57 protein-coding genes and 1 pseudogene (2 of these 58 running past the window's edge) are annotated in these 55,807 nt (G+C 66.5%); 15 read left to right on the top strand and 43 right to left on the bottom strand.

What is annotated here, in order from left to right; translation table 11 throughout:
- From RIA72_RS13230 to rimP, 12 genes are all read right to left on the bottom strand, one after another.
- Window positions 1-517, bottom strand: the 5' end (the start) of a protein-coding gene (locus tag RIA72_RS13230; protein ID WP_350032524.1) for a hypothetical protein. 689 nt of this gene lie to the left of the window's left edge; the window shows 517 of its 1,206 coding nt (coding positions 1-517); the start codon lies at window positions 515-517; the stop codon falls past the left edge of the window.
- A gap of 38 nt (window positions 518-555) precedes the next feature.
- Entirely contained in the window at window positions 556-960 is a 405-nt protein-coding gene (locus RIA72_RS13235; protein WP_350032525.1) for a hypothetical protein, read from the bottom strand.
- A 10-nt stretch (window positions 961-970) separates the two neighbouring features.
- Window positions 971-1,396, bottom strand: coding sequence for a hypothetical protein (locus RIA72_RS13240; protein WP_350032526.1), 426 nt, complete (start codon window positions 1,394-1,396; stop codon window positions 971-973).
- Window positions 1,389-1,643, bottom strand: a complete 255-nt coding sequence (locus RIA72_RS13245; RefSeq protein ID WP_350032527.1) for a hypothetical protein — start codon at window positions 1,641-1,643, stop codon at window positions 1,389-1,391. Before RIA72_RS13245 ends, RIA72_RS13240 begins: the two co-directional genes overlap by 8 nt.
- 15 nt (window positions 1,644-1,658) lie before the next feature.
- A complete protein-coding gene (locus RIA72_RS13250; protein WP_350032528.1) occupies window positions 1,659-1,937 on the bottom strand; it encodes a hypothetical protein in 279 nt (92 codons plus the stop codon).
- 2 nt (window positions 1,938-1,939) lie between these two features.
- Window positions 1,940-2,254: a hypothetical protein gene (locus tag RIA72_RS13255; protein WP_350032529.1), complete on the bottom strand. Its 315-nt coding sequence runs from the start codon at window positions 2,252-2,254 to the stop codon at window positions 1,940-1,942.
- Between the two features lie 153 nt (window positions 2,255-2,407).
- Entirely contained in the window at window positions 2,408-4,246 is a 1,839-nt protein-coding gene (locus tag RIA72_RS13260; protein ID WP_350032530.1) for a tetratricopeptide repeat protein, read from the bottom strand.
- Between the two features lie 160 nt (window positions 4,247-4,406).
- Window positions 4,407-4,814 carry a 30S ribosome-binding factor RbfA gene (gene rbfA, locus RIA72_RS13265; RefSeq protein ID WP_350032531.1) on the bottom strand — a complete coding sequence of 136 codons (408 nt, stop codon included), beginning with the start codon at window positions 4,812-4,814 and terminating at the stop codon, window positions 4,407-4,409.
- Between the two features lie 51 nt (window positions 4,815-4,865).
- Window positions 4,866-7,409: a translation initiation factor IF-2 gene (infB, locus tag RIA72_RS13270; protein ID WP_350032532.1), complete on the bottom strand. Its 2,544-nt coding sequence runs from the start codon at window positions 7,407-7,409 to the stop codon at window positions 4,866-4,868.
- A 17-nt stretch (window positions 7,410-7,426) separates the two neighbouring features.
- On the bottom strand, window positions 7,427-8,185 hold the full coding sequence (locus RIA72_RS13275) for a DUF448 domain-containing protein (RefSeq protein ID WP_350032533.1): 759 nt from the start codon (window positions 8,183-8,185) through the stop codon (window positions 7,427-7,429).
- On the bottom strand, window positions 8,166-9,800 hold the full coding sequence (nusA, locus tag RIA72_RS13280) for a transcription termination factor NusA (RefSeq protein ID WP_350032534.1): 1,635 nt from the start codon (window positions 9,798-9,800) through the stop codon (window positions 8,166-8,168). The genes RIA72_RS13275 and nusA overlap by 20 nt, the downstream gene beginning before the upstream one ends.
- Entirely contained in the window at window positions 9,800-10,345 is a 546-nt protein-coding gene (gene rimP / locus RIA72_RS13285) for a ribosome maturation protein RimP (protein ID WP_350032535.1), read from the bottom strand. Before rimP ends, nusA begins: the two co-directional genes overlap by 1 nt.
- A 434-nt stretch (window positions 10,346-10,779) precedes the next feature.
- On the opposite strand from rimP, the gene RIA72_RS13290 reads away from it, so the two are divergent.
- Window positions 10,780-11,895, top strand: a complete 1,116-nt coding sequence (locus tag RIA72_RS13290; RefSeq protein WP_502957956.1) for a cell wall hydrolase — start codon at window positions 10,780-10,782, stop codon at window positions 11,893-11,895.
- A gap of 44 nt (window positions 11,896-11,939) precedes the next feature.
- Window positions 11,940-12,326 carry a VOC family protein gene (locus tag RIA72_RS13295; protein WP_350032537.1) on the top strand — a complete coding sequence of 129 codons (387 nt, stop codon included), beginning with the start codon at window positions 11,940-11,942 and terminating at the stop codon, window positions 12,324-12,326.
- A 216-nt stretch (window positions 12,327-12,542) separates the two neighbouring features.
- On the opposite strand, the gene RIA72_RS13300 is transcribed toward RIA72_RS13295, so the two are convergent.
- The 5 genes from RIA72_RS13300 to RIA72_RS13320 form a co-directional block, all read right to left on the bottom strand.
- Complete coding sequence (locus tag RIA72_RS13300; RefSeq protein WP_350032538.1) at window positions 12,543-14,252, bottom strand: ATP-binding protein; 1,710 nt, start codon at window positions 14,250-14,252, stop codon at window positions 12,543-12,545.
- A gap of 73 nt (window positions 14,253-14,325) precedes the next feature.
- Entirely contained in the window at window positions 14,326-15,099 is a 774-nt protein-coding gene (locus tag RIA72_RS13305) for a TIGR02186 family protein (RefSeq protein ID WP_350032539.1), read from the bottom strand.
- The gene (locus RIA72_RS13310; RefSeq protein WP_350032540.1) at window positions 15,096-16,004 is read right to left on the bottom strand and encodes a sulfite exporter TauE/SafE family protein; all 909 of its coding nucleotides are present in this window, start codon (window positions 16,002-16,004) and stop codon (window positions 15,096-15,098) included. The genes RIA72_RS13305 and RIA72_RS13310 overlap by 4 nt, the downstream gene beginning before the upstream one ends.
- A gap of 109 nt (window positions 16,005-16,113) precedes the next feature.
- A complete protein-coding gene (locus RIA72_RS13315) occupies window positions 16,114-17,241 on the bottom strand; it encodes a hypothetical protein (protein WP_350032541.1) in 1,128 nt (375 codons plus the stop codon).
- Window positions 17,238-18,689, bottom strand: a complete 1,452-nt coding sequence (locus RIA72_RS13320) for a glycosyl transferase family protein (RefSeq protein WP_350032542.1) — start codon at window positions 18,687-18,689, stop codon at window positions 17,238-17,240. Before RIA72_RS13320 ends, RIA72_RS13315 begins: the two co-directional genes overlap by 4 nt.
- 109 nt (window positions 18,690-18,798) lie before the next feature.
- Here RIA72_RS13320 and nhaA point away from each other — a divergent pair, with 109 nt between their 5' ends.
- Both nhaA and RIA72_RS13330 read left to right on the top strand, forming a co-directional pair.
- Complete coding sequence (gene nhaA / locus RIA72_RS13325; RefSeq protein WP_350032543.1) at window positions 18,799-20,073, top strand: Na+/H+ antiporter NhaA; 1,275 nt, start codon at window positions 18,799-18,801, stop codon at window positions 20,071-20,073.
- An 11-nt stretch (window positions 20,074-20,084) separates the two neighbouring features.
- Complete coding sequence (locus RIA72_RS13330) at window positions 20,085-21,437, top strand: DUF885 domain-containing protein (protein WP_350032544.1); 1,353 nt, start codon at window positions 20,085-20,087, stop codon at window positions 21,435-21,437.
- A 108-nt stretch (window positions 21,438-21,545) separates the two neighbouring features.
- On the opposite strand, the gene RIA72_RS13335 is transcribed toward RIA72_RS13330, so the two are convergent.
- Complete coding sequence (locus RIA72_RS13335) at window positions 21,546-23,285, bottom strand: N-acyl-D-amino-acid deacylase family protein (RefSeq protein WP_350032545.1); 1,740 nt, start codon at window positions 23,283-23,285, stop codon at window positions 21,546-21,548.
- 159 nt (window positions 23,286-23,444) lie between these two features.
- On the opposite strand from RIA72_RS13335, the gene RIA72_RS13340 reads away from it, so the two are divergent.
- Window positions 23,445-24,188 carry a class I SAM-dependent methyltransferase gene (locus RIA72_RS13340; RefSeq protein WP_350032547.1) on the top strand — a complete coding sequence of 248 codons (744 nt, stop codon included), beginning with the start codon at window positions 23,445-23,447 and terminating at the stop codon, window positions 24,186-24,188.
- Between the two features lie 13 nt (window positions 24,189-24,201).
- Here the strand turns inward: RIA72_RS13340 and RIA72_RS13345 are convergent, their stop codons facing one another.
- The gene (locus RIA72_RS13345) at window positions 24,202-25,089 is read right to left on the bottom strand and encodes an energy transducer TonB (protein WP_350032548.1); all 888 of its coding nucleotides are present in this window, start codon (window positions 25,087-25,089) and stop codon (window positions 24,202-24,204) included.
- A 208-nt stretch (window positions 25,090-25,297) separates the two neighbouring features.
- Here RIA72_RS13345 and RIA72_RS13350 point away from each other — a divergent pair, with 208 nt between their 5' ends.
- From RIA72_RS13350 to RIA72_RS13370, 5 genes are all read left to right on the top strand, one after another.
- Window positions 25,298-26,332: a LacI family DNA-binding transcriptional regulator gene (locus RIA72_RS13350; protein WP_350032549.1), complete on the top strand. Its 1,035-nt coding sequence runs from the start codon at window positions 25,298-25,300 to the stop codon at window positions 26,330-26,332.
- 215 nt (window positions 26,333-26,547) lie between these two features.
- Window positions 26,548-27,363, top strand: a complete 816-nt coding sequence (locus tag RIA72_RS13355) for a glycine zipper 2TM domain-containing protein (protein ID WP_350032550.1) — start codon at window positions 26,548-26,550, stop codon at window positions 27,361-27,363.
- 232 nt (window positions 27,364-27,595) lie between these two features.
- On the top strand, window positions 27,596-28,138 hold the full coding sequence (locus RIA72_RS13360) for a hypothetical protein (RefSeq protein WP_350032551.1): 543 nt from the start codon (window positions 27,596-27,598) through the stop codon (window positions 28,136-28,138).
- Window positions 28,139-28,209: 71 nt separating this feature from the next.
- Window positions 28,210-29,535 carry a M28 family peptidase gene (locus tag RIA72_RS13365; protein WP_350032552.1) on the top strand — a complete coding sequence of 442 codons (1,326 nt, stop codon included), beginning with the start codon at window positions 28,210-28,212 and terminating at the stop codon, window positions 29,533-29,535.
- A 106-nt stretch (window positions 29,536-29,641) separates the two neighbouring features.
- The gene (locus tag RIA72_RS13370) at window positions 29,642-30,079 is read left to right on the top strand and encodes a PilZ domain-containing protein (RefSeq protein WP_350032553.1); all 438 of its coding nucleotides are present in this window, start codon (window positions 29,642-29,644) and stop codon (window positions 30,077-30,079) included.
- A 62-nt stretch (window positions 30,080-30,141) separates the two neighbouring features.
- Here RIA72_RS13370 and RIA72_RS13375 read toward each other — a convergent pair whose 3' ends face one another.
- Window positions 30,142-31,362 (bottom strand): polyhydroxyalkanoate depolymerase, encoded by a 1,221-nt coding sequence (locus RIA72_RS13375; RefSeq protein ID WP_350032554.1) that lies wholly within the window; start codon window positions 31,360-31,362, stop codon window positions 30,142-30,144.
- Window positions 31,363-31,537: 175 nt separating this feature from the next.
- On the opposite strand from RIA72_RS13375, the gene RIA72_RS13380 reads away from it, so the two are divergent.
- Window positions 31,538-33,334 (top strand): ABC transporter transmembrane domain-containing protein, encoded by a 1,797-nt coding sequence (locus tag RIA72_RS13380; protein ID WP_350032555.1) that lies wholly within the window; start codon window positions 31,538-31,540, stop codon window positions 33,332-33,334.
- A gap of 43 nt (window positions 33,335-33,377) precedes the next feature.
- Window positions 33,378-33,914, top strand: coding sequence for a DUF1993 domain-containing protein (locus tag RIA72_RS13385; RefSeq protein WP_350032556.1), 537 nt, complete (start codon window positions 33,378-33,380; stop codon window positions 33,912-33,914).
- A 12-nt stretch (window positions 33,915-33,926) separates the two neighbouring features.
- Here the strand turns inward: RIA72_RS13385 and RIA72_RS13390 are convergent, their stop codons facing one another.
- The 11 genes and pseudogenes from RIA72_RS13390 to RIA72_RS13440 form a co-directional block, all read right to left on the bottom strand.
- Window positions 33,927-34,352 carry an ExbD/TolR family protein gene (locus RIA72_RS13390; protein ID WP_350032557.1) on the bottom strand — a complete coding sequence of 142 codons (426 nt, stop codon included), beginning with the start codon at window positions 34,350-34,352 and terminating at the stop codon, window positions 33,927-33,929.
- Window positions 34,353-34,576: 224 nt separating this feature from the next.
- Window positions 34,577-35,695 (bottom strand): OmpA family protein, encoded by a 1,119-nt coding sequence (locus tag RIA72_RS13395; RefSeq protein WP_350032558.1) that lies wholly within the window; start codon window positions 35,693-35,695, stop codon window positions 34,577-34,579.
- Window positions 35,696-35,825: 130 nt separating this feature from the next.
- The gene (locus RIA72_RS13400; RefSeq protein ID WP_350032559.1) at window positions 35,826-36,278 is read right to left on the bottom strand and encodes a DUF2793 domain-containing protein; all 453 of its coding nucleotides are present in this window, start codon (window positions 36,276-36,278) and stop codon (window positions 35,826-35,828) included.
- A gap of 9 nt (window positions 36,279-36,287) precedes the next feature.
- Complete coding sequence (locus tag RIA72_RS13405) at window positions 36,288-38,465, bottom strand: GTA baseplate fiber-binding domain-containing protein (protein WP_350032560.1); 2,178 nt, start codon at window positions 38,463-38,465, stop codon at window positions 36,288-36,290.
- Window positions 38,466-38,625: 160 nt separating this feature from the next.
- A pseudogene (locus tag RIA72_RS13410) lies at window positions 38,626-38,916 on the bottom strand (NlpC/P60 family protein); the annotation flags it as partial.
- Window positions 38,917-38,950: 34 nt separating this feature from the next.
- Window positions 38,951-39,784 (bottom strand): phage/gene transfer agent baseplate hub protein, encoded by an 834-nt coding sequence (locus tag RIA72_RS13415; protein WP_350032561.1) that lies wholly within the window; start codon window positions 39,782-39,784, stop codon window positions 38,951-38,953.
- A complete protein-coding gene (locus RIA72_RS13420) occupies window positions 39,778-42,102 on the bottom strand; it encodes a DUF2460 domain-containing protein (RefSeq protein WP_350032562.1) in 2,325 nt (774 codons plus the stop codon). The genes RIA72_RS13415 and RIA72_RS13420 overlap by 7 nt, the downstream gene beginning before the upstream one ends.
- Window positions 42,102-42,680: a tail tape measure protein gene (locus tag RIA72_RS13425; protein WP_350032563.1), complete on the bottom strand. Its 579-nt coding sequence runs from the start codon at window positions 42,678-42,680 to the stop codon at window positions 42,102-42,104. Before RIA72_RS13425 ends, RIA72_RS13420 begins: the two co-directional genes overlap by 1 nt.
- Complete coding sequence (locus RIA72_RS13430; protein WP_350032564.1) at window positions 42,673-42,876, bottom strand: phage tail assembly chaperone; 204 nt, start codon at window positions 42,874-42,876, stop codon at window positions 42,673-42,675. The genes RIA72_RS13425 and RIA72_RS13430 overlap by 8 nt, the downstream gene beginning before the upstream one ends.
- A 1-nt stretch (window position 42,877) precedes the next feature.
- Window positions 42,878-43,186 (bottom strand): gene transfer agent family protein, encoded by a 309-nt coding sequence (locus RIA72_RS13435; RefSeq protein WP_350032824.1) that lies wholly within the window; start codon window positions 43,184-43,186, stop codon window positions 42,878-42,880.
- Window positions 43,187-43,200: 14 nt separating this feature from the next.
- A complete protein-coding gene (locus tag RIA72_RS13440) occupies window positions 43,201-43,608 on the bottom strand; it encodes a phage major tail protein, TP901-1 family (protein WP_350032565.1) in 408 nt (135 codons plus the stop codon).
- 48 nt (window positions 43,609-43,656) lie between these two features.
- On the opposite strand from RIA72_RS13440, the gene RIA72_RS13445 reads away from it, so the two are divergent.
- Entirely contained in the window at window positions 43,657-43,992 is a 336-nt protein-coding gene (locus RIA72_RS13445) for a hypothetical protein (protein WP_350032566.1), read from the top strand.
- A gap of 5 nt (window positions 43,993-43,997) precedes the next feature.
- Here RIA72_RS13445 and RIA72_RS13450 read toward each other — a convergent pair whose 3' ends face one another.
- The 9 genes from RIA72_RS13450 to RIA72_RS13490 form a co-directional block, all read right to left on the bottom strand.
- Window positions 43,998-44,390 carry a DUF3168 domain-containing protein gene (locus tag RIA72_RS13450; RefSeq protein ID WP_350032567.1) on the bottom strand — a complete coding sequence of 131 codons (393 nt, stop codon included), beginning with the start codon at window positions 44,388-44,390 and terminating at the stop codon, window positions 43,998-44,000.
- On the bottom strand, window positions 44,387-44,932 hold the full coding sequence (locus RIA72_RS13455; RefSeq protein WP_350032568.1) for a head-tail connector protein: 546 nt from the start codon (window positions 44,930-44,932) through the stop codon (window positions 44,387-44,389). Before RIA72_RS13455 ends, RIA72_RS13450 begins: the two co-directional genes overlap by 4 nt.
- Window positions 44,932-45,213 (bottom strand): phage fiber-tail adaptor protein, encoded by a 282-nt coding sequence (locus RIA72_RS13460; RefSeq protein ID WP_350032569.1) that lies wholly within the window; start codon window positions 45,211-45,213, stop codon window positions 44,932-44,934. The genes RIA72_RS13455 and RIA72_RS13460 overlap by 1 nt, the downstream gene beginning before the upstream one ends.
- Window positions 45,214-45,228: 15 nt before the next feature.
- Window positions 45,229-45,384 (bottom strand): hypothetical protein, encoded by a 156-nt coding sequence (locus RIA72_RS13465; protein WP_350032570.1) that lies wholly within the window; start codon window positions 45,382-45,384, stop codon window positions 45,229-45,231.
- Complete coding sequence (locus tag RIA72_RS13470) at window positions 45,381-46,778, bottom strand: tail fiber domain-containing protein (RefSeq protein WP_350032571.1); 1,398 nt, start codon at window positions 46,776-46,778, stop codon at window positions 45,381-45,383. The genes RIA72_RS13465 and RIA72_RS13470 overlap by 4 nt, the downstream gene beginning before the upstream one ends.
- 121 nt (window positions 46,779-46,899) lie before the next feature.
- Complete coding sequence (locus RIA72_RS13475) at window positions 46,900-48,042, bottom strand: phage major capsid protein (RefSeq protein ID WP_350032572.1); 1,143 nt, start codon at window positions 48,040-48,042, stop codon at window positions 46,900-46,902.
- A 71-nt stretch (window positions 48,043-48,113) separates the two neighbouring features.
- Window positions 48,114-48,584 carry an HK97 family phage prohead protease gene (locus tag RIA72_RS13480; RefSeq protein ID WP_350032573.1) on the bottom strand — a complete coding sequence of 157 codons (471 nt, stop codon included), beginning with the start codon at window positions 48,582-48,584 and terminating at the stop codon, window positions 48,114-48,116.
- On the bottom strand, window positions 48,581-48,898 hold the full coding sequence (locus RIA72_RS13485) for a DUF6127 family protein (protein ID WP_350032825.1): 318 nt from the start codon (window positions 48,896-48,898) through the stop codon (window positions 48,581-48,583). The genes RIA72_RS13480 and RIA72_RS13485 overlap by 4 nt, the downstream gene beginning before the upstream one ends.
- Before the next feature lie 96 nt (window positions 48,899-48,994).
- Complete coding sequence (locus tag RIA72_RS13490; RefSeq protein ID WP_350032574.1) at window positions 48,995-50,101, bottom strand: phage portal protein; 1,107 nt, start codon at window positions 50,099-50,101, stop codon at window positions 48,995-48,997.
- 318 nt (window positions 50,102-50,419) lie between these two features.
- Here RIA72_RS13490 and RIA72_RS13495 point away from each other — a divergent pair, with 318 nt between their 5' ends.
- Window positions 50,420-50,722, top strand: coding sequence for a hypothetical protein (locus tag RIA72_RS13495; protein ID WP_350032575.1), 303 nt, complete (start codon window positions 50,420-50,422; stop codon window positions 50,720-50,722).
- A gap of 143 nt (window positions 50,723-50,865) precedes the next feature.
- Here the strand turns inward: RIA72_RS13495 and RIA72_RS13500 are convergent, their stop codons facing one another.
- From RIA72_RS13500 to pip, 3 genes are all read right to left on the bottom strand, one after another.
- Window positions 50,866-52,176: a DNA-packaging protein gene (locus RIA72_RS13500; RefSeq protein ID WP_350032576.1), complete on the bottom strand. Its 1,311-nt coding sequence runs from the start codon at window positions 52,174-52,176 to the stop codon at window positions 50,866-50,868.
- On the bottom strand, window positions 52,173-52,670 hold the full coding sequence (locus RIA72_RS13505) for a hypothetical protein (protein ID WP_350032577.1): 498 nt from the start codon (window positions 52,668-52,670) through the stop codon (window positions 52,173-52,175). Before RIA72_RS13505 ends, RIA72_RS13500 begins: the two co-directional genes overlap by 4 nt.
- 128 nt (window positions 52,671-52,798) lie before the next feature.
- The gene (gene pip / locus RIA72_RS13510; RefSeq protein WP_350032578.1) at window positions 52,799-53,887 is read right to left on the bottom strand and encodes a prolyl aminopeptidase; all 1,089 of its coding nucleotides are present in this window, start codon (window positions 53,885-53,887) and stop codon (window positions 52,799-52,801) included.
- 161 nt (window positions 53,888-54,048) lie between these two features.
- On the opposite strand from pip, the gene RIA72_RS13515 reads away from it, so the two are divergent.
- Window positions 54,049-55,807, top strand: the 5' portion of a protein-coding gene (locus tag RIA72_RS13515) for a S9 family peptidase (protein WP_350032579.1). It continues 404 nt past the right edge of the window; the window shows 1,759 of its 2,163 coding nt (coding positions 1-1,759); its start codon is at window positions 54,049-54,051; its stop codon lies off the right edge, out of view.

Here is a 55,807-nt window from a genome sequence, read left to right on the forward strand (position 1 = left end):
TATCGCCCACCTTGTTCCACGCGAGACCGCGCACGAACCCGGCCTTGTCCGTCACCAGCTCGACGCCGGGTAACAGGGGCCCGGAAAGCTGCGCGCAAAAGCGATTGTCGCCGCGCGTCCGGTCACAAAGACGTTCGAGGGCGGGGCGATAAAATTGTCCCTTGCACTTGGCGATATTGGGCAAATGCTGGGCCGCCTGGCGTTCCAGCGCGGCCAACCGGCGGCGCTCCTCAAATTCGGCCATGTTCAGCTTGTGCGTGGTCTGCAGGGCCGCTTTTCGCTCTGCAATATCGTCGGCGACCCCCTCGAACGAATAGGCGGTTACACAGACTTCGTGGTTCCAGTTGGCGTCGGCGAACGCGGGTCGCTTCGCCGCCGACGCCTCCTGTTCGGCGGCAGACATGCTGCCGCCCCAGGGCGAGGGAGTGAGAGGTAGGGCGGGCTGGGCGTGTACACCGGCGGGGCCCGATGCCAGCACGGCCGGTAGCGCGATCGCCGCAAGAAACTTGGATTTCATATGGTCCTCCACTCCGAAACGGCGCACGCGGCGCGGGATCAAGGAACGAGCGGCGCCCCGATGTTGCGGCAAAAGTCACGCATTTCGAACGCCTTCATGCGGGCGGGATTGCGCATGTGCCCGTCGATATGAAGGTCGTTCAGATAGTCGGCCTTCTCCGACAAAAGCCGCTTCAGGCCGGAGAGCTGGCGCGGGAAGCGGTCGGCCAGGCGGGATTCTTCGAGCGCGACATAGATGGCGTTGGCGGTGCAAACGAGCTTGTCCGCCGCACGGCCGCATGTCGCCGTCATGCGGTGGCCCGATTCGCAGGCATCGACCGGCGGAACGGCCTGTTTCCACATCACGTCGAAATAGCGGTAGATATCGTCGGAAGTTTCAGCCTGCGCGGGGGCTGCACCGGTACTCGCAAACATCAGCAGCGCGGCGCCGATCAATTTCTTCATTCTTTCCTCCTCAAGGATAACCGGAGCCGTAATAGGTCGGGTGGGGAATGCAGGGACGGCCGTTCAACGTCGCATCATAGGTATAAATGCCTGTCAGCGACGGCGGCCGCCCATCCGAATACCAGGTGGCGTTGTAGCCGCGCCCGCCATTCGCCCAGTGGGGACAGCGATATGCGCTCGAATAGCGGCGGTCGTGGCCCCGGCGCGGATACCGCGCGCGATAGCCGTCATCCTCGTCCAGCCGGCGGATCGCCGCGCGCTTCGCTTCCAGGCACACGCTGTCGTGCCCGACGAAGCGCCCGTCGCGATAGACCGAGCATTGCTCATAATCGCCGCGGGAGAGCGATTGGGCTGCCGCCGGGGCCACACCGGCGGCAAGGGCCAGGCTCCCCCCGATCGCCGCACCCCCGATCGGCAGACACCAAATCCTAGTCACGGTAAAAGACGGTGAGAGTGCAGAGATAATAGCGATAGCTCTCATTGCCCTTTGGCGCGCATTGGCATCCATTATATCCGCTGATCCGATCGCCATAAGCGCGTTTGGCAGAGGCCCGTGCCTTCGCGCAGCCTTCCGAACGCGAATCGCCCGTGGCTTGTATCTGGGTGGTTTTGGCGAGCGCCGGAGCGGGCATCCCCGCCAATCCCAAAGCAACGACTGCGGACAATATCCCGATTTTCTTCATCGTTTGTTCCTTCCCTCAATTCGAACTTGTGCGAACCAGAACTTCATATGTTACCCGGCACCAATAGCCGGCCGACGGGCCGTTCCCCTTCGATGCGATCGGTGCGCAGGTGCACCCCTTGACGTTCAGCCCCAGATATTTGCGCGCCTCGGCCGCGGCGCGCGCACGCGCATTGGTGCAGCCCCCGGCCTCGCTGCGCCCCGGGGCTTCGACCGTCCGCACCGCCCAGCGCGCGTCCTGTGCGGCGGCGGGCACGGTGAGCAGGGTCAACAGCGGGAAAAGGCGCCGCAACATCGTCAGCGCTGGACGCTGCGGCTTTCACGCACCAGATAGGTGTAGCGCACGGTGCAATAGTGACGCTTCAACCACGGCTTCGCCTGGAGCACGCGGTCGGACGAACTTTTGCAGCTGCATCCTTCGTCCTGTCGGCCACGCGCTTCGCGGTAGGCGATCGATTGACGGGCCTTCTCGCACGCCGCGCTTTGGCTGTCGTCGCTGGCCGACGCCGAACCCGAAGTTCGGACCAAAGGGGGCTGCCCCCACGCAGGGAGACCCGCTCCACTCGCGGCAAATGCGACGGCGATCGCCAGGCTGCTCCACCTTTTACCCATCAGAACTTCCCTCCATCGGCTTCGGCTGATTTCGGGAAGTTGGAGGACGCGGCCGATGAAAATCTTTGTCGCGCCGCTGAAAAAGAGTGAAAAATCTTTCCGGCAGATTCTGAAAATTATGAATTACAATCTTTTCAGATGGTTGCTGCCTCCTCAGCGTGGCGGCGGCGTACCGATCCCGGCCAATCGTCTAGCCTCGCCAAGCGAAGGATAGGTCGCCGGGAGCCCATCGGCGGCCCCCAGCGCCGAGAGGCAGGCGCGTCCCGACTGCCGCGCCGCAGCATCATCGCGGCGCGCCAGCGCGATCTGCCCCGACAGGCAATGGAGGCGGGCGCGCCACGGATGCTCGGGCATGAAACCGCCGCTGTCCATCGCCTGCGATGCGCGGCGGCGCTCGTCCTCCGCTTCGTCGACCTTTTCCAGAGCCGCCAGCGCCCGTGCCCAGCGCATGTGAAAATGCGCCGCCTTGCCCTCGCGACCATAAAGCACCCGCGCACCGGTCCGCCGTGCTTCACGCAGCAGCGTATCGGCGCGATCCGCCTCACCCAACTGCGCCTCGGCAAGCGCCAGCTCGCTCATCACATAGAGCGTCCAGAAATGGTCCGAACCCAATGTTTCGCGATAGCGCGCGAGCAGCGGGCGCAGGGTCGTGCGCGCCCCCTCCCAGTCCCGCTGCCACAGCGCGGCGATCGCGCGGCTGTAATCGGGCGAGAGCGATTCGGGATGGTCCGCACCCAGCGACGCGTCAAAGATCGCGCGGGCGCGTGTCAGATGGATCTCCGCCTTTGCAAACTCGCCCGCCGACACCAGAAAGTCGCCATAATCGGCGTGCGCCCAGCCGGTCAGCGGATGCGCGTCGCCAAGGGTGGTCTGGCGGATCGTCAGATGCCGCCGGAACGCCCCATCGGCCAGATCGAAGCGCGCCAGTTTTCGCAAGCTGAGCGCCTGGAACCATTCGGCATCGGCGCGGTCGGCCGACGGCAAGCCCTTGGCATCTTGCAGCACGCCGGCGAGCGCGGTCGCCGCCCGGTCATATTCGCCGATCTCGAACTGCAACTTCGCGCGGACGATCCGCGCCGCGCCAAGCTGGGGCGACCGCGTCGCCTCTGCAACCTGCTCGGCGCGCAGACATATGCGCTCGGCGCGGCGTGTTTCGCCCGCCAGCCGCAGATTTTGGCACAGACCGATATCCACCGGCACGTTCTGACGCGCGAGGACGCCATGGAGGCGCGTGTTCAGCACCTGCGCACGGTCGAAATGGCTGACCGCCTTTTCATATTCGCCCCAGCCCGAAAAAGCCTGCGCGATCGTACGGTGAAGGATCGCACGCGTCGCCGGGTCGTCGCGCAGCCGGTTGTCGATCGTCGCCGCGGCGCGTTCGACAACCTGCCGGACCGACTGGTCGCGATAGTTGGGCGCATAGGGATCGGCGGAGGCGAGCAGGTCCGACGAGAGGAACGCCAGCAGAACCTCGACCTCGCGTTCCTGTTCGGACAGCTGCGCGCGCGCGGTCATCGCGTTCCAGGATGCAAGCCCCGCCGCGACAAGGCCGATCGCCGCAACCGCGACGGCTGCGCTTGCAATCATACGCTGCCGGTCGCCGAACAGCCGCGCGCGCAGGCGTGACCAGGCTCCATGCGAGCCGGGCACCGCCGTGGGCGGGGCGGCTGTGCGCCGGACCGGGCCGACCAGCCGATAACCGCTGCCATAGACGGCCTCGATCCTCGCGCCATCCTCGCCCAGCGCCTGACGCAACCGGCCGATCGCCTTGGCGAGCGAATTTTCATGCACGACCCGTCCGGGCCACCCGGCCTCGAGCAGTTCGTCCTTGCCGATCGGCGCATCGACGTGGCCGAGCAGCGCCGCGAGCAACGCCGCACAGCTGCGGTCGATTTCGACCGCCCGGCCATCGACGGTCAGCCGCCCGCTCGCTTCGTCGAACAGGACATGGCCGAACTGCCAGCGGCCGGATTCGCTGTCTTCTACCCCCATGCGCCTGTCATAACCGCAAATCGGCACCGCACAATGCGCACGCGCGCTATCGATCGTCTCGCTGCGGGAGCAAAAGACTGTAGGGGCCGCCTTTGCCGAGCGCATCGCGCGGCTGACCGATCGCCGGGCTCAACGAAGTTTCGTGAACTTCGGCCCGGACCTAATCGCGGTTCTCGCCGCCCCCGGTCAGGTCGCGCGCCACCTTCGGGTCGCGAAGCAGGCGGTCGATATGACTCGCCTCGTCGAAGCTTTCGTCGGCAAGGAATTTGAGCTTTGCCGCATATTTCATACGAATGCGGTGCGCCACTTCGCGTTGGAGATAGGCGGTGTTGGTGCGCAGCGCCTTCAGCACCGCCTCCTCATCCTTGCCGAGCAGGGGCTTTACAAAGACGGTCGCGTGGCGAAGGTCGGGCGACATGCGCACTTCGGTGACGCTGACCGGATGCGTCGCAAGCACATCGTCGTGCACGTCGCCGCGCGCGAGGATTTCGCTCAATACATGGCGCACCTGTTCGCCCACGCGCAGGACGCGTACCGACGGGCCCTCCGATTGATCCTTGTGGCGCATTGCTCTTTTCCTCCTGCACCCCCGCGCCGGCGAGGGTGCAGGGATGGTTCATTACAGCGTACGGTCGCGCAGTTCGACCTCGAAGACTTCGAGATGGTCGCCCGGCTTGATGTCGTTCGTATCCGCGAGCACGACGCCGCATTCGAGGCCCGCGCGCACTTCGGCGACATCGTCCTTGAAGCGGCGCAGCGAGGCGATCGTCGTTGCCGAGACGATGACGTCCTCGCGCGTGAGGCGCGCGTGAAGCCCCTTGCGGATCGAGCCTTCGAGAACGAGCAGGCCGGCGGCCTTGTCGCGCTTGCCCGCGGGGAAGACTTCCTTGACCTCGGCGCGGCCGACGACGTTCTCGATACGCTCCGGACCCAGCTCGCCCGCCATCTCCTTCGCGACCTCGGCCGTCAGGTGATAGATGACGTCATAATACATGAAGCGGACTTTTTCGCGGTTCGCGATCTCGCGCGCCTTGGCATTCGGGCGGACGTTGAAGCCGATGATCGGCGCCTTGGTCGAGGCCGCCAGCGTCACGTCGCTTTCGGTGATCGCACCGGCCCCCGCATGGAGCACCCGGACACGGATCTCGTCGGTCGACAGCTTGTTGAGCGCGTTGACGATCGCCTCGACGCTCCCCTGCACGTCGCCCTTGATGACCACCGGATATTCGATGACATTCGCCTTGTCGGCGAGCGCCGAGAACATGCCTTCGAGGCTGACCGGCGCCTGCGCCGTGCGCTTCTTGAGCGCCTGTTCCTGACGATAGGCAGCGACTTCGCGCGCGCGCGCCTCATTCTCGACGACGGTGAGCGTATCGCCTGCCATCGGCACGCCGCCAAGGCCGAGGACCTCGACCGGCATCGAGGGCCCGGCCTGCTTCACCTGCTTGCCATGATCGTCGACGAGCGCGCGCACGCGGCCGCTTTCGGCGCCGCAGACGAAGACATCGCCGACCTTCAGCGTCCCGCGGCGGACGAGGATCGTCGCAACGGGGCCGCGGCCCTTGTCGAGCTTCGCCTCGATCACCGTGCCTTCGGCGGCGCGATCGGGGTTCGCCTTCAGCTCCATGATTTCGGCCTGCAGCGCGATTGCGTCGAGCAGCTTGTCGAGCCCGGTCTTCTTCAGCGCCGACACTTCGACATTCTGCACGTCGCCGCCCATTTCCTCGACCACCAGCTCATGTTCGAGCAGACGCTCGCGCACGCGCTGCGGATTGGCGCCGTCCTTGTCGACCTTGTTGATTGCGACGATGATCGGCACGCCCGCGGCCTTCGCATGGTTGATCGCCTCGATCGACTGCGGTTTCAGCCCATCGTCGGCGGCGACCACCAGAATGACGATGTCGGTGACGTTCGCGCCGCGCTGGCGCATCTCGGTAAAGGCTTCGTGGCCCGGCGTGTCGAGGAAGGTGATGACGCTGCCGTCCTTCGCCTTCACCTGATAGGCGCCGATATGCTGGGTGATGCCGCCGGCTTCGCCCGCCTGCACATTCGCGCCGCGCAGCGCATCGAGCAGGCTGGTCTTGCCGTGGTCGACGTGACCCATGATCGTCACGACCGGCGCGCGCGGCTTCAGCGCCGCCGCGTCGTCGACATCCTCGTCGTGGCGGATGTCGATGTCGGCTTCGCTGACGCGCTTGATCTCGTGCCCGAATTCGGTGACGAGCAGTTCGGCCGTGTCCTGATCGATCGTCTGGTTGACCGTGACGGGCATCCCCATCTTGAACAGTGCCTTCACCAGATCGGCGCCCTTTTCGGCCATGCGGTTTGCGAGTTCCTGCACGGTGATCGTGTCGGGCACGATGACTTCGCGCACCTGCTTTTCGCGCGGACCCGACGAGGTCATGTGCGAACGCTTTTCCTTTTCGCGGGCGCGTTTCAGCGCCGCGAGGCTGCGCGCGCGCGCGCCTTCATCCTCGTTGAGTGCGCGCGTGACGGTAAGCTTGCCCGACTGGCGGCGATTTTCGCCGCCGCGGTTGGCCTTGGGCTCGGGGCGCTTCGGCTCGGGACGTTTCGGCGGCTCGACCGGGGTGAAGCGCCGCGGCGCGGGGGCCGCAGTCGCCGCCGCAGGACGCGGGGCAGCTTCCGCAGGACGTTCGGCGGGAGCGGCAGCCGCCGGCGCGTCGACCGCGGGCTCCTGTTGAGCCGCGGGAGCGGGGGCAGGCTCGTCCGCTTTCGCCGCGGCCTGTTCCTCGCGCTTCTCGGCGCGCGCCTTTTCTTCCTCGGCGGCGCGCGCACGCTCGGCCTCTTCGCGGCGGCGATTTTCCTCGAGCGCGGCCATCCGCGCTTCTTCGGCTTCGCGCAGCAGTTGCGCCTGGCGTTCCTGGCGCGTCATCAGGCTGTCCGGCTGGGTCGCCTTCGGCGGCGCCGGCCTGGGCGCAGGCGCGGGCGTCGGCGCCGGGGCGGGCGCAGCCTTTGCTTCTTCGGCCTCAGGAGCCGGTGCGGCCTCGCCCGGACGACCCAGCACGCGGCGGCGCTTCACCTCGACCACCACCGTATTGCGGCGGCCGTGGCTGAATTGCTGCTGCACCTGTCCGGCCTCGACCGTCCGCTTCAGGCCCAGGGGCTTGCGGCTAAGGGTCGGCTTGTCCTGTTCGTCACTCATCGAAAACCATCATTCCTTCAAAACGCGCCCGAAGCGACGGAAGCCGCGGACGTATCCCCTGTTCCCGGCGTGCGGGAATCCGTACTCGAAACGCGATCGGCCGCGTCCCTACTCCATCCGGTGAAAAACTGCCAGCGGCTCAAATGCGCCAGCACCCGGTCGGCGGCGCGGGCGTCGACAATCGCCAGATGCACCGCATTCTCACGCCCCAATGCCATAGATAGGGTGCCGCGGTCCACCGGCAAGACCATGCCCTCGCGGCCCGAACCTTCGTCATCCTCGCCGACACGCCACGCTTGCGCCAGTTTTTTGCGCCCATCCTCGCCCGCATCGCTGGCGTGAAGGAGCAGGCGAACCTGCCCGCGCCGCGCCGCCTGTTCGATCTTGTCATTGCCGCTGATCAGCGTGCCGGCGCGCGATTCGAGGCCGAGCCGGTCGAGCGTCGCGCGCGCGAGCTGCGCCTCGATCCGCGCGCCGAGATCGTCGGGGATCGCAAAACTGCCCTCGTGAAGCGCGCGCGCAAGGCCGCCCTTGAGCTTGCCTTTGGCTTGCGCGGCCTCGAGATCGGCGCGCCTCACGCCGATCCACGCGCCGCGCCCCGGCGCCTTGCCGTGCACATCGGGCGCGATGCTGCCGTCGGGGCCGAGCGCAAGGCGCACAAGCCGCTCCGCCGGCGAAACCTCGCCGGTGACGACGCAGCGCCGCTCGGGCACATGGTTGCCGCGCCCCTTTGCGCGGTCGGTGTCGCCTAGCTGATCATTGCGCGGGGTCCGCATCGGCGGCCTCCCCGTTTTGCGGCTCCGTCGCGGGCCCGGCTTCGGGCTCGTCCGCAAACCAGTGCGCACGCGCCGCCATGATGATCTCGTTGCCCTGCTCTTCGCTGAGGCCATATTCGCCCAGCACGCCGCCCTTGTCCTCGGCGCGCTCGCTGCGCGCCGGACCGCGGCGGTTGTCGGTGCGCTTCTTGGCGATCAGCTCGTCGGTCGCGAGGTCGGCGAGATCGTCGAGCGTCTTGATCCCCGCCTTGCCGAGCGTGACGAGCATCGCTTCGGTCAGGTGCGGAATATCGGCCAGCGCATCCTCGACGCCCAGCTCGCGGCGTTCGGCGCGGGAGGCTTCCTCGCGGCGTTCGAGCCCTTCGGCGGCGCGGCTCTGCAGCTCCTGCGCGAGTTCCTCGTCGAACCCTTCGATGCTCGCCAGTTCGTCGAGCGGGACGTAAGCGACTTCCTCAAGTTCGCCAAAGCCTTCGGCGACGAGCAGCTGTGCGAGCGTTTCGTCGACGTCGAGTTCTTCCTGGAACATCGTCGAGCGTTCGACAAATTCGCGCTGGCGCTTCTCACTCGCGTCGGCCTCGGTCATAATGTCGATCTGGCTGCCGGTCAGCTGGCTGGCGAGGCGGACATTCTGGCCGCGGCGGCCGATGGCAAGGCTCAATTGATCGTCGGGAACGACGACTTCGATGCGGCTGTCATCCTCGTCGATCACAACGCGCTGCACCGTCGCGGGCTGAAGCGCGTTGACGACAAAGGTTGCCGTGTCTTCGGACCAGGGGATGATGTCGATCTTTTCGCCCTGCATTTCCTGGACGACCGCCTGCACGCGGCTGCCCTTCATCCCGACGCACGCGCCGACGGGGTCGATGCTGCCGTCATAGCTGATGACACCGATCTTGGCGCGGCTGCCCGGATCGCGCGCGGCCGCCTTGATCTCGATGATGCCGTCATAGATTTCGGGCACTTCCTGCGCGAACAGCTTTTTCATGAAGTCGGGGTGCGCGCGCGACAGGAAAATCTGCGGCCCGCGCGTTTCGCTGCGCACCGACAGGATCAGCGCGCGAACACGGTCGCCGACGCGCATCAGTTCGCGCGGAATCTGCTGGTCGCGGCGAATGACGCCCTCGGCGCGGCCGAGGTTGACGACGATGTGGCCGAACTCGACCGACTTGACGACGCCGGTGATGATTTCGCCCGCGCGGTCCTTGAACTCTTCATACTGGCGCTGACGGTCGGCTTCGCGAACCTTCTGGAAGATCACCTGCTTCGCCGACTGCGCGTCGATGCGGCCCAGGTCGACCGCGGGCAGCGGGTCGACGATGAAGTCGCCGATCTTGGCATCCTTCTGCAGCTTCTGGCCCTGCGCGAGGTCGACCTGCTTGAAATAATCCTCGACGCTCTCGACCACCTCGACGACGCGCCACAAGCGAAGGTCGCCGGTCTGCGGATCGAGCTTGGCGCGAATATCGTTCTCGGCGCCATAACGTGCGCGCGCCGCGCGCTGGATCGCTTCCTCGATCGCCTCGATGACGATCGCCTTGTCGATCATCTTCTCGCTGGCGACCGAATTGGCAATCGCAAGCAGCTCGGCCTTGTTGGCGGAAATGGCAGTGGCCATCAGTCCTGTCCTTCTTCTTCCATTTCGTCGGCGCCCTCGGTCGAGAGCGGAACGGTTGCGGCAATCAATTTGTCGGTGAGAACGAGCTTCGCCGTGTCGATCGCGTCGAACGGCAGCTTGTGCTCGACCCCTTCCTTATCCGATATCATCACGACATCGCCGTCGATGCCGAGCAGTTCGCCGTTGAACCGCTGGCGTCCGTCCAGCTTTTCCTTCAGCGCAATCTTCGCCTCATGCCCCGCCCAGTCGGCGAAATCGGCGCGGCGCGTCAGCGGCCGGTCGATGCCGGGCGACGACACTTCGAGCCGGTAGGCGGCGTCGATCGGATCCTTGCCCGCCTCTTCCAGCGCGTCGAGCCGGTCCGAGATACGGCGCGACAGGTCGGCGCAATCGTCGATCGTCAGCTGGCGCGTGTCGGGCCGTTCGGCCATCACCTGCAAGGTCGGATCATGGTCGCCGCCAAAAAAAGCGACGCGCACGAGCGCCAGGCCCATCGCCTCGGCTTCGGGCGCGATGATCGCGTTGAGGGCGTCGAAATCGACCAAGCTTGGTTTCCAAATCGGACGACCGGAAAGCCATGCAGGAAAAGCCGCCGCGGCCCGCGGCCCCGACGTCCCAACTGGCTAACCATGTCAAGAAGTGAGGCGGCATATAGGCCGATCCAGGGGAGTCGGCAAGGGGGAATGGTGGCGATGACGGATATCGCCGTTCCCGACGACGCCGGAGGTCGTCGGCCGGTTTCGACCGAAAGCGGCCATGGCCGCCTAGGCGGCTTTGAATAAGATTCGCGCAGAGGCGCAGAGAGCGCAAGATCGAAGTTTTCGCCCCCGTGATCTCATGGCAGCCCTCACCTTACAGGTCGCCCGACATGCCATGAAACATTTTATTTGGCGTTTCCGCGTATAAGGCGGGCTCGCTGGCTCGGCGCGAATCGCGCGCCGAGCACCGATGGAACGTGAAAACACGAATGAAGCCCGAATTGACCCTGACCGCCCGTTCGACGTGGCGCGACCCGGTGCCGGAAAAGCCGGCGGGGCCGGGGCGCGCCTTCTGGGCGGCGATTGGCGGCGTATCGGCCGTGGCGTGCCTCGCCTTTCTGCTCTCGAGCGGTCAGTTTCGCGCGCCCGCGATCTTCGGGCCGTACAGCGTGTCGGTGCCGCTCGATTTCAAGCCCTACGACCCCCGACGCTGGGCGATAATGACCGCCGAGGATTATGAAGCGGCGCTGAAGATCGATCCGACGCTGCCCGATCCGAACAGTGTCGGGTACAGCGACGCCGCCGCGTTGCCCCCCGTCGACCCCGCAATGCTGCGCGAAGAGGCCTTCGCCGGGCCGTCTGCCAAGCCTTATGTTTTTCGCGGGCTGACCGCGCTCGACCGCGAGCGCGCGCATTATTGCCTGACCGCCGCCATCTATTACGAAGCCGCTTCCGAAAGCGACGACGGTATGCGCGGCGTCGCGCAGACGGTGATCAATCGCGTGCGCCACCCAAGCTTTCCGGGCACCGTGTGCGGCGTCGTGTTTCAGGGATCGCAGCGCGCGGGCGTGTGCCAGTTCACCTTCAGCTGCGACGGCGCGATGGCGCGCGCGCCCAGCCGCGCGAACTGGCTGCGCGCGAGCCGCGTCGCCGCCGCGGCGCTGGGCGGTCAGGTCTTTGCAAAGGTCGGGCTCGCGACCCATTATCATACGCAGGCGATCTGGCCGCGCTGGGGCAAAAGCCTGGTGATGACCAACATCGTCGGCGCGCATATTTTCCATCGCTGGCGCGGACGCTGGGGAATGCCCGACGCCTTTCGCGCGCCCTATTCGGGACGCGAGCCGGTCCCCGGCCCCTATCTCCCCGTGGCGCAGCAGATCGCGATCCTGAAAGGCCAGGGAATCGCCCCCGGCGCAGGGCCGCTCCCGACGCTCGCCGGCGCCGCGGCACCGCTTCCCGATGCCGCGCCCGCACCATTGCCCGGCACACTGGCCCCCGCGCCCGCAAGCGCACCGGCCGCCGCGGCGACCGCCGCACCAAGCTACACCGACCCGCGGCTCAATCAGTCGGGCCAGATCCGCGAAGAATTTGCCAAAAGCGGAGAATGGAAACGCTGACCAGTTGCGCCTAGGCTGTCCCTCTTTGGACAAGAGAGGTGGTCATGGGACATGTCAAAGGCATCGGCGGGCTGTTTTTCCGCGCCCGCAACCCGGAGGCGCTCAACGCCTGGTATCGCGAGCGGCTCGGCGTCGGCGCCGGCTGCAACGCCGAAGACAGCGGGCCGGTCGACGAATGGGCGTGGATGACGGCATCGGGTCCGCTCGTCTTTGCGGCGTTCAAGGCCGATACCGACTATTTCGCCGCCGACCGCCAGTTCATGATCAACCTGCGCGTCGACGATCTCGACGCCGTGCTCGCGCCGTTCCGCGACGCGGGGGAGGAGATCGTCACCAAGGATGAGTGGGACGACCCGGCGGTCGGCCGTTTTGCCCGCGTTCACGACCCCGAGGGAAATCCGATCGAACTGTGGGAACCGCCCAAGAACTGACGGCGCGGAGAGATTGGAACAAGCGGAGCCGACCCGCAGCCGCCCTCTCTTTCATCGTCATCCCGGCGAAGGCCGGGACCTCACCCTATCGGTTTTCAGCACGGGCGAGACCCCGGCCTGCGCCGGGATGACGGATCTGAAGATGTCCGCTTCCCACCCCAAAGCCGAAATCCGCAGGGCGTGAAATTGCAGACGCACTCGCCAATGAGGGCTCGCCTACCGCCCCTGGCTGCGCCAGCGTTTCACCACACGCTCGAGAATTTCGGCCTCGCCGCCGGTGTCGCGCCACAGTTTCGAAAAGAGCGGGTCGCTCGATGCGGGCCGCTTCTCTTCCTCCAGCGTGTCGAGATAGACACGGATCGGGATCGACACGCCTTCACCGCAGACGATGCACTCGCGGTTGCGCAGCGCGGGGATCGAGTCGATGAACCCGCGCGCGCCTTCGGGCATCGCGGCTTTCACGAAATGCTGGTCGCGCTCGTTGTTGAGACGCATCGAGATGATCGTGCCGCACTGCGACAACACGCCTTCGGCAAGGTCCGACGGGCGCTGGGTGATCAGGCCCAGCGAGACGCCATATTTGCGGCCTTCCTTGGCGATCCGTTCCAGGATCTTGCGCACCGCCTGCCCGGTGCCCACGTCCTTCGACGGGATATAACGGTGTGCTTCTTCGCAGACGAGCAGGATCGGGCGCTGTGGTTCGCCGCGCGACCAGATCGCATAGTCGAAGGTCAGGCGCGACAGCACGGCGACGACAACGCCGGTAATATCGCTGGGAACGCCCGACACGTCGATGATCGAGATCGGCCGTCCGTCCGAGGGCAGGCGAAAGATCTTGCCCAGAAAGCTCGCCATCGTGTCGGCGACGAGCATGCCCGAGAACATGAAATTATAGCGCGGGTCGGCGCGCATTTCCTCGATCTTGCCCTTGATGCGCATGAAGGGCGCGCTCGACGTCGCCTTGTCGAGTTTGCCCATCTCATTCGTGAGGATGCTGAGCAGGTCGGACAATAGATAGGGGATCGGCGAATCGACCGTGATCTTGGTCATGCCTTCGGCCAGGCGGTTCTTGGTCCGCGCCTGCAGCAGACACCGCGCGAGCACGTCGCAGTCGGCCTGCCGGTCGCGCCCCTCGGCGGTAACGAAGACCTCGCAATGCTCCTCGAAATTCATCAGCCAATAGGGCATGGCCAGATTGTCGACGTCGAACAGCGCGCCGGTGCCCTTGAACGCCGCCGAATATTCACCGTGCGGGTCGATCATCACGATATGCCCCTGCGGCGCCAGTTCGCAGATCTTGTGGAGGATCAACGCAGCACTTGTCGACTTGCCCGTCCCGGTCGATCCCAGCAGCGCGAAATGCTTGCCCAGCATCGCGTCGACATAGAGCGAACCGCGCACATCCTTTGTCGGATGGACCGTGCCGATCTCGACATGCGCGCGTTCGTCGGCGGCGTAAATCTGTTTGAGGTCGGCGCTGGTCGCGGCAAAGACCGGGCTGCCGGGAACCGGATAGCGCGTGACGCCGCGGCGGAAGTTATGGATGCGTCCGGTGATCTTCTCTTCTTCGCCCTCGCCAAGAAAGTCGATCGTCGCGATGATCAATCCCTCGCCGCGTTCGTGCAATTGCTGGTCGCGTATGCTGGCGACGAGCCAGATGTTGCCGACGCGCACCTTGACCTGCGCGCCAACCTGCCCCGCCATGGCAACTGCGGCATCGCTCGACGTCGAAAGTTTGCCGATGATCGCCGAATCGAGCAAAATGCGCGATGCAGATCCCGAAATATCGACAACTTCGCCGATCAACAGATCGTCGCGGTGGTGGGTCGTAATGGGAGCGACGGGCGCGGCGACGCCCCCCCCGGCCAGGCGCACATGCTGTACTGCCGTCGAATCCCCGGCACCAAAGCCGCCCTGTATGTCCATGAAACCGCCCCCGCCTATTGTAGTCCCGCTTTGGGCTATCGCAGACGAGGGTAAATAAAGCGCTTATGATACGTCAGCGGCGCCGGAAAATCGCCGAGGCGGCATAGCCGAGGCCGAGCGAAAGCAGCACCGCCGAAAGGCCATAGAGAAACCCATGTTCCTCGGCCGCAAGCGCGACAAAGCGTTCGAACCCGGTCTTGCGAATCTGCACGTCGCGCGAAGCGACCGCGAGCACGCGGCCCCGGCTGATGAGATAGGTTTCGGCGCGATAGGTGCCCACCGGCACGCGCGCGGGAACGGGAATGCGGGCGCGATAGAGCACGCCTTCGGTAATCTCCACCGCCGCGGGATTTTCCACGAACAAGCCCGCGCGACGATAGAGGTCGATCAGACCGGCTTCGAAGCGTTCGAGCGCCTTTGCCTCCGAAAAGCCCGTCGGCGACATCGAAAGATTGGCAAGGCCAAGCTCGAAGATGGCTGCCGTCCGCTCGTCGACCAGCTTGTCGATGGGCCGCGACGAGCCGATCGCATAAAAACTGGGCGAGGTGCGCAGGCGGATACTGCTGGCATTCACCCAGATTCCGGCAACGCGCCGCTTTTCGCGCAATATGATCGGCCGCACCGGCCCCTTCAGCACGACGACAATGTCGGCGCGGTCGTCGGGCAGGCGCTGGCCGGGATAGAGGATCGCGCCGAACAGCAGCAATTCTTCGCCGGTAAAGCTGTACTGGATGTCGATGGCGCGGCTCGACACGTCGGGGACGAGCCGCGGGTCGGCGGCGCGCACTGGGGCGAACGGAAGGAACGCCAACGCCAGCGCCAGGATCAAGGCGCGCATCGCGGTCATTGCACCGTATAGATTTCGTCGGGGCGGATGAAGAGATCGACCGCCATGCGGGCGGCGACGAGCAGCACAATCACCGCGAGCGCCATCCGAAGATATTCGGGCTTCACGCTTTGGGCAAAACGCGCACCGATCTGCGCCCCGGTGACGCTGCCGAGCAGCAGCAGCCCGGCGAGCACGATGTCGACCGCACCCGTCGTCAAGGCGTGAACCATCGTCGTCGCGATCGTCACGAACAATATCTGGAACAGCGAGGTGCCGACGACCACCTGCGTTCCCATGCCGAGCAGAAAGAGCATCGCCGGCACCATGATAAAGCCGCCGCCGACGCCGAGCAGCATCGTCAATATGCCCACCACCATGCCCAGGATCAGCGGCGCAAGCGGCGAAATATAAAGGCCCGAACGGTAAAAGCGCCAACGCAGCGGCAGGTTGGCGACCATCGGGTGGTGGCGCCGTTTGCGCGCGGGCGCGGGAAGCCCCGCGCGCATATTCTGCAACGCACCCCACGCCTCGCGCGCCATGATGCTGCCGACCGAACCGAGCAGCGCGACATAGAGCATGTTGATCACCGTATCGATCTGCCCCCAGGCGGTCAGCAGTTCGAACAGCGCGGCGCCGATCAGCGACCCGAATAGCCCCCCGACGACAAGGACCGCCCCCATGCGCAGGTCGACGCCGCCGCGCTCCAGATGGGCGAGAGCGCCCGATACGCTGGCGCCCGTGACCTGAGTTGCCGCCGATGCCGCCGCAACCGTCGGCGGAATGCCGTAAAAGATGAGGAGCGGGGTCGTCAGGAAGCCGCCGCCGACCCCGAACATGCCCGACAGGAACCCCACGCCGCCGCCGAGCAGGATGATGACCAGCGCATTGACCGACAGATTGGCGACTGGGAGGTAAAGATCCACGGAGGCCCCGAAACATAGGTGCTCGGCGAAAAACTGCGCCGAGTCCGGCGACCCTAGAGCATTTTTTCGCGCCGGGGAATCGGCTGCACGGGCAAATTTTTATCGGCGGTCAGAAGTCGGCGGCGAGCGTCAACGCAAGGCCGCTTTCGGGATGCGCATCGCCTGCGACGCGCTGCCGCCAGTCGAGCGCGATCCGGCCGCCCTGGCCGATGTCGGGCAAGCGCAGCGTCAGCCGCGGCCCGACGTCGACGCGCTCAGCACCGGGTTGGACCGCACCGGCAGCCAGCGCGCCGACACGCAGCGATGCTGCGCCATGCCCAAGCGGGCGATCGACGACCACGGCCCCGTCGGCAAAGGCGTCGCGCCGCCGCGCGCCGACAATTCCCGCCTGCGCATAGGCATCGAGACGGAAGCCTGCGGGAAGCGCGACGTCCGACACGCCGCCGCTTATCATCGCCGCCAGCGCGGTGCGGCCTTCGCGTCCTGCTGCAACGCGCTGCTCGATCGCCAGATCGACCGGCAGGTGCGCCACGGGCGCAAAGACGGCACCGAAAGCCACCTCGCGCTGGTGCGGGCGATCGAAAGCCATTGTGGCCCGCACATAGCTACGCAGCCGTCCCGTCGCCCCAAAGCCATAGCCCAAGCGGAGCCCGCCCTGACTGCCGCCGAGTTGGCTGGCCGCGCCGATGCCGCCAGCCGTCTCCCCCGAACCATCGCGCAGATACAGCCAGGCGGTGGCGGACCAGCCCGCCATCTGCCGCCGCATCCAGAACGCTTCGCCGTGCGCCGGAGCGCCGCGCGGTGTGGCAACGAGCCATGCCGGCGTGGAAGAGGCCGCTCCCGTCCGCACGGCGGCGCCCGGCAAGGGGGGAAGAAGCCGCGCCATCATCGCTAGGCGAAGTTCATGGCGAAAGGGAGCGATCGCGCCACTGGATGCGGCGTGTACGACGGCGCCATCGCCAGTGCGCGCAACCTCTCTTCCGATAGCGGGCGCCGTCCGCTTAGCCGCAGACAGCGCATGGGCGCGGGGCGCCGCCGCCGGTACGATCGGCGCCGTATCGGCTATCGAAGCAAGCGACGACGAAGCCCGCCAAGTTTCAGGAGCGCCCGCGGGCGCCGACGGCAGCGCCGGATTCCAAAGCATCATGACGCGGAGCACGACCCAGCCGCCGACGCACGCGAGCAAAAAGCGCAGCGCTGGCGCATCGCGCCGCGCACCGGCCCGTCGCATCATCATCGCGCGCGTGCCCGCACCAGAAGCTCCTCGGCCGCCGCGTCGCTTTCGCTATGGTCGGTCTTGTCCCAGACCACCTCGCCCGAACGCAATATCCGCCAGTAAAGCAGCACCGCCCGCCGCGCGGCGAGCATCGCGATGATGTTGGCAACAAAGGCACGCGGCAACGCCAAACCCGCCTCGCGCCAGCCATAGCAGTGGGCGCTGAAACGGACGCGCATCGCTGTCCGCCAGACCAACAGCATCGCATTGAGCACGAGAAGCCATTGCATGACCACGCCCGGCTTCATCGCGTCCCAACCGAACAGCATCTCTCCTATCATCCCCGCCGCGACAAGAAACAGTCCCGCATAGGCCGCGAGCAGGACCAGCGCCGCCAGGGGAGCGCGGCGATCGCGCCACAGCATCCAGCGCGCCATAAGGTCGCGCCCGACCGATCGCTGCCCGTTCCCCAGGCGCGACCCCGGCCAGCCGAGATGGTCCCAGCCCGCGAGCGCAATTCCCGCGATCCAGCGCGCCTTTTGCCGCACGGCGGCGTCGCCCCGGCCGGGGAAGGTCCCCCGCGATACGATGCGATCTCCCGCCATGTCCACCGCATCGACAAAGCGCGTGCCAAGGCCATAGGCGCCGATGACCATCCCGATCTCATAATCTTCGGTCAGGCTGTCGCCGCAAAAAGGCTGCCCTCCCCTTTCGATCGCGAGCAGCGCGAGCGCCCTGCGCGTCAACGCGCAGCCGACACCGGCCGAAGGCAGCGGCAGACCAAGACGCGAACGCACCGGCAGATCCTTGCCATGCGCCTCGGCGAACTCATCACCATAATGGCCCCCGACCCAGCGTTCGCGCGGGTCGATGATGGGTACGACGGGGATTTGCACCATCGCATTGTCGCCAAGGTGCATCCGGTAAAGCGCCAGTTCGCACTGGTGGACATGGTCCTCGGCATCGTGCAGCACGACGGCGGCAAAGCGCATCGCCTCGGCGCGTTCGTCGGCGCACAGCGCCGCCCAGAGCCGGTTCAAATTGTCGCCCTTGGTCGTCGGCCCTTCGCAGTCGCCGATCACCAGCCGCAGTCCCGGATTGTGCGCGACGAGCCGCGAGACGGCAAAAATCGTCGCCGCGTCATTCGGGTAGCATCCGACATAAAGGCGAAAATCCTCGCCTTCCCAGGCGGCGAGCGTTCGGCGGAGCATCGCGGGCAATGCGGCGGCCTCATCCCACGCCGGCACGAAAACCGCGATGCGCCCTTCCAGCGGAGGGGCATCGAAACTTTCACGGAGCGGGCGCCCCCGCGTCGTCAGCCACAAGGCATCGAGTAGCAGATCGTCGAGCCCGATCAACAGGATGCCCACCGATGCGAACAGCATCAGTTCGCGGCCGGTCACGAGCACCAGCCATTCCAGCCATGCGGTCGATAGCCCCACTTGCCAGCCCCGCCCCACCGATGGCATGGCGCCATCCTCGACAATAGTGCTAATCGCGCGCGTTCATTTGTAAAGCGGCGGGCTCGTCGCTAGGAAATTGTGACAATAGCCGCCGAACCAAGGAAATAATTGACCCATGACCCGCAGTTTTCCGCCGCCTTCCGCGTTACGCGATTTCCTCGAAAGCGAAAGTGCGGGCGGAATGCTGCTCATTTTTGCAGCCATTTTGGCGATGATTGTCGCCAATTCCCCGTTGTCGGGCCTGTATCATGACCTGATTCATGCGGTGACGGGTCCGGTGCTGACCGACAAGCTTGGTCCCATGACGGTCCATTTGTGGATCAACGACGGGTTGATGGCGGTGTTTTTCCTGCTCGTCGGGCTGGAAATCAAGCGCGAGTTCGTCGACGGGCGGCTGGCCAGCTGGGACCGCCGACGCCTGCCCTTCATCGCCGCCGCCGCCGGCATGGCGGTGCCCGCCGCGCTTTACATGTTCTTCGTCGGCGGCGAGCCGGGGCTGGCGCAGGGCTGGGCCATCCCCGCGGCGACCGACATCGCCTTTGCCATGGGTGTCCTCGCGCTGCTCGGCAAGCGCGCGCCGACCTCGCTCAAGCTGTTCCTCGTCACCGTCGCGATCGTCGACGACATGGGCGCGGTCGCGATCATCGCGCTTTTCTACACGGCCAAGATCAACCTGCTCGCGCTTGGCGCCGCGGCGGCGATCTTTGCCGTCATGTTCGCATGCAACCGCAGCGGGGTAAAGAGCCTGCTCGTCTATATGATGCTGTTCCTGCTGCTCTGGTATGCGATGCTGCTGTCGGGCGTCCATGCGACGATCGCCGGGGTGCTCGCGGCGATGACCATCCCGTTCGAACGTACGATCGGTGCACCCGACAGCCAGACGTCGCCGCTCCACCGGCTCGAACATGCGCTGCACCCATCGGTCGCTTTTGCGATCGTCCCGCTGTTCGGCTTTGCCAATGCCGGGGTCGACATGCGCGCGCTGGGCCTCGACCAGATTTTCGCGCCGCTGCCGCTCGGCATTGCCGCGGGTCTGTTCTTCGGCAAGCAGCTCGGCATTTTCGGCAGCGTCTGGCTGGCGGTGAAGCTCGGTATCGCGGGACGGCTGCGCGGGGCGACCTGGCTCCAGGTCTATGGCGTTGCGATGCTGTGCGGCATCGGCTTTACGATGAGCCTGTTCATCGGCGGCCTCGCCTTCCCCGGCAACGCGCTGTTGATCGAGGAAGCGAAGATCGGCATCCTGATGGGGTCGCTTGCCGCCGCGCTGATCGGGTTCGCCGTGCTGCGTTTCGCCCCGTCCCATCCCGAACATGCGGCGGTCGAATCGGCATCGAACGGCGAAATAGCGGCCGACGGCGACGTGCACGACACATCCGAAGCGGCACGCTAGGCACGGGGGGCATGAAAAGCTCGTTTTCCGTCCTGGCGATTGCGGCCTCCGTGCTCGCCGGATGCGCGGCAGGTGCGCCGAAAGCACCGCCGGCAGATGCCAGCGTCGCCGCGCTCGACGTGCGCCGCGCCGCGGCAGACGCCGCCGCGCTCGACGCGATCGCCGCCTCCTACCTTCGCCTGTCGCTCGAAATCGGCACGCACGAGCCCGGCTATATCGACGCCTATTACGGGCCGGCCGCGATCAAGGCGTCAGCCGAAGCGGCGCCACGCGACAAGCGGGCGCTGCTTGCGGCGACCCGCGTGCTGATGGCCGAAACCGATCGCACCGCACGAGGCCTCACCGACCCGCTCACCAAACGCCGCGCAGCCTTTCTGCATGCCCAGCTTCGCGCCGCCGAAACGCGGTTGATGATGATGGAGGGGACGCGCTTCGCTTTTGCCGACGAGGCCGAACGGCTGTTCGGCGTGCGGCCGCAGCTGAAGCCGCTTGCCAGCTATGACGCCGAATTGGCGAAGATCGCGGCGCTCGTCCCCGGCGAAGGCGCCCTCGCCGACCGGGTCGAAGCCTATCTCGACACCTTCACCATTCCCAAGGACCGGCTGCAACCGACCTTCGAAGCAGCGATTGCGCGCTGCCGCGGGCGCAGCACGGCGCATATCCCTATGCCCGCCGATGAAAGCTTCCGGCTCGAATTTGTTACCGGGAAAAGCTGGAGCGGCTATAATTACTATCAGGGAGCCTATCACAGTCTGATCCAGGTCAACACCGACCTGCCGATCCGCCTGTCGCGCGCACTCGACCTTGGCTGTCACGAGGGCTATCCCGGCCACCACCTCCTCAACATGAAGCTTGAAGAAAAGCTGGTGAAGGAACGCGGCTGGGCCGAGTTCAGCGTCTATCCGCTGTACAGCCCGCAAAGCCTGATCGCGGAAGGCAGCGCCAATTACGGCATCGACCTGTCCTTTCCGGGTGAAGCCAAGGCGGCGACCGAACGCGACGTGCTGATGCCAATCGCCGGGATCGCCGTCCCCTCGGACAATCGTTACTGGCAACTTCTGAAAGCGATCAAGCGCGCGTCGGGCGCGCGGCTCACAATCGCGCAGCAATATCTGGACGGAGCGATCGACCGGCCGACGGCGGTGACGTTGACGCAGAAATATCTACTCGTGTCGGCAAAGCGCGCCGAACAATCGGTGAGCTTTACCGACCAGTATCGCAGCTATGTGATCAACTATGGCCTCGGCGAAGCGATGGTGCGCGCGCACGTTGAACGCGGCAAGCCAAGCCGCGAGGAAATGTGGCGACGCATGGAAAAGATCGTCAGCGAGCCCACCTTGCCGTCGGATTTGGTGGCGCGCTGACGACCACCATTATCCGCACAATTGCCGTCATCCCGGCGAAGGCCGGGATCTCCACAGTGCGTCAGAATGCAATGGCGAGATCCCGGCCTTCGCCGGGATGACGAACTGCTATTCCGCCGCCATTGCCATTTCGACGCGCTGCGGACCGCGGATCACGCCGCCCGGCGTCGGCCCCTGCATGGCGCCATCCCTGAACGTCACGACTCCCGACTTCACCGTCGCGACATAGCCGTCGGCCTTTTGCAGAAGGCGCCGGCCGCCCGCGGGCAGATCGAAGGCGAGCCAGGGCTTGCCGAGCTTCAGCCGTTCCATGTCGATGACGTTCAGATCGGCGAGATAGCCCGGCGCGATCAGCCCGCGGTCTTCGAGGCCATAGAGCATCGCGGTATCGCGGCACTGGCGCTTCACCGCATGTTCGAGCGCGATGCGATGGCCCTTGCGGTCGCGCACCCAATGTTGGAGCATGAAGGTCGGCGAAGCGGCGTCGCAGATCGTCCCGCAGTGCGCCCCGCCGTCGGAGAGGCTGTTCACCGTGTCCTCGGCGGCCTGCAGATCCTCCAGGAAATTGAGATTGCCGTCGCGGTAGTTGAGGATCGGGAAATAGATGAAGCCCTTGCCGTCGTCCTTCATGAGCAGGTCATAGGCATATTCGGCCGGCGAGACGCCCGCTGCCGCCGCGCGCGCGGCGATGCTTTCGTCCATGCTGGGCTCATAGTTGAAATCGGGGTCCATTTCGAACTGCACGGGCCAGCCGAGCGCCACGATTTTCAGGAAATCGATGATGTCGCTTTCTGGCCAGACATTCTCTTCCTCGATCATCCGTGCCTTGAACGCCGGCTCCTTCAGCTTCGCGAGCTGATCCTCCCACCCCAGGCCCTCGATCTCGTTCCACGCGGGCTTGAAACGGAACGGATGCACCGTCCCCTGCCACGCCATGATCACGCCGTTGCCGCGGAGCGCGATCTGCGCGACGATATTCGCCCCGGCCCTATTCTGTCGCCGCATTTCCGCGATCTGCTCTTCCAGCGGCAGCTCCTTCGCGATCGACTGGAGCGCCGCAAAGGTGACGGGCAGGCCGGTTTCGCGGCTGAGATCGCCCATCCATTGAAATTCGTTCCACTCGCGCTTCAGGTCGCTCGCCATCTCGAACACGCCGTAACCGACGCGCCCCATCGCGCGGCCGATCGCGATCAGCTCCTCCGCCGTCGCGGTGGTACCGGGGACAAGTTCGCCATCGACCGACTTGTGCAGCACGGTGCGGCTGGTCGAAAAACCGAGCGCGCCCGCGCGCACGCCTTCCTCGACGATGCGCGACATTTCGGCGATGTCTTCTCCGGTCGGGATCGCGCCGGGCTTTTCGCGGTCGCCGAGCACATAGGCGCGCACCGCGCCGTGCGGGACGTGGCACGCGACATCGACCGTGCGCGGCAATTTTTCCAGCGCGTCCATATATTCGGGGAAGGTTTCCCAATCCCAGCTCATGCCTTCGGCCAGCGCGGTGCCGGGGATGTCCTCGACCCCTTCCATCAGGCTGATCAGCCAGTCGTGGCGATCGGGCTTCGCGGGCGCAAAGCCGACGCCGCAATTGCCCATCACGACGGTGGTGACGCCGTGCCAGCTCGACGGCGCCATCTCGGCGTCCCATGTCGCCTGCCCGTCATAATGGGTGTGAACGTCGACGAAGCCAGGCGTGACGATCTGCCCCGTCGCATCGATCTCCTCGCGCCCGGCGCCAAGATTCGCGCCCACCGCAACGATCCGGTCGCCATCAATCGCGACGTCGGCGACAAAAGGCTGGCCGCCCGATCCATCGACGACGGTGCCGCCACGAATTACCAGATCATGCATGTCCACTCTCCCGATTTTTTCGTTTCATGACGAAACCTATCATGGATTCGCGCGATGCCAAGCCCCGTCAGAACCGTCGGGTGGGATGCTGCGCGATTCACCGCGCGCGCTTTGCGCCGGTCTGTTATATCGGTGCGACACACCAAGGGAGTCGATGCCATGGTCCGTTCGCTAACCCTCGCCCTGCTGCTCGCCGCCAGTCCGCTGGCTTCCGCGCAGGCGGCCGCACCCGATTATGCCGCTGCCCTCGCCGACTCCGCAAGGCCGACTGCCGACCGCGACAAGGATGCCGCGCGCAAGCCCGCCGAACTGCTGGCATTCGCCGGGATCGAGCCGGGCGAAAAGGTCGGCGACTTTGTGATGGGCGGCGGCTATGTCACGCGCCTGCTCGCCGCCGCGGTCGGCCCCGCTGGCAAGGTTTACGGTTTCCAGCCCGCCGAGTTCATCGCGTTTCGCAAACAATATGGCGACGATCAGGCTGCGGTCGATGCCGCCTATGACAATGTCGATGCAGTTGGCGGACCGTTCGCCGCGCCCGCCTTTCCCGAACCGCTCGATACGATCATCACGGTCCAGAATTTCCACGACCTTTACCTGAAACCCTTCGCCGAAGACACGGGAGCAAGAGCGAGCGCCGCGCTGTTCGCAGCGCTCAAACCCGGGGGCACGCTGATCGTCGTCGACCATAGCGCCGCCGACGGCAGCGGAACGACGGCGGCCGACAGCCTGCACCGGATCGACAAAGCGGCGGTGATCGCCGCACTGACCGCGGCGGGCTTTACCCTCGAAGCCGAAAGCGACCTTTATGCCCGCGCCAACGACCCACGAACGGCCAATGTCTTTGATGAGGGCATCCGCGGCAAGACCGACCAGTTCGCGCTGCGGTTCCGCAAGCCGGACTGAGGCAGCGGCGCGCCTACATTTTGAAGCGGACGCTGTTCAGATAATAGGAGGCGATGGGCCTGCCCGCCGCGTCGAGCGCGGGGGTGAAGCTGGCGCGTTTCATAATCCCGTTGCACACAGCGTCGTCGAACGCCTGCGGCCGCGTCGATTGCTGGATATGACAGCTTGCAGGCTTGCCTTCGGCATCGACGACGAGCCGGAAGAACACCAGTGCCTGATTGCCCCGGATCCACATGTCGGCGGGATAGTCGCTGCTGTTCATCCATTTTCCGGGGCTGCCGACGGGCGCGACGCGGCGCGACAGCGTCCGGTGCGCCGCCACATCGATGTTCCAGCCGCGCAAAAGGTCGTCGGTGCAGGCGGCGAGCGCGCGCTCGGCGTCGAGCATCGATCCGGTTTCGAGCACCACCGCCTGCTTGCCTGGAATGCGAACCTCAAGATCCCGGATCGCGCCATAGAGTGCGGGATCGACCACCGGCAAAGGCCGCGTCCCGTCGTCCTCGCCCTCCACCTCTGCCCAGGAAGGGTCATAGCCCGAAATATACAGCCCGCCGCTGAGCACGAGCGCCGCCCGGCCGCCGTCGACCGTCGCGGGGGTGAACTGCTTGCCGAAGGGCGGATCGTTCGGCCCGAAACGTAGCGTGATACGCCGATTGTCGCTGCGCACCTTGAGCGGTTCGCCCACAAGCGTCATATGCACCCGCGGCCCCGGCTGAAACCGGTCGAGGAGCAGCAACACCTCGTCGTCGCCAGTGCCGAACGCTCGCGCGAGGCGGCAGCTGTCCGGCGCGTAGTTGACGTGCCATTTTGAAGACGGCGATAACCGCAGCGGCTCCTTTGCCTCGCTGGCCGGGGCAACCAGCGCGACGGTCAGGGCCAAAGCGTTCATGAGCTGCTTCATCATATCCTCCCTGTTCGGCGAACTTAAGCTTATCGTCCTGGATCGAAAGAACAATTGGGATCGAACCCAAATTTGCTGTCGCCAAAATGTCACAGTGCCGCCGCCCTGGCGCCGCTGGCCACACCGGCCATTGCGCCGCCCCTGCCAGCCGTTAAATTCGAAAGGCATGATGGACCGCCCTACGGGGCGGCTGCCGCAGGAGAGGAGCATGGGGCGCCCGCCCTCGGCCAAGCCGACCAGCTTCGACATCGCCTATCTGGCGGGGGTATCGCAGCCCACGGTGTCGCGCGCACTGCGCGGCAGCAAGTCGGTGAGCGCCGCGACGCGCGCGAATATCGAGCGAATTGCGCGCGAGCTCAACTATACCGTCGACAAAAACGCGTCGAGCCTGCGCTCGCAGCGCACGCACACGCTGGCGCTGCTTTTCTTCGAGGATCCGACCCCCGACGAATCGATGATCAACCCCTTTTTCCTGTCGATGCTGGGATCGATCACGCGCCAATGCGCGCTCCGCGGCTATGATCTGCTCATCAGCTTCCAGCAGATGCACAACGACTGGCACGTCGCCTATCAGGACAGCCACAGATCCGATGGGATCATCCTGCTGGGCTATGGCGACTATCAGCTTTACCGCGAGAAGCTGGAGCATCTGGTCGAAATGGACACCAAATTCGTGCGCTGGGGGTCGGTGTCGGAAGACGACATCGGCCTGACGGTCGGCTCCGACAATATCGGCGCGGGCGAACAGGCGGGGGCGCATCTGATCGAGATCGGGCGGCGGCGCATTGCTTTCCTCGGCGATGCGTCGGATCATGCGCCCGAGTTTAACGACCGCTATCGCGGACTCTGCCGCGCGATGCGCGCCGCGGGAATCGAACCCGACCCCGCGCTCCAGCGCGACGCGGTATCATCTGAAGCGTCGGGTTATGCCGCCGCCGTCTCGCTGCTCGGTGCACGAACGCGCTTCGACGCGATCTTTGCCGCGAGCGACCTGATCGCGATCGGCGCGATGCGCGCGCTTGCCGAAGCGGGGATCAGGATGCCGCACGATGTGGCCATCGTCGGCTTTGACGACATTCCCGCGGCCAGCCTGACGTCGCCGACGCTGACGACGGTGATGCAGGATATGAAAGGCGCCGGCGAACTGCTCGTCGATGCGCTGCTTCGCCGTATCGACGGCGGCGAAGCCGAACGCCGCGTTCTGCCGACCCGGCTGATAACAAGGCAAAGCACCGCGGTCTGAGCGTACCGAAGATAAGCCATTTCCTTACCGCGGCCAGCCAATACGGATCGCCGCGCCGCTGCGCCAGTTCGCCATCGCCCTGCATTTCCTGACGTCTGCTGCAAATGCCCCAAATCGGGACGCCCCTTTCAGGGTTAACGGATTCGCGACTCCGCGCCTTTTTTGCTAACAAGTTGTTAACCAATCGGTTCGCGCCGGGGAACGGGGAGTTTGACATGCGCACGCTTTTGTTGCTGGGTCTGGCCGTGGGGTCGTTACTGAACGCCGGGCGCGTCGGCGCTGAACAGCCCGCGCTCGATTACGGCCTGCCCACCGATCCCGACGTGCGCGTCTACACCGGCTATCCCGACCGCGTACCGAGCGAAGCAGAATATCGCCGTGTCAGCGGCTATGACGCCGAGGGCCGGTGGACCGGCACCTGGGACGGCACCTATGAAACGCGCGACGGCCGCCGGTATGAGGGGCGTTACGAAGGGACGGTCGAGGGCCATGGCGCCCCCTATCCGCCGCCGTCCTATGGCCATTCCTGGCATCAGGGCGGCTATGATCCGCATTACGACACCGAAATGGAACGCCGCTGTGGCCGGGGGGGCACAGTCGGCGGCGCGGTTGTCGGCGCTGTCGTGGGGGGCATCGCCGGCAACCGCATCGCCGGACGCGGCAGCCGCACCGAAGGCACGCTGATCGGCGGCGGGCTTGGCGCACTCGCAGGCAGCGCGATCGGCAACGCCGAAGACAGGAAGAAATGCGAACAATGGTGGGCGAGCCGCGGCGCTTATCGCGGGGGCCATTATCCGGACGGTTACGGCACCACCTATCGCCACGGATATGGTTATGGCCATGGTTACGGATATGGCTGGTACACGCCGGGGGTCGTCGTGACGACGATCATCAATGCCCCCCCTGTCGTCACCGAAACGGTCGAAACGACGACGCGCACCTATTATGAAAATGTGCCGGTGCGCAAACGCCATGTGGCGAAGAAAAAGTGGAAGCCGAAACCCAAGGCGAAACCGCGCTGCGTCTGCTGATACCCCGCGAGGTCTGGTCATCGGTGCTGGACCGAAGGCCCGTCATCCGCGGGACGGCGCGCTTTTCCTGTTGTCGGCCCGTCACTGCCAGCTGATCATCAGCCAGCCCGGCGCCCGGACCCTAGCTGAACCCCAGATAAGCGCCGGGTTCAGCACCGCGTCACGGCCGAATCGCTAAACCCTCTTCAACAGGCCGCACACGCCGCCTGCGCTTGTTTGAGGAGACCGAACCATGGCTAGCAAATTCCATCTGACCAAGGCCGCAATTGGTGCGGCCACCGCCGGCGCAATGGCAATGAGCGCGACCCCGGCAACGGCGCGCGATCATCGCGACCATGACGGGATCAGTGCGGGAGAGATCATCGCCGGCGCGGTCGTACTTGGCGGACTCGCTGCGATCCTGTCGTCGGGCAATGACCGCTACGACCGTTATGATCGTTACGGCCGCTATGACGACCGGTATCGCGGCCGCTACGACGATCCGCGTTACGGCTATGGCTATGATTATCGCCGCTATGGCAACAGCCGCAGCGCCGTCAGCCAGTGCGTCAACGCCGTCGAGCGCGGCAGCCGCCGCTATGGTCGCACCGACGTGACCGAAGTGACGAGCATCGACCGCAAGCGTAACGGGTACAAGGTCAAGGGCCGCGTCGTCGTTCGCGACGGCTATAGCGGCCGCTGGGGCCGCGGTGGCTATTACGACCGCGGCAAATTCAGTTGCGACGTCCGCTACGGCCGGGTGCAGGACATTCGCTTCTCCGGCCTCAACGGATAGGCCCTTTCCACGCCCCTCTCCTTTCGAGGAGGGGGGCTTTTCTTTGCGCGCCGCCCGCGGCATGACACGGCATGATCAAATCCTGCTTGTTCGCCGCGCTGCTGTTCGCCGCACCCGCCGCTGCTCACGCCAGCGATGACGTCCCCGCCGCCGATCCCGTGCGGCTGAAAGCATCGGTGGAAAAACTGGTCTCCTTTGGCACGCGCCACACCCTGTCCTCGGCCACCGATCCCAAGCGCGGCATCGGGGCCGCGCGCAATTGGGGAGCGGCGGAGTTCGATCGCATTTCAAAAGCGTGCGGCGGCTGCCTGACGGTAAAGCGCATCGCCGACCGCTTCGACGGCCCGCGGGCGCCAAGCGGCGTGATCGTCGAAAATGTCCTCGCCATCCAGCAGGGCAGCGGCGATCCCGCGCATGTGATCATTATCGCGGGTCATATCGACAGCCGCGTATCCGACCCGATGAATTTCACCGACGACGCACCGGGTGCCAATGACGACGCATCGGGCAGCGCGCTGGTGATCGAGGCCGCGCGCCTGCTTTCGAAGCAAAAGCATCGCGCGACGATCGTTTATGCGCTGTTGTCGGGCGAGGAACAGGGATTGTGGGGAGGACGCCTGCTTGCGCGCCACGCCAGGGAACAGGACTGGCAGGTCGCGGCGCTGCTCAACAACGACATCGTCGGCGGCATCCGCGGCACCGACGGGGCGATCGTAGACAATCGCGTGCGCGTGTTCAGCGAAGGCATCCGCGCATCCGAAGACCTCGCGGCACAGCTCGCGCGGCGCGGCATCGGGGGAGAAGACGATGGCCCGTCGCGCGCACTGGCCAAGGCGGCGATTCGCGCGGGCCGGAACAACCCGGCCATCGGGCTCGAGGTGTTCGCCGTCCGCCGCCCCGACCGGTTCCGCCGCGGCGGCGACCATCTGCCGGCGCTCGAGCTTGGCTATCCCGCGATCCGCTTCACCGTCGGGATCGAGGATTACGACCACCAGCATCAGGATCTGCGGACCGAAAACGGCCGCAAATATGGCGATACGGTCGACGAGATGGATTTCGGCTATCTGGCGCGCGTCACCGCGCTCAACGTCGCGCTCGCACGCGAACTCGCCGATGCGCCGCCCGCCCCCCAGGACGTCAATCTCGACGGCGCAGTCAGCTCGGATGCGACAATTCGCTGGACGCCGGTAAAGGACGCCGCCGCCTACCGCCTCTACTGGCGCCGGTCCGACCGCAGCGACTGGACCGACAGCCGCCTGATCGCATCGAACAGCGCGAACGAAGCCGTGCTGCCGGGTGTGATCGTCGACGATCATTTCTTCGGCGTTGCGGCGGTGTCGTCTAACGGAAACGAGAGCATCGTCACCTTCGGCGGCCTGCCGCCAGCGCGACCCTGAGCCCTCGCCGTATCTGAAAATTTACCTTCTTCGTTTAGACCCCGGCGTGGGACCAAGAAGATAAACCGTCCGAGGTGGGAATCGGACGGCAGATATTGAGTCGCGCATGCCCCATTCCGAGGCCGCCCCTGCCTCACCGCGCCCCGAGGAGGAGAAGCGCCAGCCGCGCCAATCGCGGCTGGTAAAGGCCGCGCTCGGCTGTCAACGGCTCGGGCGCTTCGACGTCACGCTGCGCAATGTTTCGCTCACCGGGATCGGCGGACAAGCGCCGCATATTTTACAGATCGGCGAGCGGATGACCGTGTTCCTGCCGGGGCACAAACCGATGCCGGGCACCGTGCGCTGGGTCGCGGGCAAGCGCTTTGGTATCCAGACCGACGGCAAGATTCAGACGACCCGGCTGCGCGCGGCAGAGGAAGGCCAGATCATCGCCGCGGACAGCCGCCTCGATTTTCAGATCATCCCGCCGCCGAAAGCCGATACGTGGCGCCCCGGCCTCACCCGCAGCACCGCGATGCCCGGACATATCGGCCGCAAACGCTGAAAGCGGCTCACGTCGACGCAACCCCCTCAATTTTCGTCGGGTTGCAGGGAGGCGCGTCGGCATCAACCCCCGTGGGCGCGGATCCAGTCCTCAACGACCGGCGCGATCTCCTCGCGCCATTTGCGGCCATTGAAAATGCCGTAATGGCCGACTCCCTTGGCCATCAGATATTTTTTCCGCTCCGCAGGCAGCCCTTTGGCCAGCGTCAGCGCGGCCTTGGTCTGGCCGATTCCTGAAATATCGTCGCGCTCGCCCTCGATCGCCAGGATCGCGATGTCCTCGATCGCGCCGATGTCGACCCTTTGTCCGCGATGCTCGAACTCGCCCTTGGGAAGCAGGTGCCGCTGGAACACGGCATCGACCGTTTGCAGATAAAATTCGGCGGTCATGTCGCAGACGGCGCGATATTCGTCGTAAAATTCCTTGGTCTTGTCGGCGCTTTCGCCGTCGCCGTCGACCAGATGTTTGAACATCTCCCAATGGCTCATCATGTGATTGCCCAGGTTCATCGACATGAATCCGGCGAGTTGCAGAAAGCCCGGATAGACGCGGCGCCCCGCGCCCGGATAATAGGCCGGAACGGTCGCGATCACATTTTCCTGGAACCAGGCATAGGGCCGCGTGGTCGCGTGGTGATTGACCGCGGTTGGCGCCTTGCGTGTATCGATGGGTCCACCCATCATCGTCAGCGTCCTGGGGCGGCACTTATTCCCGTTCGCCGCCATGATCGCCGCGGCGGCAAGGCTCGGCACCGACGGCTGGCACACCGCCAGCATGTGCGCACCGGGCCCGATATGCTCGAGCCACGCGATCAGATAGTCGATATAATCGTCGAGGTCGAACTTGCCCGCCTCCAGCGGGACGTTGCGCGCATCGCGCCAGTCGGTGATCCACACGTCATGGCCGGGCAGCATTCGCTCGACCGTGCCGCGCAGCAGCGTCGCATAATGACCCGACATCGGCGCGACGATCAGCAGCTTGGGTGCCTCTTTCACCCCCTTGTGCTTGAAGTGCTTGAGCTGGCCAAAGGGCTTGCGCGCCTCAATCGCCTCGGTCACGCGCAAGGCGTCGCCGTCGACGATGGTTTCGTACAGCTCGAACCCCGGCTTGCCGCGCGGGGCGGCGGCATGGGCAAACACCTCGAGCGCGGAAGCGAACATCGGACTGCCGCCGAAATAGCCCAGCGGATTGGCTGGATGCTGCATCACCTGCGCGCCGGCGGTCGCCAGAGCGCTGGCACCCGCCAGCCAGTTCTTCTGCATGTCAAAAGCGTGATACAGCATCAATCGAGATTTCCTTGCGTCCAGCTGGGCGCTCTTGCGGCGTCCCTTCGCGTCGCAGTCTAGGCCATCATCGCCATTGTGCAACGCATCATTTCGTGACGCTTCACGGCGTTTGAAGCAAAAGCCGCATTGTGCGGCGTTGAGCGCGCCTGTCGCCGCTGCTAGGGCCGATACGATGGCCAGCCAATCCGACCCGCCGCCTTCCCCCAAAGCCGTCGCCGGCCGCAAACTCGGCAGCCTGCGCATGGTGTGGCATTATGCCAGCCGCTATCCGCTGCAACTTCTGATCGCCGCCGTCGCGCTGGGCGTCGCGGCGCTCGCGACGCTCGCGATCCCCTGGCAGTTCAAGGAGATGATCGACAGCGGCTTCATCGCCGGCGGCGGCGACGTCGCGCCGCATTTCCGGCAGTTCTACGCCATCGTCATCGCTCTGGCACTGGCAACCGCGCTGCGCTTCTATTTCGTGAGCTGGCTCGGCGAACGCACCGTCGCCGATATCCGTCAGGCAGTGCAGCGCAATCTGCTGCGCCTCGCACCCGGCTTTTTTGAAGAAAACCGCCCGTCCGAAATTGCCTCGCGCATGACCGCCGACACCGCGATCATCGAACAGGTCGTCGGCACGACCGTATCGGTCGCGCTGCGCAATCTGGTCATGGGAATCGGCGGCATCCTTTATCTGTTCAGCCTGTCGCCCAGCCTCACGGCGGGCATATTGCTCGGCATTCCGGTCATCATCCTGCCGATCGTCGTCTTGGGACGACGACTTCAGAAAGTATCGCGGACCAGCCAGGATCGCGTCGCCGACATCGGCGCGACCACCGCCGAACAGATGGGCGCGATGAAGATCGTCCAGGCTTTCGGGCAGGAAGACCGGGAAGCGGCGCGCTTCACCACCGCGGTCGAAGCCAATTTCGCCACCGCAAAGCGCCGTATCCGCCTCCGCGCCATCATCACCGCGACGGTGATCGGTCTGCTTTTCGGCGCGATCACGACTCTCCTGTGGTATGGGGCGGAGGGCGTGGCGGCGGGCACGATCACGGGCGGCACGATCGCCGCCTTCGTGCTCACCGGAGGCCTTGTCGCGGGCGCATTCGGTGCGCTGACCGAAGTTTATGGCGATCTGCTGCGCGCCGCCGGCGCCGCTGAACGGCTGAGCGAGCTTCTGAATGCCGAGGCGACCATCGCCCCGCCGGCCAGCCCGCGCGCCTTTCCCGAACCGCCGGTCGGGACTCTCGAGTTTTGCGGCGTCGAATTTCGCTATCCGACGCGGCCCGACTCCCCGGCGCTCCACGATTTCAGCCTCGCGATCCGCCCTCGCGAAACCGTGGCGATCGTCGGCCCCTCGGGCGCGGGGAAATCCACGCTCTTCCAGCTTGCCGAACGCTTTTACGATCCGCAAGCAGGGCAGATCCTGCTCGACGGCGTACCGCTCGTCGAAGCCGACCCGGCCGATATTCGTGCGCGCATCGCCATGGTACCGCAGGAAACGGTGATCTTTGCCGCCTCGGCGCGCGATAATCTGCGCTACGGCAATTGGGACGCCGATGACGAAGAGCTATGGGCCGCGGCGCGCGCCGCCCATGCCGAGGAATTTCTACGCAAACTGCCGCAGGGGCTCGACACGTTCATGGGCGAAGGCGGCGCACGGCTGTCAGGCGGCCAGCGTCAACGCGTCGCGATAGCGCGCGCGCTGCTGCGGAAGGCGCCGCTGCTCCTCCTTGACGAAGCAACGTCGGCGCTCGACGCCGAATCCGAAAAGCTGGTCCAGGATGCGCTCGAAACGCTGATGCACGACCGTACCACCATTGTCATCGCGCACCGGCTTGCGACTGTGCGCGCCGCCGACCGGATCGTGGTGATGGATGAGGGGCGCATCGTCGAACAGGGGCGCCACGACGACCTTGTCGCGGCCGACGGACTGTATGCGCGCCTCGCCCGGCTTCAGTTCCAGGACAGTCTTGTCACGGCCTGATCGTTGGCCGGATATGCCAACTCACCGCTGCAAAGGATCGACGATGCTGTATGACACGACCGTTCCCGCCTACGTCAACGGGTTGAAAGCGCTTTCGGCGCAACTCGACAAGGCGCTTGTCTGGGGGCGGGATAATGGGTTGAGCGAACAGCAGCTTCTTGCCGAACGGCTCGCGACCGACATGTTCCCTCTCGCGGCGCAGGTGCGCTTCAGCTGTGTGCAGGCGGTACAGCCCGCCACGCGCCTCGGCGTCGCGGGTGCCCCCGCCTTCACCGACGATGCCACCGATTTTGCAGGCCTGCAGGCGCAGATCGCGGAGGCGCTGACGTGGCTCGGCAGTGTTGACTCATACGCGCTGGACGGCGACCCTGATCGGCTGGTCAGCTTCGACCTGCCCAACGGAATGGCGTTCGACATGTCCGCTTTCACCTACGTCCGCGACTGGGCGCAGCCGCAATTCTATTTCCATCTCGTCACCGCCTATGCAATCCTCCGCCATCTCGGCGTCCCGCTCGGCAAGGCCGATTATGTCGGCTATATGATGGCCTATCTGCGCCCGGGGACCGCGCCCGCTGCCTGAACCGCCGTGCGGTCAGATCAGATCGCGATAGCGGTCGATTCCAGGAAAGGCGATCGCCTTACCGCCGTTGCGCCGGATCGCGCCAATCGCTTGATCGACGCGCAGGTAACGCGCGCGTGGATCGGGCTCGAACAGCAAGGCCGCGGGATCGGGGTGGTCCGACGCAGCCTTTACCAACTGCCCCAGCTGGGTCAGGTCCACGGCCTCGCCGTTCCACCGGATCACGTCCAGCGTGTCGATGCTGATGCGATTTTCCCGGCCGATATGGGCGGGCCCGGGGTCGATTCCCGGCAGGTCGACGTCCACACGATGTGTCGGCTGCGGGATGGTAATGACAAACATGATCAGCATCACCAGCATCACGTCGATCAGCGGCGTCGTGTTGATGATCGGGCTGGCATTGGGGTCGGTGCGATAAATGCTGCGACGTCGGCGCATAGGCTCTCTCCCGTTTGCGGGGTCGATGCGCGTCGGGCCGCACCCCGCCGAACATGCGGGTTTTATCCCGCCATGATTGTAATGATATAACATTTATCAACAGGAGCAAGCAAATGATTGGCGGGTAGTTCTGAAGGCCGGGGCTGCGCACAAAAAGAAAGGGCGGCACCATCGGGTGCCGCCCCTCTTTTTCGTCCAGTCCCTGTCGGGAATGGAAACCGGTCTTACATGCCCGAGTTCGGACCGTAAGTGATTTCCACGCGACGGTTCTGGTCGTTGCGGACGCCATCGGCGGTTGCAACGGCCGGACGGGTTTCACCGAAGCCCTGCGCGCTGATCGAGCTATCCGAAATACCGCGAGCGGTGAGATAGCTGCGAACGGCGTCGTTGCGGCGGTTCGACAGGCCGACGTTGTAGGTCGCCGAACCCGAACGGTCGGCGTGACCGGCGAGCATGACCTGCGTACCCGTGCAGCCACGGTTGTAGGCGCTGATCGCGTTGTCGAGCGTCGAAGCCGCTTCGGGCGTGATGTTCGACTGATCCCAGTCGAAATACACGATGTACGGCCCAGGCGCACATTCCACGACCGGCGGCGGCGGCGGAGGCGGCGGGGGCGGCGGAGGCGGCGGGGGCGGCGGGGGCGGCGGGGGTGCCACCGGCTCCGGAGCGCCGCCGAAGTTGTACGTCAGCGTGCCGAGGATCGAGTGCGAACGGAAGCGCGTCGAAACGTCGCGGCCAACCTGATCGACAAGGTCGACATTGTCGGCGTTAAAGAAGCGATACTTCAGGCCGACGTCCCAGTTGCTGCTGAGCGGCGCGCGGACACCCGCGATCGCCTGCCAGGCAAAGCCCGTGTCCGAATCGTCAAGGAACGGACCGGCGAAGACGGGTTCGACCGACACGCGCGCAACACCGGCGCCACCGCCGACGAAGCCTTGCAGGCCGTCGTCGTCGCCGAAGTCGAGCATGCCGTTGACCATGAAGCTCAGCACGTTCGAGTCGCCGTTCAGAGCAGTCGAACCGATAAACGGCACGCCCGCACCCGAAGCAGTCTGCGGAATGCCGGGGGTCGTAAAGCGACCCGCCTTGATGTCGGCTTCGCGATAGCCCACTTCGACTTCCGCACGGAAACCGCCGAAGTCATAGCCGACGACGCCTTCGAAATCATAACCGGTACGATGGTCGAGCGACCCGGCGTTGTTGGTGGCACCGATGTCGAGATCAATGTCTTCGACGATCATCACGCCGGCGCCAACACCGACATACCAGGAATCGTCACGCGCCAGAGCGGGCGACGTGAGGGTGGTGGAGGCCAACGCCACAGCGACGGCAAGCTTCCTCATAATTATTCCCCTTTCAATTTGAGATATACGTCTCGCCAGACGTCCTACTCGCCGCTTTGGTTCCGTGCAAGCTAACAAATCGTCAATATGTTGCCAAAAAGTCGCACTCGGTTCGCGAAAAAACGCAAAATCAGCCTGAAATCATAAGACCCTGCGCTTCGAGGCTGAGCATCAGTGCCGCCAGCGCGGCGCGGGCCTCCACGTCGATGACCGTGCCCCCGCTCGGGGCGGCCAAGGCGGCGGGTTCATTCCAACCGCCGCCGTGAAAGCGCAAACGCGCGCCATCGGAAAGCCGGACCACCTGCATCCCCTCACGCGGCGCAAGGAATCGCCAACCGCCGCTCGTGTATAGCGCGATCGCGGCCTCCTCCCCTGCCCAAGCAGCGGCCGGCGCCGCACCGACGATCCAGCACTGGCCCTCGGCAGGTGTCGCGGGGGGCGCCGAAAGCGGGCCGTCTTCAACCGCAGCGGCGATCAGCGCGTCGAGCAGAGTCAGCGCCTCATTGTGCGTCACTTCCTTCTGCGCCTGCGCCACCGCAAGCAACGGCAGGCCAAAGCGCGGTGTGGCGGGCGTGTCAGTCATCCGATCCTCCTATGCAAACGGTATTAAAAGCGGTGGCGACAGGGAAAAATCGCCCAGCTGCCGGATGTCCAGCGTCGATCCGGGGGGGACCGCGGCGCACTCGGCCGGCGTCATCGTCACGACGGGCAACGCCACCTCCCACGGCCCGATCCCCGGCACGGGCGGCACCAGCGCGACGCGCCACGCCTCGCGGCTTTCGCCGAGCGGCAGGTCGACTTCGTCGCGCCACCCCGTATCGGTCCGGCTGCGCCGCACCCAGCTTATGATCGCGCCGCCCGCCGCGTCGCGGCGAACCCGCCCGTGCACTGGGACCAGCGGCCGCAGCGCTCGCCCCGGCGCCGCCAGCCCGATTTCAGTGAGATCCGTGCCGCCGCGCGGTGCCCATTGCAGCTTTGCGCCGCCGCTTTCCGCCCAGTCGGAGAGGGTTTCGGGAAGCATCGGCGAAGCGGAATCGCCCAGCATGACAAAGGCTTCGCCCGCCGCATGGACCATCGCGTCGGCCGTGCCCGCCCGCCCGCGAAGCAGACGTGACAGGTGCCAGACTCCGGGCGCCACGATCTCCGCTTCACCGAACTGCAGCAATTCGCCGCCCAGCATTGCGCGATTTGCGCCGCCAAGCAGCGCAGCGTCGCTCACCGATTCCAGCGTCATCGCCGGATTGAAGAGTTCGATAACCGCAATATGGCTCAGATCGAACAGGCTCGTGCTTCCCGCCGCCAGCGGCGTGGCTAGGTGGCCCAATGCGGCCGCCGGGCGCACCGTCCCCACGGCGATCGGCTCGGCACCGGGCGCCGCCACGAACCAGCAATCGGCGCCGCGCCAGCCGTCATTGCTGCCGGCCCCCGCGATCAGAACCTGCGGCGCCGTCGCCGCGGGGCTCCCCATATTCGGCAGGTCGAAGGCATGGACGATCCCCGCTGCGTCGGGCCAGTCGGGGGCGCCCACCGGCACCCCCGGATCGGCGGGCAGGTCGACGGCAGGAAGCGGCTGATACCGCGTCAGCTCCAACCATATCTCGTCGCCGCGAATCGTCCTTTCGCTGAGGCGCCAGCCGCTCCCGTCGGATAGCGTCACCACCTGGCCCACGGTCAAGGCGGCCGCGGCCAGGTCGCCGCGGCACAAAATCGCCTCGCGCCCATCGGCCGCGCGCCCCGCCAACTGCTCCGCCAATGCCCGCGCCGATACTGCGGACAGCGCGGCGGGCAGGTCGGTCCGCTCCTCGCGAACACCCCCGCCGGCGACGCGGCTGGTCTGCTGGCCCAATTGATAGTCGCGCGTGGGTTCATAATGGCGCAGCCGGATCGTTCCGGGCAAAGACACCAGCGGCGCGCGCCGGCGCTCGGCGCTCGTCACCGCGGCATCGCTTCGCCGCGTTTCGCGAAAATTGTCGAGTGCCACCGCCTCGCCAGCCGTCACGGCAGGCGCCAGGCGCCAGCCGCCGGGCCCGCTACACAGGCGCGTGGCGTCGGCCTCGAACAATGGGGCCAACGCGTCGCGCGCTCGCTCACCCGACGCTGCATAGCCCGCAAAGCTCCAGTCGCCCGCGCAGATCGCCGCGTCGCCGAGCAGGCTCGCGCCCACCAGTCCCGCATCGATGCTCCCCGCATCGGCCTCGACCTCAAAGGTCAGCGACGGGATGCGGTTGCCGAATCCGCCTAGCTCCAGCTCCTCGAACACGGCATAGGCCAGTCCGCGGAACGCACTCGCCGATCCCGGCCCCAGCGCCGACGCGATCAACGGATCGACGGCCTGATCCTCGCTCCCGTCGTACCAGCGAAAAACGCAACGCTCGTGGAACGTCCCGCTCGATCGCCGCAAAAGATTGCCGTCGGCCCATATCCGCCGGATCGCCCGAATTCGCCGCGACGACAACGCGATCGCCAGCGACACGGCATAGCTATATTCGCTCGTCGAGGGACGCCCCTTGCCGCCGCCGCGCTTCTCGCGCCGCTCGATCAGGTCGGTCGCCCAGATCACGCTGCCCGCGACGCGCATCGTCCCGAACAATTGCGGGATCTGATGGCCATAGGTCGACGCCTGGACCTTGAGGTCGGCGAGTCGCGGCCCCTCGCGCCCTTTCGGCGCCAGGATCGCCGCGTCGACCTGCTGGCCCAGCGCCGCGCCGATCGCCGCGCCCACTGGCCCGCCGATCAGGCCCCCGGCCACGGTCAGCACCAAAGTCGCCATCAATCTGCTCCCAATAAAGCTCATCCCCTCCCGCCAGCGGGAGGGGCAGCGAGGCTTGGGCACTTGCGCCCTGACCGCAGCGGGGTGGACAAGGCGGCAATCGCCAGCGCGTCGTATCCCCCAATCCGTTGTCTACTGGCGTCTCGACCACCCGCCGCAGCCCCGCATGGGCGTGAACAAGGGTCCCGCCACCCATCAGGCCCAGGTGAAACTGCCCCGCAGGCAGCGCGACCAGCGCCACATCGCCCGTTCGTCCATCGTCGTCCGCAAGGATGAACCCTGCCGCCCGCAACGCCGCCTCGACGCGCTCCCCCGGCCAGCCCCGCAGCGGATAACCGTGCGGCCGCGCCAGCTTCCTTCCGGCCGCGGCATAGGCGGCCCAAACCAACCCGACGCAATCGAGCCCTGTCGCCGGATCGCATCCCTGAAAGCGGAAGCGCGCGCCAACCATCCCCCGCGCCGCCGTAAAAGCGCGCGCGCCAACATCATCCACCGGGATAGCGCGTCAGCAGGTCGTTGCCCGGCAAATGCGCCTCACCGCGGAAATTCACTGCATTGGCAAAACGGTCGCGGCAGGTGCCCAACTGCTTGTCGCACCCCTCGGTCAGCCGGACGCGCACCGGCGCATCGGGCGCAAAGACGGGCGCTTCGGCCAGATGCAGCTGGGCACCCTCGGCGGCGATGACCGGGCTCGCGAGGCCGCAATTACCGCCCTCGACCCACAATAATTCGCCGGACGCCATGTGCGGCGTCGCTGCATCGAGCGTCACCACGCGCCCCGCTACCGCGATGACCCGCCGCATATGCGTCAGCGGCGCCAGGTCGACCCGGCACGCCGCATCGCCCAGCATCGCCCGGCACGAGGGCGAGGTCGCCGGACACACCGGCCCGTCCAAGAGCTGCGTGACGCCCCTCAGTTCGGCGGAAAAGCCCGCGCCGCGCCGCGTGATCGTGCCCAAAAATCCGCGCGCGACCGTCACCGGTGCCGCCCCGGGCGCCGTCCAGTCGGTCAGGAACAGTTCGAGCTTTGCACCGTCCCAGCGCCCGGCGTCGAGATCGCGCGCCGCAATCGCGTCACTCGCAATCGCGCCTTCGATCTCCATGGTCGCCGCGTCCAGGCTGTCGCGCGTTTCGATCGCCGAGGGTTTCATCCCCGGCGCCGCGCGATAGACCAGCCCGTCAAGAAACAGGTCGCGGTCGTGCGAGGTCAGCCCGATCGTCACCCCGTCGCGCCGCGACAGGCGCCAACACCAGGCGAGCGTCACCAGCTCCTCGCGCAGCCAGCCCGGCGCAGCAGCGAGCCCGATCGGCGTCACCATGGCGCGCGCACCTCAACCAGCGGCACGCTCGCCAGTTCGCCCGCCAGAAAGCTCGCGCGGCTGACCTCCAGCCGGTCCTCGGCAAAGCGCACGGGCACGTCGAAGCGAAACCCAGCGCGGACCGCGACGCCCGCGGCCGGCGCGACGTCGAGCAGCACCTCGCCCTCCGCGGTCAGCAGAAAGGCCGCCGTTTCGATTCCGTCGACCGACACGCGCACGCTGGCGGAAACCGGCAGACGGATCGGCCGCACCGCCTCGGCGTCGCCCGCGCCATAGCGTTTCACCAGCGGAAACTGCCGCCGCACGCCATCGCCGGTCCCAAGCATCTGGTCCACCGCCGTCGGCAACCCGTCGCCCATCGCCGAGCTGCTGTCGAACGGATCGCGAAAGCGAAATGCCCGCGCCGCTCCGCGCCGCGCCCGGAAAAATTCGGCCAGGGTCCGCACATCGGCCTCGGACCGGATGCCCGGCCCCGCATCATAGCGCATTCGCGGCTCGGCCCATTCGCTCGCGCGCTGCTCGTGCCCCGCGGGTGAGCTTATGATCTGCGTCGAAAACGCGGTCAGGGCAGCCGCCTCGCGCCCGATCGCGATCGGAAAGTCCACTGGGTCGAAAGCCTGCACCTCGTCCTCCCCATCAAAAATCGTGAAACCGTCGCGCGCCACCTGCGGCAGCGCCCAGACAAAGGTTCGTGCCACCCCCGCGCGCCGCGCCGCATCGGCGGCGTCGGCGATCGCTCTCCACTGCTCCCGCTGCTCGGGCAGCAACACGAAACCCGCGAAATAATGCTGCTCGTCCACTGGATAGCCCAGCCGGATCGCCATCGCCGCGCGTGCCTGTGCCGTTTCGCCGCCGCGCCCGCCCGTCACCCAGTCATAATCTTCGAGTTGCAACACATCGAACGCCGGCGCTGCCCACTCCAGCGGCACATTGGCGCGCCGCACCTCGGGCGCCGCATCGTCGAGCACCGTCGGCAGATAGACGAGCAAATGGCTCACCAGCCCCGCCGCCCCCGCTTCGTCCCGCGCCGCCGCGACCAGCGCCGCGGTCGATGCCGCGAGCAGGGCGCCCAGCGCATCGAGCATCGCTAGCTGCGACGCGTCGAGCGCGCCGCGCACATCGGCGATCTCGACGCTCGCGCTCCCCAGCACCGCCGTCGTCGCGCTATCATAGGCGCAAATCCGCCCCCCGGCGGCGATCCACCACCAGGGCTCGCCGACCTGGAATTTGCACGCCAGCCCGGCGTCGCGCCCGATCGCGACGAACGCGCGCGCAACCGCCTGTAAATACTCCATCGCCGCCGCGTTGGCGGGCGACAACAGGGTCGAGGGCGGCTCCCATCCGGTCAGCGCGGGGGCGCCATCGGTGTCGCGCTGCTTCCATTCGGAGGGGCAATAGGCGTCGAACAATTCATAGGACAGCGACCAGATCAGCCCCAGTCCCGCCGACGCGCACGCCGCGGCAAAGTCGCGGTGCCACGCGGCGCTGGGACCGTTGATCGCGCCCCCCGCCGTCCCGGCAAGCCACTCGCCGCCCGCCAGCGTCAGCCGCATATAATGGCTCATCCCGACATAATGGACGACGTTGCCGCGATAGCCCAATTGCACGATCTGCCGCACGACACGCGCGGGGGTCAGATGATAGCAATCGTCATAGCCGCCGGTCATGCCCAGCGCGGTTTCGGGCAGCACGGCGTCGCCGATCGCCAGCACCGAACCCGATCCCGTGCAGACGATCGCGCTCATCTCGGCCCAGCCCTCCGCAGGCGCCGCCAGGTTGCCCTCGCCGCCGTCATATGTTGGCGGGACCAGCGAGATGAACAGCCGGTCGACATCGCCCGCCCACACCGGATCGGCCTCGCCCGGCAACAGGAAACCGCCGTCGAGCGCATCGAAATCAAGCGTCACGAGCGCGTCCTCGCCCGATCCCACGGCATAGTTCCAGAGCCGCACATACCAGGCGCGGGGATTCCCGGCGGCATCGCGCCCCTCGATCGTCAGCGTCGGCCCGTGCAGCGCGTCGAGCGGCTTCACCCCGCCCGACCGCCAGCGGAACCGAAGCTGCGTGTGCCGGAAATCGCGCTTGGTCTCATAAGCAAGCAGCGGATGATCCCACCGATCCTCACTCTCCCAGATCAGCCCCGCCAGATCCTGCTTGCGGTAAAACACCGCCTCGACGCGCAGCGCCCCCGGCGCCGCGCTCGTCACGCTCGCCATCATCGGCCGCGCGAAATCGACCGTCCAGAAGCGGGGGTCGAATCGCTTGACCCATCCTTTCCGATGATGCGGCTCGGCCGCCGCGACCAGGGCCCAGCCCATCAATCCTCTCCCGCCGCCACCGCGCGCCGAACCGCGCGCGCCAGCTGCCGCCCCGTCTGCGCCAGCCGCTGCGGATCGCTTCCCGACTGCCCCTGCACATTCACGGTGATGGCGATGTTGCGCACGCTGGGTCCCGCCGCCTCGATCCGCCCGCTCGCGGTCGGCACGAACAGCTCGGGCCCGCGCTCGCCGACGCGATAGGCGCGTCCCGCGCTCACCGGCCCGCCCGTCGCGCGCGCCGGCGCACCGAACAGCGCCATTGCGATCGAGGTGCCCAGCGACAACAGCCCCCCGCCCCCGCCGCTCGCACCACCGCCGCCCAGCGCAGCGCCGATCCCGCCCGAAATCGCCGCGCGCGCAATGTCGGCCATTACCGACAGCGCCAGCCGCTTCAGATCCTCGAACCCCAGCTTGCCGGTGGTGATCGCACGCGACAGCGCCCGCTCGATCGCGCGCCCGGCATCGTCGGCGCCCTGTACCAGCGGCCCCCGCAAATCGTCGCGCAGCGCCGCGATCTCGCGCCGGAACGCGCCCGTGTCGGCGCGCACCGCGACGACCATTTCGTCGATCTCATCCATCGGGATATTGCTCCATCATTGCGCTCAGCGCGGCGCGATCGAACCCGGTCTCGCCGTCGCCTTCGGTCCACCCCGCCAGCACCGCGCGCACATCGGCGGGCGTCGCGGCCCAGACCTCATCGGGCCGCCACCCCGCGACACGCGCCATCAGGCCGACCAGCGTGATCGTGGCAGGCCCCAGCCGCTCGCCCGTCACGTCACCGCCCCTGCAAAATCTGCCCCAGCAAGATGCGCAGCGCCGGGGTCACGGCCGCCAGACCCTGTCGTACCACCGCCTCGCCGACCGCCTCGCGCGTCAGCCCTGCGGGCCGATCGCGCACGCAATGCCAGAACAGCGCGGCCAGTTCGCCCAGCGCCAGCCGCCCGTCGGCCGCGCGCTCGACCAGCGCGAACAACGGCCCCAGTTCCTCCTCCGCCGCGACCAGCGCGGCAAAGCTCGGCCGCAGCACCAGCCGCTCGCCCCCGATCCGCAGCTCCGCCTCGCCGCGCAGCGCATTCGCCCCCATCTTTGCCGCGCCACTCACAGGCTCACCACCGCGCCGCTCGATTCCAGGTTCAGCGTATAATTGCGCTCGCCATTATAATCGCCGGCATAGTCGAACCGGGTGATCAGGAACCGCCCGCGCAGCCGCTCGCCGCTCTCGAAACTCAGCTCATAATCGTCGATCGTGCCCGACAGTGCATGGCCGCGCAGCCGCAGCTCGGCTGCCGACCCGGTAAAGATTCCCGCCGCGCTTACCGACACCGACCGCACCCCCGCGCCCGACAACAGCTCGCGCCAGCCGCCCGAATCCTTCGTCGTGACGTTCACCGCCTCGCCATTCACCGACAATTGCGTCGTGCGCAGCCCCGCCACGGTCTGATAGGCGGGCGGCGCTTCGCCGTCGCCGACCTTGAGCAGAAAAGCGCTCCCATTTTCGATCGCCATCGTTTAATCTCCTTGGAAAATAATCATGCGGAAACGGGGAGTCGCAGGATGCTGATCACCACATTGGTTCTGGCCGCCATGGTCCAATCGCCCGCGGCGACGGTCGACCGGACGCGCGCGACCTTCACCAAATGCCTTCGCGACGACATGAAAAAGGCGCTCGAGGCCAAGGTCGAAGAGGCCGAATATAGTTTGCGGCTCAAGGCGAACTGCGCGACCGAACGCGACGCCTTTCGCAAGGCGGTGATCGCGCTCGGCCGCGCGGCGGGCGATTCCGAAAAGGTCGCCACCGAGGATGCCGACTGGCAGGTCGAGGATTATCACGAGAATTTCACCGAGAAATTCAAGGATTATAAATCGACCAACACATTGCCCGGCGACTGATCCGATCAGGCAGCAAGGCACCGGCACTGCACGATGAACTCGTGCCGCCACCCGCCCTCGCGCGCAAAGTCAAAGCGGGTACGGATCGTTCGTGCGCTCACGATGTTCCAGCCACCCACCTCACCGCGCATCGCCGCGACCACCCCCTCGATACGGCGCGCTGCGCCGTCTCCCTCCGCATCGCCGACGCCGACCAGCACCAGCGTCAGCCGCACCTCGCGCCCCGCGCGGTCCTTCGTGCCCCAGTCGCGCCCTTCGGCGCCGCCGACCATCACATAGGGCGCGCTCGCCCGCGGCGGCATTCCGTCGAAAATGCCGTGGACCATCGCCGCGAGCGCATCGTCGCCCCCCAGCAGATCGAGCGCGCGGGCGCGCACCGCGCCTTCGGCGCTGGTCACTGTCCGCCGCCCAACGTCAACCGCCGCCACGGCTGCCACAGCGCGGCGATGGCCGCGGGCGGCGCGGCGCCCGCATTATCGCGCGCGTCGTGCAGATGCTGCGTCATGCGGACGATGCCCTGGCGTATCGCTTCGGGCACGCCATTCGCCCCCTCCGCAATCCCCGCGCGATAGGAAATGCGCAGCCGGTCGGCAGTGCCCGTTGGCTCGACCGTCACCCGCGCGCTTCCGTCGCGGTCAAGGACGACGCGGTAATCCTCTTCGGTCAGCGGCGTTTCTCCGCCATCGGGGACGAGCAGCGCGACGCCATCGACACCGATCACCGGCCGCACTTTCAGCCGCGCCGTCCCGCCGCCGATCGGCCATATTTCCTCGGCGGGGCGAACGATCAGCCATTGGCCGATAAAGGCCTCGCAGATGTTCGTTGCGGCGCGCACCAGTCCCGCAACCACCGCATCGTCGACCGTCGCGCCCAGCCTTAACCAGCCGCGCGCTTCGTTCAGGCTGACCGGCGCCTCCCCCGGCAACAGACTCTCCGCCATCATCGCTCCTCCACCCGCATCGTCATCGACCGTTCGTCGATCTGTCCGTCGCTCATCGCCACACGATTGGTGACGCGATAGACATGGCCCGCGATCCCGCCGGTCAGCGTCACCGTCGCCTGCATCAGGTCGTGCGCAGCGCCCGCCACCGCCACGCCCCCCGCTTCGACGGGTTCGACCGTCCAGTCGCTCGTCATCACCGCCTGTCCGCCCGGATAGGCGGCCGCCCAGTCGAACTCGAAATCGATCCTCGTGCCCGGATCCTTCACCATCATCGTCATGGTCTCGCTCTCTCTTCAGGGTTTGCGCAGCGTCACGCGCCGCGCCGTCTCGCGGGCCAGCGGCAACGTCGTCTGCGACCCGGCGGGTTCGGGGCCGGCCCATTCGCTCGCCAGATCGCGCCGCGCTGCATCGCCGATCGCGCGCGATGCCAGGGCCGATCCGCCGATCACGCCGCCGCCTCCAGCGCCGCGAGGCGCGCCTCCTGCGCCGCGATCAGAAACAATGCGAGCTGGTCGGTCCGGATACCGAAGCGATCAGCGGCGGCTTCGTCCCCGCTCCCTCCTGTTTGGTCCCAGGCGTCATGGCAAAGAAATGCGTATCGGCTGCTCGGCGTCGTGCCTTCGGCAAGCGGCTCGATCAGCCCTTCGTCGGCCATCAGCGCCCACACGGACTGTGCGCGGACACCGAAGTGCAGCCGCGCGCCGTCCGCACCCTTCTCGCCGATCGCCGCGTTCCACTGGAAAAAGCCCAGTTCGGCGACGATCCGGCGTGCGGCGCGCAATTCGGCGTCACTCGGTGCATCGCGCCACGTCTTGTCGCGCGCGTCGGACGTGTTGATCGTTCCCGTGCCCGCATAAACGACCGACCAGCGAAACGCGGCGGCGCCAAGCGCCGGGCCGTTATCGGTGGCGGGTTGCAGGCTGCCCGCACTGCTCAGTTGCGCAACCTGTGTGCCATTCACCAGAAACTGGTGGCTGGACGCCGCCCCCGCCTCATATTGCATCGTCGCCGACGATCGCAGCTTCACCGAAGCGGCCCCCGCCTGTTCGGCGAACAGCTTGCCGCTGTTGGGCATGGTAAGCTCCAACCCGCCCGGATGGAATCGTCCGCGCTCGGCGGCGGCGATGTCCACCGCGACCGCTCCGTCGGTTATGCGCAGCCCGTCGCGGCCCGCGCCCGCTCCCGCGACGTTGAACAGGCCGATCGTGCTGTTGTTCACAAAGACCCGCAGCCGCTCGCCGCCATCCTTGCCGATGTCGACTATGTCGCCGTCGACCGCCCGCCGGGCGTCCAGAGCGCCGTCGAGCACGTACCGGCCGTCGGCGCCGCGAAAGGCCACCGCCGACAAAGGGATATTGATCCAACCGGCGCCGCGGCGGACCGTCACCAGATCGGCGGCTTCGCCCGCAGCGGCATTGCCGTGCGTTGTCGACAGCGGCTGCTTGGCGTCGAGCGCGCTGCTCAATCCGGCCAGCTCGCTGCCCAGCCCCGCGACTTCGTCGCCGAACGCCGCCGACTGCATATCCTGCGCGGCGAACCAGCCGGCCCCCACCGTCAGCGCGATCGTCTTGAGCCCCGGCGCGAAATCGACCGTCGCGCCGCCGGCCGAAGAGGCCGCGACCATATCGCGCAGCAGCCGCCCGTCGCCGCCGATCCGGCCGGTCCCGACCTCCCACTCATCGGGACGGGCGATCCCCGCGACGGCATAATGGAACGATACGCCCGGCGGCACGACGCCCGCAAAGCGGCGATGGCCGGGCACTGCGCCGGTCGGCGTCAGCGGCCCGGTTCCGCCCTCCTGCGCCAGTTCGCGCACCAGGTCGGCGAAAAACAAGCTCGGCATGGCAAAGCCATCCTTTCCGGATCTCTTTTTGAATGGACTGGCGATCGGCATTTGGCGCCCGGCTCCGTCCCGAAAGGGTTGGACGGGCCGGGCGCCCTCGCACGCCTGCGCTGCCTTGGGGTCAGCTGGCGGCGAATTTCATCAGCTTGATGGCGTTCGAATCGATGATCGCACCGCCGACCCTTTTGGTTGCATAGAAATGCACAAAGGGCTTGTTGCTGAACGGATCGCGCAGGATGCGCGTTTCGCCGCGGTCGGCGATCAGATAACCGGCGCGAAAATTGCCGAAGGCGATCGACAGGCTGTTCGCCCCCACATCGGGCATATCCTCGGCCTCGACCACCGGGTAGCCGAGCAGGCTGGCCGCCTGCCCTTCGACCATCCCCGGTTGCCAGATAAAGGCGCCGTCGCTCGTCTTGAACTTGCGGATACGCGCGAGTGTGTCGCTGTTCATCACCCAGCACGCGCCCTGCCGGTACGGCGCCTTCAGCGCATGGACCAGCTCGACCAGCTTGTCCTGCGGGTTCGACGCCGGAAACGCGCCGGCAGTCCCCGTTGCCAGATGTTGCAGCGTCCCGAACGCCCGCGCGCCGTCGCCCTCATTCGTCGTCGCATAGGTGAGGAAACCCTTGGGCCGGTTGGTCCCGTTGCCGGTCACAAAGGCACTGCCTTCGGCAACGGCGAACTCGCGGCCGACCTCGTCCGCCAGCCAGTCCTCGACATTGAACATCGCGTCGTCGAGCATCGCCTGGCTCGCCGCCGGATTTGCGTACAGCTCGCCCGACGGCGGCGCGATCTCCGCAAAGCTGCGCGTCGCCGTCTCGGGCCGCGCCGCGGTTTCGCCGACCCAGCCCGCGCCCATGGCCCCCGTCGCGATCAGCTTGCGGTATCCGCTCGTTCCCGTCTGCACGACCGTCGCGATTCCGCGGATCGGCGACAGCGCCTTCAGCGTCGCGGCGATGCTCCCGTCGATCTCGCGCGGCACGGCAAAACCGCCCTCACCGCCCGATGCCCCCGACAGGCTCTTCATCTCCACCCCGGCATCGATCCCGCGCCGCAGATAACGCTCGACAAAGGCATCGCGCGCCGGATCGGCGGCCTTCGCCCCGTCGAGCGGCAGTCGCGCCGCCGCGACCGCCTGTGCGTCGACCTGGCGCTTGAGCGCCGCGACCGACGCTTTCAATTCGTCGACCGCCTCGGCCGCCAATACCGCGTCGAACGCGCCGTCCAGCGCATCGGCCTTCACTTCCATATCCACGTCCATGCCTGTCACTCCTTCGATTAATCCCGTCGCCCCCGCGAAGGCGGGGGCCGCTGGCGTTCTTGCGCTGCCCGTCATGCGGCCCCCGCCTTCGCGGGGGCGACGAGCTGTTTTTCTACCGCAATCACGCGCGCCAGCGGCTGCATCGGCACCGCCACCAGACTCACCTCCGCCAGATCGAGCGCCAGCAACTCGCGCGGATGCCCCCCGCGCGCCGCGCGCACCCGATAGCCAAAGCTCAATCCCGTCAGCGCCCCGCGCGCGACCAGCGCCGCCGCCGTCGGATGCGTCACCCGCGCGACGACGCGCAGCCCGTGCCGATCCTCCGCCAGCGCCTCGATCACGCCGACCACCGCCCCCGGCCGATGCTGCCAAAGCAAGGGCACCGTGCGCTGTTCGCGCAAACTCGCGGAAAACGCGCCCGCGCGCACAACGTCGCCGCCGCGATCGACCCGGTCGAACACCGCGGCATAGCCCGCGAACCGAATCTCCTCTCCCGCTTGCGGGAGGGGTCGGGGGAGGGCCTGTCCGCCAACCGCCTTCACTTCAGCAACCCCGGCAGCCCCAGCTTCACCGCCAGCCCGACCACCAGCAGCGCCAGCACCCCGCGCACCGCCCAGTCGATCGCCGCTTTCCACGCGCTCGTCTTGGCGTCGCGCCACGCGCTAAGCAGTTGCCGGAGGTCGGCGACATCGGCACGCGCCGCCTCGTCGGCGAGCCCCAGCCGCGCCAGCGCCCGCCGCGCACCCAGCTCGCTCGCTTCCTCGACCACGGCGCGCAGCACCGCGGCGTCGCCCGCGGCAGACGCGCTCGTTCCCGCCAGCGCGATCAGCCGCGCCAGCGCCTCTTCCTCGTCCATGTTGATCTCCAATGTTCGTCATCCCGGACTTGATCCGGGATCCACAGCAGCGCCGAAGTCATGGACCCCGGATCGAGTCCGGGGTGACGAGGCCGGTTACGCGACTCCGAGCAACGCCTTCTTCTCGTCCGCGGTCAGCCAATCGGCCGCCGACACCTCGTGCCACAACGCCATCCGGTCCTCGGCCAGCGCCGGCACCTTGTCCAAATCCACCCGCAGCTCGGCGCCCGCGAACCACCCGCGCAGCCCCTGCGCCACCGCGCTCAAAATCTTGCCGACCAGCGGCAACACCGTCAGCCGCCACAGCGCGCGATTGGCCTCGCGATAATTGGCATAGGTCGCATCGCCGGGCAGCCCGAGCAGCATCGGCGGCACGCCGAACGCCATCGCAATCTCGCGCGCGCTCGAATCCTTCAGCGCCAGGAAATCCATCTCCGCCGGGCTCAGGCTCAATGCCTGCCACTTCAATCCACCCTCCAGCAGCAACGGCCGCCCCGCATTCGCGCTCCCCGAAAAGCTCTCGGCGAGTTCCTCGCGCAGCCGTTCGACCTGCTCGACGGACAAAGGCATCCCCTTGTCGCCCGGATCGTGCACCAGCGCCCCCGACGGCCGCGCCGCATTTTCCAGCAGCGCCGCGTTCCACCGCGCCGCGGCATTATGCGCCGCGATCGCTCCCGCCGCGGCACCCAGGCATCCTGCGCCATAATGATCGTCCAATGGATGCAGCGCCTTTATATGCACCACCGCTACGCGCCCGGTGCCATCCTCGGCGGGCAACACCATGGCCGACCCGCCCGCCTTGTACCGATAGGCGACTGGCCACCCCCGGCTGTCCGCCTCCACCGTCACCCGATCGGGGCGCAGCGCGAACAGCTCGGCCGGCGCCGCCGCGCCATCGGTCAAAATCTGCACATAACCATTGCCATGCAGCAGCAGCTGCGCCGCGAGCGTCTCCACCAGCCCCTGCCCGCCCGACGTCGCACCGACCAGCGCCACCAGCGCCGGATCGCTCGCCATGATCGGCGCCGACCCCGCCGCCTCCGCCACGAGCCGCACCGCGCGCTGCGCGATCGCATTGGACAGATAGCCCTCGCGCACCTGCGCCTCCCAGCTCAAGGGCGCGGGCGCCGACCAGCTCCCATATACGCGCGACAATTGGGGCCGCGCAGGATGCTGCGCGGCCTTCCGGCCGAACCAGTTCATGATGATCTCCCTCTGTCACGCCAAGGCCGGCATCAAGCAATTGTAATTAAATTACGCGATTACTAGCCGGGCGCCGGTCAATACTGTTGCCGAGGGGCAACACCTGGTAAAGAAAGAGTAAAGATTTCGGTCAATGCCTACTGCGCAAAAAATGCGACACCATATGTCCGACGACCAATGAGTGGGGGTCAGGGTGCAACCTGACCCCCCTCAAGCCACCAAGCGAAGCAGTCGCCGGTGGGCCGAGTAGACAGTTGGGGGCTTAGCCCAAAACATTCGAACGTCAAGGCGATTGCACTAACCCCAAAATGGGAAAGGATGGCCATGATTGGCAATCTAGCAATTGCAGCGTTGAAATCAGGTGTCTGCCTTGAACTTCGGTATGACGGATTCTCGCGGGTGGTCGAGGTTCACGCCGTCGGCATATCGACCGCCGGAAATCCGTGTATGCGGGTTTATCAAGTGAGCGGCGGGAGTGTCAGCAACGAGCCCGTCGGTTGGAAAATGATGACCATGGACAAGGCTTTCTCCATGCATCTCACGGAACAGGAGAGCCTTGCTCCACGCCAAGGCTACTCTCCCGGGGACAAAGGCATGAGCACCATCTTCGCTCAGCTCTAACCCTTCACAATTGCAGGGGCCGTTGGGTGATTCCGGTTCATTGTGAACCGCGCAGTCTGACCAATGGCCCCGCATAATCTTTTCTCCCGTCCTAATCGAAGATGTAGCACATCACACATTATGCGGGAATCCGCATATTTTGATCAAACCACTCGCACCCCCACAACCCGTCCCCTTTGCATTCCCTCCAGCAGCGCCGCCAGCGCCCACACGCACGCATCCGCCCGATCCGGCGAACGCCCCGGTCCGGCATAGCCGCCGCCCGTCTGCAACCCGCAAAGCTGGTCCTCCAGCTGCGCGAACGCCCCCGCATGGACCACTTGCCCACGCTCATAGGCGAGCGCTACCGGTTCGGCGCGCCGCGCCTTGCCGGCGCTCGCGTGCACCGGCACGACCGGCAGTGTCATGTCGGCCTGGTGCAGCACCGCCGCGACCATCTCGCCGCCCATATTGCTTTCGGCCACGATGCGCTCGGCGCCCCAGCGCGCCGCCGCGCTTGCCACCGCCTGCGCCCACATGGCAGGCGCCGGCCGTTCGACGCTCGCATCCTCGACCACTGCCAGCCGCCCGTCGCGCAATTGCATCGCCACCACGATCCCGCACGCATCGCCGCCGCTCGTCGCCGGCGGATCGACCCCGATCACGACGCGCACCGGCTTGCCGATGCTGCCCGGTTCGACCCGGCACCCCTCGATCCGCGCGCGCGGCCACAGCGCCCCCTCGACATCGTCCAGCAATTCGCCGTCCAGCTCCTGCCGCCCCAGCCGCGTGCCGCCGTAAAGCGCGTCCATCGTCGCCAGCCACTGCGGCGACAGGTTAAGCCGGTTGGTTTCCGTGCGCCCGCGCGTCGTCGCGACCCCCTTTTCCCGTATCAGCCGCCGTACCAGCGGCACGCCGCGCGGCGTCGTCGTCGCCACCACCTGCGGCCGCGCGCCGACCCGCATGGTCAGCATCAGATTATCCCACGCCGCCGCCCCCTGCGGCCATTTGGCGATCTCGTCGCACCACGCCGCCTCATGCTGCGGGCCACGCAGACTGTCGGGTTCGGCGGCCGAATAGAGCGTCGCCACCGCGCCGTTCGGCCAGGTCAACCGGCGCAGGCTGCTTTCATAATCGGGGCGCAGATCGTCGGGCGCGATCGCCAATAGCCCGCTTTCGCCCTCGACCATCACCTGCCGCGCCTCGAGCAGCGACGCCGCGACCAGCGCGATCTTCGCGCCGGGCGTCCCCTCTGCATAGGCGCGCACCCACTCGGCGCCGGTGCGCGTCTTGCCGAACCCGCGCCCCGCCAGCAGCAGCCACACGTGCCAGTCGCCATCCGGCGGGCATTGGTCCGCGCGCCGCCACCACGACCAATCGGTCAGCAACCGCGCGCATTTCTTGTCCGACAGCGCCTTCAACCAGCGATCGAGCTCCGCCCGTTTCCGGTCGGTGCAGTCGGCCGCGTGCTTCATCCGCCCGCGTCCCGATCGGCGAAGTCCCCCGCCTCGGCCGCGGCCCGGTCCTGCATGGCATAAAGCTTGGCGGTCAGCCGCGCCTTGGCGCTCCCCTGCGCCGCCGCCACGCCGCCGGGCAGCTTCGCCCCGCGCACCGCCGCGCGATGCGCCGCGAGCAACGAAAGGCCGAGCCGATATTTCTGCGCCCGCGATTTCAGCGTCGCATCCTTCACATTGCCGGTCGGCGGAATCAGCGCCTCGGCCAGCAGTTCGGCTTCGAGCCGGGCGAACCCCTCGCACAGTGCCTCGTGCCAGCGCGCCGCAAAGCCCGAATTGCGTCGCCGCTCGCGATACATGGCATCGCTGCCGATGCCCGCCTTGCGCGCCGACGCAGCGACGTTCGACGATTCGGCGAGTGCCTCCAGAAAAACGTCCATCTGCGCACGGTCGGGACGCGCCCTGGCGGGCGCTTTCGACGTGTCGCCGTCCCCGGCCTTCCCGATCCGTCCCATCGCCGCCTCCCCAAAAAGCGGATCGGGCCGCACACCTCCAAAAGGCGCCGGCCCGACTCGCAATTCTTCATGATGTGACACTTGTGCCATATCAGCGTGACGATGTCAATGGAAAATAACCTATATGGTTATTTCATTCTCTCCAACCCATCCATCACTGCGGTCAGCGCCAGCGCATTCTCGCGTTCCATCGCGCTATGCCCCGCGTTGGTGACGACATAGGACACCGGCTCCGCGCCCGCGGCGCGCAGCGCGGCGACCAGCCGCGACGCCTGCGTCAGCGGGCACACTTCGTCGAACCGGCCGTGGACGATATGGATGGGGATCGACGCCAGCACATCGATATGGTCGAAAAAATGCCCCGCGGGCAGGAACAGGTCGTTCGCGAAATAATGCGCCTCGATCTGCGCGAAGCAGAGCGCGAAATCGGCCTCGCCGAACTTGCCCGTGTCGGCCGTCTCGGGGATCATGTTCGAAATCACCCCTTCCCAAAGGGACCAGGTGAGCGCGGCGTTCAGCTGCCGCTCCTTCTCCGCCGCATTACTCGGCACCATGTCGAAAATCGCCTTGTACGACGCCATCACATCGCGCCGCTCGTCGGCGTTCAGTACCGAGAGCAGCGCCGCCCACTCGTCGGGATATTTGATATAGGCGCCGGGCGCGGTCAGCCCGAAGGGATCCTCCTCCCACGTCGCGGCATTGCCCTGATACAAATACAGCAGATCCTCCGCCGCGCCCAGAAAGATACCGCGCAGGATCAGGCTGGCGCAATGCGCGGGGTGCTGGATCGCATAGGCCATGGCGAGCGTGCTGCCCCAGCTGCCGCCAAAGACGTGCATCGGCCCCGCAATCTCCAGATGATCGCGCAATTTCTCGACGTCGCCGATCAGGTCGGCGGTGGTGTTTTTCGCCAGCGCGACCGCCGGGCCCGCCGAGGCGACATTGGGCTCGCTCTTGCCGCACCCGCGCTGGTCGAACAGGATCACGCGGTATCGCCTGGGGTCGAAGAATCGCGCCATCACCGGCGCGCACGCACCGCCGGGGCCGCCGTGCAGGAACATCACCGGCTCGCCCGCGGGATTGCCATATTCCTCCCAGTAAATGCGATGCGCGGGGTCGCGGTCGACCTCCAGCCACCCGAAGTTCAGGCAGGCGGGCTGCGGATAGACCCAGTCCTCGCCAATCTTGCTCGACGCCTGAAGCCGCGAAAAATCCATGTCCATAATCCCATCCGCTCCCCAGTAAGCCCCTCCCCTGAAGGAGAGGGGCTTGTTTCCGCTCGACCCGCAAAACTCCAAATCCTTGAACCATCGGGTAGTTGACCGCCCGCCCCCGAATGTCCAGACCCTGCACTTCGGAAAAAATGGGGAAGCACTTCATGCGCAAACTGGCTTTGTTCGGGACCACCATTCTTGCCTTCGCGGCGCAGCCGCTCTGGGCGCAGCAGGAAGAAACTCCGGCGCAGCAGCAGCCCGCATCCGACACTCCTGTGGCCCCCGCCCCCATGCCCGCCGCCGCGATGGGCAGCGCACGCACCGGCCCCGAGCGCCGCTTTACCGGCGCCGACCTCTTCGATCTCACGCTCGCCGCCGATCCGCAGATCAGCCCCGATGGGCGCCGTATCGCCTATGTCCGCCGCGCGAACGACATCATGACCGACCGCGCGGTCAGCTCGATCTGGCTGATCGACGCCGCGACGGGGCGCGAAACTCCGCTCGCCGGACAGGATGGTTCGGCCTTTTCGCCGCGCTGGTCGCCCGACGGTTCGCGCCTTGCCTATGTATCGGCCGCGGGGGGCAGCGCGCAGCTCTGGGTGCGCTGGGTCGATGGCGGCGAAGCGGTGCGGCTTACCGGCCTGCCGACCAGCCCGTCGAGCCTCGCCTGGGCGCCCGACGGCCGCTCGATCGCCTATACGATGCTGGTGAAGGACGAGGGCGCAAAGCTCGGCAGCGCGCCCGCGAACAAGCCCGAGGGGGCGAAATGGGCCGAACCGCTCGACATCCGCACGCTCCTCACCTACCGCGCCGACGGACAGGGGTATGTCGAGCCGGGGTTCGAAAAAATCTTCCTCATCCCCGCGACCGGCGGCGCGCCGCGCCAGCTCAGCTTCGGCCCGTATCACGACGGCGGCCCATTGAGCTGGTCGCGCGACGGGCGCACGCTCTATTTCAGCGCCAACCGGCAGGCGGACTGGGAAACCGACCCCCTCGAAAGCGAGGTGCACGCGCTCGACGTCGCGAGCGGTACAATTACCGCGCTCACCAGCCGCAACGGCCCCGACGCCAATCCGCTCGTGTCGCCCGACGGCCGGCTCATCGCCTTTTTGGGCTTCGACGACGCAAAGCGCGCGTATGAACAGACCGAAGTTTACGTCATGAATCGCGACGGATCGGGCCGCCGTCCTATTGCCGCCAACTGGGATTACAGCGTCGATGCCGTGCAATGGGCGGCCGACAGCCGCAGCCTCTATGTCCAGTATGACGATCATGGCGAAACCAAGGTCGCGCGCATCACCCTCGACGGATCGGTGCGCACGGTTGCCACGGGATTGTCGGGCGGCAGCCTCGACCGCCCCTACAGCGGCGGCAGCTTCACCGTCGCCGACAATGGCGCGATCGCCTTCACCGGCGGCACCGCGACCCGCCCGGCCGAGGTGCATTTGGTACGCGGCGGCGATCCGCGTATCCTGACCGACCTCAACCGCTCTTTACGCGAAGTCAAATCGCTGGGTCAGGTGCGCAAGATCACGGCAGCATCCAGCCACGACGGCCTGCCGATCGAAGGCTGGCTGACCTTGCCGCCGGGCTATGTCGAGGGGCAGCGGGTGCCGCTGATCCTCGAAATCCATGGCGGGCCCTTCACCGCCTATGGCCCGCATTTTTCGACCGATAACCAGCTCTATGCCGCCGCGGGCTATGCGGTGCTTTCGGCGAACCCACGCGGCTCGACCAGCTATGGCGAGGCGTTCGCGCAACAGATCGACAAGGCCTATCCGGGCAATGATTATTTCGACCTCATCTCGATCGTCGACCATGCGATCGCGCTCGGCATCGCCGACCCCGACGCGCTGTTCGTCACCGGCGGGTCGGGCGGCGGCGTCCTCACCAGCTGGATCGTCGGCAAGACGAACCGCTTCA

This window comes from Sphingopyxis sp., assembly GCF_040216815.1.
Taxonomy (GTDB): Bacteria; Pseudomonadota; Alphaproteobacteria; order Sphingomonadales; family Sphingomonadaceae; genus Sphingopyxis.

Bases quoted from the DNA above. Each gene is read 5' to 3' on its own strand.
- RIA72_RS13235 (WP_350032525.1), bottom strand. From the start codon at position 960: ATGAAGAAATTGATCGGCGCCGCGCTGCTGATGTTTGCGAGTACCGGT.
- RIA72_RS13245 (WP_350032527.1), bottom strand. From the start codon at position 1,643: ATGAAGAAAATCGGGATATTGTCCGCAGTCGTTGCTTTGGGATTGGCG.
- RIA72_RS13250 (WP_350032528.1), bottom strand. From the start codon at position 1,937: ATGTTGCGGCGCCTTTTCCCGCTGTTGACCCTGCTCACCGTGCCCGCC.
- RIA72_RS13255 (WP_350032529.1), bottom strand. From the start codon at position 2,254: ATGGGTAAAAGGTGGAGCAGCCTGGCGATCGCCGTCGCATTTGCCGCG.
- RIA72_RS13260 (WP_350032530.1), bottom strand. From the start codon at position 4,246: ATGGGGGTAGAAGACAGCGAATCCGGCCGCTGGCAGTTCGGCCATGTC.
- rbfA (WP_350032531.1), bottom strand. From the start codon at position 4,814: ATGCGCCACAAGGATCAATCGGAGGGCCCGTCGGTACGCGTCCTGCGC.
- infB (WP_350032532.1), bottom strand. From the start codon at position 7,409: ATGAGTGACGAACAGGACAAGCCGACCCTTAGCCGCAAGCCCCTGGGC.
- RIA72_RS13275 (WP_350032533.1), bottom strand. From the start codon at position 8,185: ATGCGGACCCCGCGCAATGATCAGCTAGGCGACACCGACCGCGCAAAG.
- nusA (WP_350032534.1), bottom strand. From the start codon at position 9,800: ATGGCCACTGCCATTTCCGCCAACAAGGCCGAGCTGCTTGCGATTGCC.
- RIA72_RS13295 (WP_350032537.1), top strand. From the start codon at position 11,940: ATGGGACATGTCAAAGGCATCGGCGGGCTGTTTTTCCGCGCCCGCAAC.
- RIA72_RS13300 (WP_350032538.1), bottom strand. From the start codon at position 14,252: ATGGACATACAGGGCGGCTTTGGTGCCGGGGATTCGACGGCAGTACAG.
- RIA72_RS13305 (WP_350032539.1), bottom strand. From the start codon at position 15,099: ATGACCGCGATGCGCGCCTTGATCCTGGCGCTGGCGTTGGCGTTCCTT.
- RIA72_RS13315 (WP_350032541.1), bottom strand. From the start codon at position 17,241: ATGATGATGCGACGGGCCGGTGCGCGGCGCGATGCGCCAGCGCTGCGC.
- RIA72_RS13320 (WP_350032542.1), bottom strand. From the start codon at position 18,689: ATGCCATCGGTGGGGCGGGGCTGGCAAGTGGGGCTATCGACCGCATGG.
- nhaA (WP_350032543.1), top strand. From the start codon at position 18,799: ATGACCCGCAGTTTTCCGCCGCCTTCCGCGTTACGCGATTTCCTCGAA.
- RIA72_RS13330 (WP_350032544.1), top strand. From the start codon at position 20,085: ATGAAAAGCTCGTTTTCCGTCCTGGCGATTGCGGCCTCCGTGCTCGCC.
- RIA72_RS13335 (WP_350032545.1), bottom strand. From the start codon at position 23,285: ATGCATGATCTGGTAATTCGTGGCGGCACCGTCGTCGATGGATCGGGC.
- RIA72_RS13340 (WP_350032547.1), top strand. From the start codon at position 23,445: ATGGTCCGTTCGCTAACCCTCGCCCTGCTGCTCGCCGCCAGTCCGCTG.
- RIA72_RS13345 (WP_350032548.1), bottom strand. From the start codon at position 25,089: ATGAAGCAGCTCATGAACGCTTTGGCCCTGACCGTCGCGCTGGTTGCC.
- RIA72_RS13350 (WP_350032549.1), top strand. From the start codon at position 25,298: ATGGGGCGCCCGCCCTCGGCCAAGCCGACCAGCTTCGACATCGCCTAT.
- RIA72_RS13355 (WP_350032550.1), top strand. From the start codon at position 26,548: ATGCGCACGCTTTTGTTGCTGGGTCTGGCCGTGGGGTCGTTACTGAAC.
- RIA72_RS13360 (WP_350032551.1), top strand. From the start codon at position 27,596: ATGGCTAGCAAATTCCATCTGACCAAGGCCGCAATTGGTGCGGCCACC.
- RIA72_RS13365 (WP_350032552.1), top strand. From the start codon at position 28,210: ATGATCAAATCCTGCTTGTTCGCCGCGCTGCTGTTCGCCGCACCCGCC.
- RIA72_RS13370 (WP_350032553.1), top strand. From the start codon at position 29,642: ATGCCCCATTCCGAGGCCGCCCCTGCCTCACCGCGCCCCGAGGAGGAG.
- RIA72_RS13375 (WP_350032554.1), bottom strand. From the start codon at position 31,362: ATGCTGTATCACGCTTTTGACATGCAGAAGAACTGGCTGGCGGGTGCC.
- RIA72_RS13380 (WP_350032555.1), top strand. From the start codon at position 31,538: ATGGCCAGCCAATCCGACCCGCCGCCTTCCCCCAAAGCCGTCGCCGGC.
- RIA72_RS13385 (WP_350032556.1), top strand. From the start codon at position 33,378: ATGCTGTATGACACGACCGTTCCCGCCTACGTCAACGGGTTGAAAGCG.
- RIA72_RS13390 (WP_350032557.1), bottom strand. From the start codon at position 34,352: ATGCGCCGACGTCGCAGCATTTATCGCACCGACCCCAATGCCAGCCCG.
- RIA72_RS13395 (WP_350032558.1), bottom strand. From the start codon at position 35,695: ATGAGGAAGCTTGCCGTCGCTGTGGCGTTGGCCTCCACCACCCTCACG.
- RIA72_RS13400 (WP_350032559.1), bottom strand. From the start codon at position 36,278: ATGACTGACACGCCCGCCACACCGCGCTTTGGCCTGCCGTTGCTTGCG.
- RIA72_RS13405 (WP_350032560.1), bottom strand. From the start codon at position 38,465: ATGGCGACTTTGGTGCTGACCGTGGCCGGGGGCCTGATCGGCGGGCCA.
- RIA72_RS13415 (WP_350032561.1), bottom strand. From the start codon at position 39,784: ATGGTGACGCCGATCGGGCTCGCTGCTGCGCCGGGCTGGCTGCGCGAG.
- RIA72_RS13420 (WP_350032562.1), bottom strand. From the start codon at position 42,102: ATGGGCTGGGCCCTGGTCGCGGCGGCCGAGCCGCATCATCGGAAAGGA.
- RIA72_RS13425 (WP_350032563.1), bottom strand. From the start codon at position 42,680: ATGGATGAGATCGACGAAATGGTCGTCGCGGTGCGCGCCGACACGGGC.
- RIA72_RS13435 (WP_350032824.1), bottom strand. From the start codon at position 43,186: ATGGGGGCGAATGCGCTGCGCGGCGAGGCGGAGCTGCGGATCGGGGGC.
- RIA72_RS13440 (WP_350032565.1), bottom strand. From the start codon at position 43,608: ATGGCGATCGAAAATGGGAGCGCTTTTCTGCTCAAGGTCGGCGACGGC.
- RIA72_RS13445 (WP_350032566.1), top strand. From the start codon at position 43,657: ATGCTGATCACCACATTGGTTCTGGCCGCCATGGTCCAATCGCCCGCG.
- RIA72_RS13455 (WP_350032568.1), bottom strand. From the start codon at position 44,932: ATGGCGGAGAGTCTGTTGCCGGGGGAGGCGCCGGTCAGCCTGAACGAA.
- RIA72_RS13460 (WP_350032569.1), bottom strand. From the start codon at position 45,213: ATGACGATGATGGTGAAGGATCCGGGCACGAGGATCGATTTCGAGTTC.
- RIA72_RS13470 (WP_350032571.1), bottom strand. From the start codon at position 46,778: ATGCCGAGCTTGTTTTTCGCCGACCTGGTGCGCGAACTGGCGCAGGAG.
- RIA72_RS13475 (WP_350032572.1), bottom strand. From the start codon at position 48,042: ATGGACGTGGATATGGAAGTGAAGGCCGATGCGCTGGACGGCGCGTTC.
- RIA72_RS13485 (WP_350032825.1), bottom strand. From the start codon at position 48,898: ATGGACGAGGAAGAGGCGCTGGCGCGGCTGATCGCGCTGGCGGGAACG.
- RIA72_RS13490 (WP_350032574.1), bottom strand. From the start codon at position 50,101: ATGAACTGGTTCGGCCGGAAGGCCGCGCAGCATCCTGCGCGGCCCCAA.
- RIA72_RS13495 (WP_350032575.1), top strand. From the start codon at position 50,420: ATGGCCATGATTGGCAATCTAGCAATTGCAGCGTTGAAATCAGGTGTC.
- RIA72_RS13500 (WP_350032576.1), bottom strand. From the start codon at position 52,176: ATGAAGCACGCGGCCGACTGCACCGACCGGAAACGGGCGGAGCTCGAT.
- RIA72_RS13505 (WP_350032577.1), bottom strand. From the start codon at position 52,670: ATGGGACGGATCGGGAAGGCCGGGGACGGCGACACGTCGAAAGCGCCC.
- pip (WP_350032578.1), bottom strand. From the start codon at position 53,887: ATGGATTTTTCGCGGCTTCAGGCGTCGAGCAAGATTGGCGAGGACTGG.